This is a genomic window from Bifidobacterium panos (assembly GCF_012932445.1).
Classification (GTDB): domain Bacteria; phylum Actinomycetota; class Actinomycetes; order Actinomycetales; family Bifidobacteriaceae; genus Bifidobacterium; species Bifidobacterium panos.
In genome coordinates this window covers 1-53,783 of record NZ_JAAIIJ010000006.1, presented here as the reverse complement: position 1 = coordinate 53,783, position 53,783 = coordinate 1, and the positions used below count along the sequence as shown (strand labels likewise).

Annotated in this window: 39 protein-coding genes; 16 read left to right on the top strand and 23 right to left on the bottom strand. The window is 58.5% G+C overall.

Going from position 1 to position 53,783, the window contains the following annotated elements; translation table 11 throughout:
- The first annotated feature begins 980 nt into the window (after positions 1-980).
- The gene (locus G1C94_RS02795; RefSeq protein ID WP_172144430.1) at positions 981-1,133 is read left to right on the top strand and encodes a hypothetical protein; all 153 of its coding nucleotides are present in this window, start codon (positions 981-983) and stop codon (positions 1,131-1,133) included.
- 417 nt (positions 1,134-1,550) lie between these two features.
- Positions 1,551-2,720 (top strand): ATP-binding protein, encoded by a 1,170-nt coding sequence (locus G1C94_RS02790; protein WP_172144428.1) that lies wholly within the window; start codon positions 1,551-1,553, stop codon positions 2,718-2,720.
- A 107-nt stretch (positions 2,721-2,827) separates the two neighbouring features.
- Here G1C94_RS02790 and G1C94_RS02785 read toward each other — a convergent pair whose 3' ends face one another.
- The 3 genes from G1C94_RS02785 to G1C94_RS02775 all read right to left on the bottom strand — a co-directional run bounded on the left by G1C94_RS02785 (position 2,828) and on the right by G1C94_RS02775 (position 7,302).
- Positions 2,828-5,311: a cell wall-binding repeat-containing protein gene (locus G1C94_RS02785; protein ID WP_172144426.1), complete on the bottom strand. Its 2,484-nt coding sequence runs from the start codon at positions 5,309-5,311 to the stop codon at positions 2,828-2,830.
- Between the two features lie 352 nt (positions 5,312-5,663).
- Positions 5,664-6,929, bottom strand: coding sequence for a threonine ammonia-lyase (ilvA, locus tag G1C94_RS02780; protein WP_172144425.1), 1,266 nt, complete (start codon positions 6,927-6,929; stop codon positions 5,664-5,666).
- 130 nt (positions 6,930-7,059) lie between these two features.
- Positions 7,060-7,302: a helix-turn-helix domain-containing protein gene (locus G1C94_RS02775; protein WP_335341206.1), complete on the bottom strand. Its 243-nt coding sequence runs from the start codon at positions 7,300-7,302 to the stop codon at positions 7,060-7,062.
- A gap of 270 nt (positions 7,303-7,572) precedes the next feature.
- Between G1C94_RS02775 and G1C94_RS02770 the strand changes: the two genes are divergently transcribed.
- Positions 7,573-8,934 (top strand): ATP-binding protein, encoded by a 1,362-nt coding sequence (locus G1C94_RS02770; protein WP_172144421.1) that lies wholly within the window; start codon positions 7,573-7,575, stop codon positions 8,932-8,934.
- A 259-nt stretch (positions 8,935-9,193) separates the two neighbouring features.
- Here G1C94_RS02770 and G1C94_RS02765 read toward each other — a convergent pair whose 3' ends face one another.
- The 4 genes from G1C94_RS02765 to G1C94_RS02750 all read right to left on the bottom strand — a co-directional run bounded on the left by G1C94_RS02765 (position 9,194) and on the right by G1C94_RS02750 (position 14,311).
- A complete protein-coding gene (locus G1C94_RS02765) occupies positions 9,194-11,020 on the bottom strand; it encodes an alpha-glucosidase (protein ID WP_172144419.1) in 1,827 nt (608 codons plus the stop codon).
- 150 nt (positions 11,021-11,170) lie between these two features.
- Complete coding sequence (locus tag G1C94_RS02760; RefSeq protein WP_172144417.1) at positions 11,171-12,055, bottom strand: carbohydrate ABC transporter permease; 885 nt, start codon at positions 12,053-12,055, stop codon at positions 11,171-11,173.
- A gap of 17 nt (positions 12,056-12,072) precedes the next feature.
- On the bottom strand, positions 12,073-12,987 hold the full coding sequence (locus G1C94_RS02755) for a carbohydrate ABC transporter permease (protein ID WP_172144415.1): 915 nt from the start codon (positions 12,985-12,987) through the stop codon (positions 12,073-12,075).
- Between the two features lie 19 nt (positions 12,988-13,006).
- Positions 13,007-14,311: an ABC transporter substrate-binding protein gene (locus G1C94_RS02750; RefSeq protein ID WP_172144414.1), complete on the bottom strand. Its 1,305-nt coding sequence runs from the start codon at positions 14,309-14,311 to the stop codon at positions 13,007-13,009.
- Positions 14,312-14,506: 195 nt separating this feature from the next.
- Here G1C94_RS02750 and G1C94_RS02745 point away from each other — a divergent pair, with 195 nt between their 5' ends.
- Entirely contained in the window at positions 14,507-15,700 is a 1,194-nt protein-coding gene (locus G1C94_RS02745; protein WP_172144413.1) for an ROK family transcriptional regulator, read from the top strand.
- 41 nt (positions 15,701-15,741) lie between these two features.
- Here G1C94_RS02745 and G1C94_RS02740 read toward each other — a convergent pair whose 3' ends face one another.
- Complete coding sequence (locus G1C94_RS02740; protein ID WP_172144412.1) at positions 15,742-17,988, bottom strand: alpha-galactosidase; 2,247 nt, start codon at positions 17,986-17,988, stop codon at positions 15,742-15,744.
- A 295-nt stretch (positions 17,989-18,283) separates the two neighbouring features.
- On the opposite strand from G1C94_RS02740, the gene G1C94_RS02735 reads away from it, so the two are divergent.
- Positions 18,284-19,153, top strand: a complete 870-nt coding sequence (locus G1C94_RS02735) for a sulfite exporter TauE/SafE family protein (protein ID WP_172144411.1) — start codon at positions 18,284-18,286, stop codon at positions 19,151-19,153.
- A gap of 63 nt (positions 19,154-19,216) precedes the next feature.
- Here G1C94_RS02735 and G1C94_RS02730 read toward each other — a convergent pair whose 3' ends face one another.
- Together G1C94_RS02730 and G1C94_RS02725 are read right to left on the bottom strand one after the other, a co-directional pair.
- On the bottom strand, positions 19,217-20,638 hold the full coding sequence (locus tag G1C94_RS02730) for a sugar porter family MFS transporter (protein WP_253902286.1): 1,422 nt from the start codon (positions 20,636-20,638) through the stop codon (positions 19,217-19,219).
- A 220-nt stretch (positions 20,639-20,858) separates the two neighbouring features.
- Positions 20,859-21,380: a nucleoside deaminase gene (locus tag G1C94_RS02725; RefSeq protein WP_172144444.1), complete on the bottom strand. Its 522-nt coding sequence runs from the start codon at positions 21,378-21,380 to the stop codon at positions 20,859-20,861.
- A 206-nt stretch (positions 21,381-21,586) separates the two neighbouring features.
- On the opposite strand from G1C94_RS02725, the gene G1C94_RS02720 reads away from it, so the two are divergent.
- The gene (locus tag G1C94_RS02720) at positions 21,587-23,659 is read left to right on the top strand and encodes a cation:proton antiporter (RefSeq protein WP_172144409.1); all 2,073 of its coding nucleotides are present in this window, start codon (positions 21,587-21,589) and stop codon (positions 23,657-23,659) included.
- Positions 23,660-23,867: 208 nt separating this feature from the next.
- Positions 23,868-25,100 carry an ATP-binding protein gene (locus G1C94_RS02715; RefSeq protein WP_172144408.1) on the top strand — a complete coding sequence of 411 codons (1,233 nt, stop codon included), beginning with the start codon at positions 23,868-23,870 and terminating at the stop codon, positions 25,098-25,100.
- Positions 25,101-25,171: 71 nt separating this feature from the next.
- On the opposite strand, the gene G1C94_RS02710 is transcribed toward G1C94_RS02715, so the two are convergent.
- Complete coding sequence (locus G1C94_RS02710; protein ID WP_335341204.1) at positions 25,172-26,425, bottom strand: ATP-binding protein; 1,254 nt, start codon at positions 26,423-26,425, stop codon at positions 25,172-25,174.
- A 411-nt stretch (positions 26,426-26,836) separates the two neighbouring features.
- On the opposite strand from G1C94_RS02710, the gene dcd reads away from it, so the two are divergent.
- Both dcd and G1C94_RS02700 read left to right on the top strand, forming a co-directional pair.
- Positions 26,837-27,418, top strand: coding sequence for a dCTP deaminase (gene dcd / locus G1C94_RS02705; protein WP_172144407.1), 582 nt, complete (start codon positions 26,837-26,839; stop codon positions 27,416-27,418).
- A gap of 136 nt (positions 27,419-27,554) precedes the next feature.
- The gene (locus G1C94_RS02700; protein WP_172144405.1) at positions 27,555-28,814 is read left to right on the top strand and encodes an FIVAR domain-containing protein; all 1,260 of its coding nucleotides are present in this window, start codon (positions 27,555-27,557) and stop codon (positions 28,812-28,814) included.
- Between the two features lie 77 nt (positions 28,815-28,891).
- Here G1C94_RS02700 and G1C94_RS02695 read toward each other — a convergent pair whose 3' ends face one another.
- Entirely contained in the window at positions 28,892-31,831 is a 2,940-nt protein-coding gene (locus tag G1C94_RS02695) for a cation-translocating P-type ATPase (protein ID WP_253902289.1), read from the bottom strand.
- Between the two features lie 256 nt (positions 31,832-32,087).
- On the opposite strand from G1C94_RS02695, the gene rlmB reads away from it, so the two are divergent.
- A complete protein-coding gene (gene rlmB / locus G1C94_RS02690) occupies positions 32,088-33,077 on the top strand; it encodes a 23S rRNA (guanosine(2251)-2'-O)-methyltransferase RlmB (protein ID WP_172144401.1) in 990 nt (329 codons plus the stop codon).
- A gap of 7 nt (positions 33,078-33,084) precedes the next feature.
- On the opposite strand, the gene G1C94_RS02685 is transcribed toward rlmB, so the two are convergent.
- From G1C94_RS02685 to dnaA, 11 genes are all read right to left on the bottom strand, one after another.
- Positions 33,085-34,500, bottom strand: coding sequence for a DUF4032 domain-containing protein (locus tag G1C94_RS02685; protein WP_172144440.1), 1,416 nt, complete (start codon positions 34,498-34,500; stop codon positions 33,085-33,087).
- 217 nt (positions 34,501-34,717) lie between these two features.
- Positions 34,718-35,845, bottom strand: coding sequence for an ABC transporter ATP-binding protein (locus G1C94_RS02680; RefSeq protein ID WP_172144399.1), 1,128 nt, complete (start codon positions 35,843-35,845; stop codon positions 34,718-34,720).
- Positions 35,846-36,554: 709 nt separating this feature from the next.
- Entirely contained in the window at positions 36,555-37,103 is a 549-nt protein-coding gene (locus G1C94_RS02675) for a Panacea domain-containing protein (RefSeq protein ID WP_172144397.1), read from the bottom strand.
- A 562-nt stretch (positions 37,104-37,665) separates the two neighbouring features.
- The gene (locus tag G1C94_RS02670; RefSeq protein ID WP_172144395.1) at positions 37,666-38,991 is read right to left on the bottom strand and encodes a VanZ family protein; all 1,326 of its coding nucleotides are present in this window, start codon (positions 38,989-38,991) and stop codon (positions 37,666-37,668) included.
- Positions 38,992-39,140: 149 nt separating this feature from the next.
- Positions 39,141-39,701 (bottom strand): DUF3566 domain-containing protein, encoded by a 561-nt coding sequence (locus G1C94_RS02665; protein ID WP_172144438.1) that lies wholly within the window; start codon positions 39,699-39,701, stop codon positions 39,141-39,143.
- 210 nt (positions 39,702-39,911) lie between these two features.
- A complete protein-coding gene (gene gyrA / locus G1C94_RS02660; protein ID WP_172144436.1) occupies positions 39,912-42,593 on the bottom strand; it encodes a DNA gyrase subunit A in 2,682 nt (893 codons plus the stop codon).
- A gap of 84 nt (positions 42,594-42,677) precedes the next feature.
- Positions 42,678-44,798 (bottom strand): DNA topoisomerase (ATP-hydrolyzing) subunit B, encoded by a 2,121-nt coding sequence (gene gyrB / locus G1C94_RS02655; RefSeq protein ID WP_172144393.1) that lies wholly within the window; start codon positions 44,796-44,798, stop codon positions 42,678-42,680.
- 128 nt (positions 44,799-44,926) lie between these two features.
- Positions 44,927-45,397, bottom strand: a complete 471-nt coding sequence (locus tag G1C94_RS02650; protein WP_172144391.1) for a DciA family protein — start codon at positions 45,395-45,397, stop codon at positions 44,927-44,929.
- A complete protein-coding gene (recF, locus tag G1C94_RS02645; RefSeq protein ID WP_172144389.1) occupies positions 45,394-46,554 on the bottom strand; it encodes a DNA replication/repair protein RecF in 1,161 nt (386 codons plus the stop codon). Before recF ends, G1C94_RS02650 begins: the two co-directional genes overlap by 4 nt.
- A 26-nt stretch (positions 46,555-46,580) precedes the next feature.
- On the bottom strand, positions 46,581-47,705 hold the full coding sequence (gene dnaN, locus G1C94_RS02640; protein WP_172144434.1) for a DNA polymerase III subunit beta: 1,125 nt from the start codon (positions 47,703-47,705) through the stop codon (positions 46,581-46,583).
- A gap of 441 nt (positions 47,706-48,146) precedes the next feature.
- Positions 48,147-49,622, bottom strand: coding sequence for a chromosomal replication initiator protein DnaA (gene dnaA / locus G1C94_RS02635; RefSeq protein WP_417852145.1), 1,476 nt, complete (start codon positions 49,620-49,622; stop codon positions 48,147-48,149).
- A gap of 315 nt (positions 49,623-49,937) precedes the next feature.
- Here dnaA and rpmH point away from each other — a divergent pair, with 315 nt between their 5' ends.
- From rpmH to rsmG, 6 genes are all read left to right on the top strand, one after another.
- Complete coding sequence (gene rpmH / locus G1C94_RS02630; RefSeq protein ID WP_003825298.1) at positions 49,938-50,072, top strand: 50S ribosomal protein L34; 135 nt, start codon at positions 49,938-49,940, stop codon at positions 50,070-50,072.
- Between the two features lie 23 nt (positions 50,073-50,095).
- On the top strand, positions 50,096-50,458 hold the full coding sequence (rnpA, locus tag G1C94_RS02625) for a ribonuclease P protein component (protein ID WP_172144385.1): 363 nt from the start codon (positions 50,096-50,098) through the stop codon (positions 50,456-50,458).
- Position 50,459: 1 nt separating this feature from the next.
- Positions 50,460-50,762: a membrane protein insertion efficiency factor YidD gene (gene yidD / locus G1C94_RS02620; protein WP_172144383.1), complete on the top strand. Its 303-nt coding sequence runs from the start codon at positions 50,460-50,462 to the stop codon at positions 50,760-50,762.
- 14 nt (positions 50,763-50,776) lie between these two features.
- The gene (gene yidC, locus G1C94_RS02615; protein WP_172144432.1) at positions 50,777-51,784 is read left to right on the top strand and encodes a membrane protein insertase YidC; all 1,008 of its coding nucleotides are present in this window, start codon (positions 50,777-50,779) and stop codon (positions 51,782-51,784) included.
- A gap of 110 nt (positions 51,785-51,894) precedes the next feature.
- Positions 51,895-52,410 (top strand): Jag family protein, encoded by a 516-nt coding sequence (locus G1C94_RS02610; protein ID WP_172144381.1) that lies wholly within the window; start codon positions 51,895-51,897, stop codon positions 52,408-52,410.
- A gap of 60 nt (positions 52,411-52,470) precedes the next feature.
- The gene (rsmG, locus tag G1C94_RS02605) at positions 52,471-53,139 is read left to right on the top strand and encodes a 16S rRNA (guanine(527)-N(7))-methyltransferase RsmG (RefSeq protein ID WP_172144379.1); all 669 of its coding nucleotides are present in this window, start codon (positions 52,471-52,473) and stop codon (positions 53,137-53,139) included.
- Positions 53,140-53,783 lie beyond the last annotated feature (644 nt).

Below are 53,783 nucleotides of genomic sequence, written 5' to 3'. Positions count from 1 at the left end.
GAACCAGCCCCACGCCTCCCAGCCACCCGCGGTACAGACCCCGGGAAACCGACAGTTCCGCCGAAAACCCGCCCCCAGAAAAAAGACACGCCACGAAAACGGAAGACCCACAAAAGAGGAACAGTGCAACCCCGAAGCCCTCGACGCGGCAGAGACAGCGAGGCACAGATCGGCTACGCCAGAATGAACTAGGCGGATGTTGCCGTGTGAGACGTAAGACTTGGCCTACCGGCCCGGAGGGTGTCGAACACGGCAACATCCGCCGCAGACACCGGACCAGTCAAACACCACAGAAACTGAACGGAACACACTAAGAACGAAGACAACGAGCACCGCAACCCGGGGGAACGGAACGGCGGTGAAGCCCGCCGTCAAACGCAAAGAGCCGGTGCCCGAAGACACCGGCTCAACGTCTGAGTTTTAAGGGGCGGAATTGGAACCACCCACCGGATCAGGCCATCTCCCCTAAAAAGTCGTTGCGCACCGCCTCGAAACGGGAGAAGTCGCTATGCCTTACTCCGGCAACATCCATCATAGCCGATATTCGCGAGACCAAAACCGACCATCCGACAACAAGCCCAACGACATCGCCGACCAACCGCAACGCAGCCGAGCAAAGGCACAGAACACGCGCAACTTAGAAGAGGCAAGTTCGCCTCGAACCTTCAGATCCAGAGGGCGGCAGGAAAGCCCCCGCCGGCAAATGCAGAGAGCCGGTGCCCGAAAGCACCGGCTCAACGCCTAGTTTAAGGGGCGGATCTGGAACCACCCACCGGATCAGGCCATCTCCCCTAAAAAGTCGTTGCGCACCGCCTCGAAACGGGAGAAGTTGCGATGCCTTACTCCGGCAACATCCATCATAACCGATAGTATTAACTTTGTCGACGGAGGCCTTTTGCGAGACCGAAATCGACCGTCCGGCAACAGTCGGACGACGTTGCCGCGCCGGTCGCGGCGCGGCCAAGTTTAAGGATCGCATTATGCGTAATCTGGATGAGGGGCCGCGCGGCGGCTCGAATATCTGGCTTATGGCGGTTATCGTCATTTGCCTCGCGCCATCGGTGGATTCCATCATGGCCGACATCGTCGTAACGGCCTTGGCCGTATGGACGATGAGAAACAGTCGCCAGTAACGGCGCCTCCGGGGCTCGTCCACGCTCGCGCGGGCGAGCCCTTTTACATTCAACACCACCCCGCCAAGCGCTGCAACCACCACTAGAAACCGCCCTTAAAACAAACCCAGAACGATAGCAACGGACACTGCGACTCACAGCATGCAGGGAACGATTGCGCTGCGTCGGCGTAGATCTACAGAAGACACGGGACGGACTACCACCGCAAAATGACACCATCCGTTGATATTGATACGAAGAACCCTCTGGGCTCTTTGTCACTAGACCTTATGCAATTTTGTCACTAGACCTTATGCAATTTTGTCACTAGACCTTATGCAATTCTTTCAGTAGACTCTATGTAATTTTGTCAGTAGAAGTTATGTTATTCTTTCAGTAGACCTTATGTAATTTTGTCAGTAGGGCGGTGAAAAGCCAATGATTCCAAGGCAACTCGAGGCAACCGTCAACAGGCTCGCAAAAGGGCTCCCGGTAATCACCATCACCGGCCCGCGCCAAAGCGGAAAAACCACGCTCGCAAGAGAGACGTTCAGCGATCACGAATACGTCTCGCTTGAGAACCCCGACAACCAGCAGCTCGCCACCGTCGACCCGCACGCCTTTCTGAACCTGCACAGCGGCCCCACCATCTTCGACGAAGCCCAGCGAATCCCGACGCTGTTCTCCTATCTGCAGGAAACCGTCGACCGCACCAACACCCCCGGCCAATACGTGCTCACGGGGTCACAAAACTTCCTGCTGCTGAAAAGCATCTCCCAAACCCTCGCCGGAAGGGTGGGCGTCACCTATCTGCTCCCCCTGTCGTATCGCGAACTGCCGAACGCGAGCCTCCGCCCCAGCAGCATCGAGGATTTCATCGTCAAAGGCGGCTACCCGAGGCTGTATTCCAGCGAATTGAGGGCCTCCGACTTTTACGCAAGCTACCTGCGCACCTACGTCGAACGGGACGTCAGGGACGAGCTGGGCGTGCGCAAAATAGCCGATTTCAGAAAATACCTGACCTTGTGCGCCACGCGCATCGGCAACATATTCTCGGACAGCACCCTCGCCTCCGAAAGCAAGATTAGCGCAAACACCGCGAGCGCCTGGCTGTCGATTCTCGAGTCGAGCTTCATCACCTTCCGACTGCAGCCGTATTACAAAAATTATGGCAAAAGGCTTGTCAAGACGCCGAAAATCTATTTTCACGACACCGGGCTGGCAAGCCATCTGCTTCATGTCAGGAGCGGCGAGCAGCTGTTGCGCAATGGCGAGTTGCGCGGGCGATTCTTCGAGAATCTGGTGGTCTCGGAAATCGTCAAGCAGTATTACGCGCGAGGGGACGAACCTCGGCTCTATTATTGGCGCGACAGCAATGGCAAGGAGATTGATCTGATTATCGAACAGGCGGATCGGATTCGATATGCCGTTGAGATCAAGGCTTCGCGGACGCGCGATGTTCACGCGTTCGACACCATGTGTTCCCTCGCGCAGGATATGGGGCTTGAGCCTGAGCAGAGAATCGTGGTTTACGGGGGTGACGAGGCCGTGCAGACCAAGCTGGGGCGCTTTATTGGCTTGCAGCATGTGAACGAGCTTGTGGACTAGGGTGCGCTGGGTCGGGTCAGTCATGTGGCAGAACGGATGCGAACGAGCGCCGCTAGCGGGGGGTGCTAGTGGCGCTCGTTGCTACAGACGGCGTGCTTGGCTGTTTGCTAGGGTCGACGCATGCCCAGCGCGTCGGCGATCGCGTTGGCCGTGGGTGCGTTCACCGCATTCGGGCCGCCAACCACGTAGGCTTTGGACACCTTGTTCTTGAACCTGGCCGAATGCTGGACAGCCGAGTCCCGCGGGCCGGACACGAGCAGAACCGGAGCCTTGTTGCGACCAGCCAAGGGGCCGGCCACCAACGCGTCGGGGAAATTAGCGCCCGTGGCATACACCGCGCCGTTCATGTTCAAGCCGTTGCTTTGCGCCCACTGAGCCAAGAGTGTGCTCGTGCGGTAACGATCGGCACCACCCAAACGCGTCGCCTTCGGCAGGCCAGTCAGATGCTTGGAAGACACGGCCTGCTCGCCGCCGACAACCAGCACGTGCTTGAACTTCTTGAGCGCCGCGCGCTGGTGGGAGGTCAGCCCACCGTCCGGATTGCACAGGAACACCGGCGCCTTGCCAGCGTAGGCATACGAACTGACGCTCAACGCATCCGCGTAATTCGAGCCCGTGGCCACCACCGCCGTGGAACCCCACGAACGGCCGCCGCGCTGGTACAGCTGGTATGACGTGCCGTAGCGATCGGCACCACCCAAGCGCTCCACGGCAAGCGCGTAATCCCTCAGCCGGAGCTGCACACGCTGGGAAATCGCGCTCGTGCCGCCCACAATTACAATGCGCTTCGGGCGCAAACGCTTCAGCAGCGAGACCGCCTGCGGGGAGAGGGAGTCGGGCGCGGTCAGCACAACCGGCGCATCCAGCACGCCCGACAGGCCCGAAGCCGCCAAGGCGTCAGGGTAGTTCTCGCCGCTGGCCACAAGCACCGTATGCGCGGTCTTCGGATAGGCTTCCGAGACAATCTTGGCCATCGTTTCGTAGCGATCGGCACCACCCAAGCGCTTCAGCTGGGCCGCCGAAACGCGCGTCCAATGGGCCTTGAGCTTCACGTCTTTGCTGTTTGCGGAAACGGCGCTGAGCCTCCTGCCATTCGCGTCATACCAGCCGGCGAATGTGTAGCCGCTCTTCGTGGGCGTCGGCAGCTTTACTTCCTGGCCGTACTTGCGAGAAGTCGGCGCCCCGGCGGAAAGCTTGCCGCCGTCCAGATCGTACTTGATCGAATATGTGTTGGGCGTCCAGCGCGCGTACAGGGTGACCGTTTCGTTGGCGGACTTAGCCAAGTTGATCACCGGCTGGCGGTCGCGGTAAGGCGTGCCGGAACCGTTGGCGAGGGTATTCCAGCCGCCGAACGCGTACCCATCGCGGGTGAACTTGTTCGCCGCCAACATCATCCCGGCACCGGAAGTGAGCGACTGTTCGGGCATGGCGCCAGTGCCGCCGTTCGGATTGAACTTCACCTTGTAGGTGTACGTCGTAGTTGTGCTGTTGCGCCTGTAGTTGGGTTCGTATGTGCCTGCATAAGCGGGAATGCCGAACGGCGAATTGTATACCGCGCGAGTCTTGCTATTCTCCCACTTGTTCGTAGCTGTATGACCAGTTTTCGAGGGCGAATACGGTGCGCCGAGACCAAGCTGGCCCGGCTGATGCTTGAACTTCGAGCCCAATGTCAGCCGTTGCAATTTAACGAGCTTCCCAAGGGCATCTTTCGTATCCGTCACCTTCGTCGTATCGAAATTCGACAAGTCGAGAGTGGGCAATGCGCGGCAATCAAAGAACATGCCGTCGATGCGGGTCACATTCGGCGTCTTGAAATTCGACACATTGAGGATCTCCAATAAATGGCAGTCCCGGAACATATTGGCCATGTCCATCACATTCGTCGTATCGAATTTTGACACATCAAGAATAGTCAGCAATTTACAACCCCGGAACATATTGGCCATGCTTTTCACATTCGTCGTCTTGAAATTCGTCACATCAAGAGATTTCAGAAGATTGCAATCAAGGAACATGCCCTGCATGTCCGTCACCTTCGTCGTATCGAATTTCGACACATCAAGGGTGGCCAATGAGCGGCAATCTCTGAACATTTCCGCCATGTCCGTCACTTTCGACGTATCAACTCTTTCGAGGCCGATGACGGTGGTGAGGGACGTCCAGCCGGCGAACAGCTTCCTTGAGTCCGCTGGGAAACGGATTCCCCCTTCATTGGCACTATAATCCACATCCCATTTGCCACCGTTAAGCGTCGCGCAACCCATAATTGAAAAATCCCCTTTCTCACCCGCATTCCAACAACGCGTATTTTTATTTGAGGGGAAGGGAGAGGTGTCAGACGACTCGATGAAGGTAAGCGACCTGATCAGGCTCTTATCGATACTGGAATCAAGCGAAGCACCTGATGCGTCGGCTTTCAGCGTGTCCCAATTGGAGACATTCCTAACGACGGGGGGATCGGCCGCCTGGGCCTGATTGGTGGTGGTCATGGGGCAAATCACAGCCGTCACTGCCGCGATCAACAACACAATCAGCAGGCGAGCCACCATGCCGCGCCGCTGCAAAAATACCTTGATAGGTGCGTGTTTCATCTATCAACTCCTTTACTGTTTCCGGTATTTATCCGGAAATGCAGTATCGGAAAAGAACGCGCGAACCAGTAAACCCCGTGAAATGAAAAGACTTCCCCCATACCCCCTATGAGCCCCGCGGCACCACCCGGGAAAGGCGCACAGATACCCCGCAAACACCCCGATGGCGTCGACGACCATACCCCCTGTGGCAGAACGGGTATGCTGAGGGGTGAAATGAGACCCTCCGGCGTGTCGCGAGCCTTGGAAAGACCGGGGAATCGGCACGAGGGGGGTGTCGGCGGGCGGGCACCGAGAGGCTATCGAGCAGCAATCGAGCAGCCGCCGAAGACTGCCGAGCGGCCGCCGGAAATCAGTAAATGCGCTTGGGCTGGAAGCCCTCTTCCTTCAACGCCTCCAAGACGCGCTCGATGTGATCGGGGCCGTTGGTTTCGACGGTGACGCCGAGGGAGACCGAGTTCGTGTAGTGCGCGGAAGCCTTGAATTGGTCGTGGTCGAGCGCAATGACGTTGGCGCGTTCGCGGGCGAGCAGCGTGGCCACCTTGACCAACTGGCCGGGAGTGTCGGGCAACTCGACCTCGAAATTCATGATGCGACCGCGGGCGATCATGCCCTTCTGGATGACCGCACCCATCGTGACGGTGTCGATGTTGCCGCCGGACATGATCGGCACCACCACATGCGGTTCGGTTGCGGCGGCGAACTTGCGCGAGCGCAGGTTCAGATGTTCGAGCGCGGCCAGGGAGACCGCGCCGGCGGCCTCGACGACGAGCTTGTGCTTTTCGAGCATGAGCAGGATCATCTCGTTGATGTCGCGCTCGGTGACGGTGACCAGATCGTCCAGGAACTCGTTGAGCAGTGCGAACGTCAAGTCGCCCGGATGCTTGACGGCCACGCCCTCGGCGGAGGTGATCACCTGATCAGCCGGCACCACATGGCCAGCTGCAAACGAGCTCTTGAACGCAGGGCTGCCTTCGGGGATGGCGCCGATCACGCGCACTTCGGGCTTGAAGGTCTTGACGGCGAGCGCCACGCCCGCGCCCAGACCGCCGCCGCCCAGCGGCACGATGATGTCGGTGACGTTCGGCACATCTTCGAGGATCTCCATGGCGATGGTGCCCTGGCCGCACAGCACTTCGTAATCGTCGAAGGGCGGCACGTAGATCATGCCTTCCTTTTCGCTCAGTTCGGCGGCGTGCGCGGCGGCCTCGTCGAACACATCGCCCCAGAGCACCACGTCGGCGCCGTAGGCCTTGGTGGCGTCCACTTTGAGCGGCGGGGTCATGGTGGGCATGCAGATGGTGGCTTTCGCGCCGCGCTCACGGGCGGCGTAGGCCACGCCTTGCGCGTGGTTGCCGGCGGAGGCGGTGACGATGCCGCGGGAAAGTTCTTCCTTGGTCAGGGATGCGATTTTGTTGTAGGCACCGCGGATCTTGAAGGAGCCGGTGACCTGCAGGTTTTCGGGCTTGAGCAGAATCTCGTGGCCGGTCATGTCGCTCAACACAGGAGAGGCGATGATCTCGGTGTGACGAGCCGTGCCTTTCAAACGTTCGACGGCAAGTTTCAGTTCCGCTGCATGGTCGCGCCGCAGTGCTTTCAATACATCCTTTTGTTCCATAAGGCGCATTCTAGGTGAGCCGCGCGTCATTGCACGCAAGCCCCCCTCGTTTATGGACGGCGCTAGTTCGGCGCTAGTCCTTTGGGGTGATGCCTCCGTTCAACGTCACGAATCTGCGTGTCGACTTTGGTCATGACCGGCCACCGCCTTTGCGCTTTCGCGCGGCCTCAACGTCTTCGAGAGTTTCGTAATATGGATTCGCGAACAGACTGGCGAAATCAGCCTCGCAACCCAAAGCAAACGCGATGTTGACCAGCGACGTCAGCGATATCTCATGAATCTGCTCAAAACGACGTATGGAGCCAAGGCTCACGTTGGAGGCTTTGGCCAGCTGTGGCTGACTCATGTGATGCTCCTTGCGCCGTTGCACCATGCGTTCGGCGATCGCCTTGGTGACATCGCCTGGCAGCGGCTCGTCAAGTAAGAAATGCATACCAATATATTAGCAATTACTGCCCATTTTGCGCAAAATTGTTAATATATTGGTAGTTTTAGAGACTGCAAAAGCGGCGGAGGGGGCGCGAGCTCCGGGCTCATATTCGTCTGTTCACGGCGGTATCGTGTAGATTTAGGCATATTCACACGGCGGCATCGTGTAAAATAGAGCATATCCACACGGCGGCATCGTGTAGTGCGAGGTAACATGTTCAAACGCAAAATCCTGAAAGACCTTGAAAATTGGCGGAATAACTCAGACGGACGCACTGCGGCGCTCATCGAGGGCGCTCGTCGCATCGGCAAGAGCACCGCCGTCAAAGCATTTGGCGAAAGCGCATACAAATCGTATATTCTCGTGGATTTCTCACAGGCTCCAAACAGCGTGCTTGACATCTTCAACACCCAGCGCGACGATCTGGACACGTTTTTCATGATGCTGTCCACGTATTACCGCACCAAACTGCACGAACGCCACTCCCTCATCATCTTCGACGAAGTGCAACTCCACCCGCCCGCGCGCGAAATGATCAAGCACCTCGTGGCCGACGGACGCTTCGACTATATCGAAACCGGCTCGCTCATCTCCATCAAGCGCAACGTCCAAGACATCCTCATTCCGTCGGAAGAACGCAAGATGGAAATGGGGCCGATGGATTTCGAGGAGTTCTGCTGGGCGATGGGCGAAGAGCTGCTCTACGAGGCGATAGAGCAGGCATTCGACAGCCTCACCCCCCTGCCCGACGCACTGCACAAACGCGCCATGCGTCTGTGGCGCGAATACGTGCTGGTGGGCGGCATGCCCCAAGCCGTATCGGAATACGTCAACAGCCGCGATTTCGGGCAGGTCGACGTCATCAAACGCGACATCCTCAGCCTTTATGCCGACGATATCGGCAAGTTCGCAAACGGCGACGCGGGCAGGGTGCGCAACATCTTCGCGCAAGTTCCAGCCCAACTGTTCAAGCACGAGCGCAAATTCGCCTTGGCCTCGCTCGGCAAGGACGCCCGCATGCGCGAGTACGACGCCGCCTTCTTCTGGCTTGACGACGCGCGGCTGGTCAACCTGTGCCGCAACGCCACCGACCCCACCGTGGGGCTGGGGCTCTACGAGGACAATTCGTCGTTCAAATGCTACATGGGCGACACGGGGCTGCTGGTCGCCCAGACCTTCGCGGACCGCAAGGCCACTCCCGACGAGGTGTATCGCAACATCCTGTTCGACAACATCGGCGTCAACGAGGGCATGCTCATGGAAAACGCGGTCGCCCAGCAACTTCGAGCGGCGGGGCACCGGCTGCTGTTTTTCTCGCGGTACGCTAGGGGCGAGGCCGCGCGCACCATGGAAATCGATTTTCTGATCGTGCGCGAATATGACAATGCCGCGATGAAACCGCGCGTGAGTCCCGTGGAGGTCAAATCGACCAAACGATACGGCACGTCGTCGCTGAACAAGTTTCGCTCCCTGTACGGCTCGCGACTGGGAAAGCAATACATCCTGCACCCGCGCCAGCTTGCCGCGGAAGGCGACCTCGTGCGCGCGCCGCTATATATGAGCCGATGCCTGTAACCATTGGCATCACTGTCATTTCGAGCGGGGCGAACGCAAGTGAGCGCAGACGAGAAATCTTAGGGCGCAGAGGTGGGCGTTGCCGTCGCGCTTCGCGCGAAGATTCCTCGACTTCGCTCGGAATGACAGGAAACGGGTGCGGGCTTCGCCCGGAATAACAAGGGACGGGGTGAGGGCGGGTGGTCACAGGGTTTTGTCATTCCGAGCGAAGCGAACGCAAGTGAGCACAGTCGAGAAATCTTGGGGGCGCAGAGGTTGGCTATAGCTGGATGACGATGCCTTCCCAAGCTTCGAGCTTGCCCTTGGACAGCGAAGCGGCGGCCAGGGATGCGCCTTGGGTGGCAATGACGATGTGCGATTCGTCCGCTTCAGCCGCACCGAGCAGGGCGGCGGATTCGGCGGGAATGCGCACGCAATCGCCGGAAACATTGACCATCACCAGCAGCGTGATGCCATCGAGCGTGCGGGTGAAAGCGTATACGCGCTCGTCGGTGCCGTCCACCAAACGCCAGTCACCGGCGGCGACAACGGGATTGTCATGCCGCAACGCAATCAACCGCTTATAAAAGGCATATACGGAATCGGGATCGTCAACCTCGGCGGCCGCGTTGATCTCAGCATGATTCGGATTCACGTCAATCCACGGCTCACCCGGCGCATCAGCAGCCATGAAACCCGCACGAGCGGAAGCGTCCCACTGCATTGGGGTGCGCGAATTATCACGGCCTATCAGGGCGAGGGCGGCCATCATCGATTCGCAAGATTGGATCTTCGCCTCCTCGACGCGCTGGCGATACGCGTTGAGCGCCTCCAAGTCGCGGTATTGGCTCAGGGAGGTGAAATGGGCGCTGGTCATGCCGAGTTCTTCACCTTGGTAGATGTAGGGCGTGCCGCGATGCAGGTGCAGCAGCAGGGCGAACGCCTTGGCGGAGGCGACACGCGTCTGCTCGCTCGAATCGTCGCCCCAGCGCGAGACGACACGCGGCTGGTCATGATTGCAGAAAAACAGGCTGGCCCAGCCAGCTTTCGCCACGGCTTGCTGCTGTTCGGCCATCTCGCGGCGCAGGTTGGCCACCTTGAACGGCACCACATCCCATTTGGAGGTCGGCTCCTGATCGACGCCCACATGGTTGAACTGGAAAAGCATGTCCAGCTCGCCGTTGGCCGGGTCGGTGATGTGCTCGTTGCGCGGCGGCGTGACGCCAGGCGCCTCGCCCACGTTCATATAACCCTCGCGCCCCTCGAACACTTCGCGGCGCATTTCCGCCAAAAACTCGTCCACACGCGGCCCGTCGGAGCAGAAGGGGAACGGGCTGGAATAGCCCTCGGGGCCAACCGGGTTGTCGGCGATGGTGGAACCAGGTTCGCCCGGAAGTCTGCCATCGGCGTCAACCACTTTGGAAATCTGGGTGATCACGTCCATGCGGAAGCCGTCGATGCCGCGATCCATCCACCAATTCATCATCTTGTAGACGGCCTTGCGCACCTCGGGGTTCTCCCAGTTGAGATCTGGCTGCTTTTTGGAGTATTGGTGCAGGAAGTATTCGCCGCGCTCAGGGCAGTATTCCCACACGGAGCCGCCGAAATAGGAACCCCACCGGTTCGGTTCGGCACCCGGCGTGCCCGGCTCGTGGCCTTCGCGGGCGGGCCTCCACCAATACCAGTCGGCGTGCGGGTCGTTCTTGTCTTTCGACGCCTCGAACCAAGCGTGCTCGTCGGAAGTGTGGTTGACCACCAAATCCATCACGATTTTCAAACCCCGCTTGTGCGCTTCGGCGAGCAACTCGTCCATGTCGTCCAGCGTGCCGAAGAGCGGGTCGATGTCCTGATAATCGGCAATATCATAGCCATTGTCGTCCTGAGGTGACTTGTACACAGGAGAGAGCCACAGCACATCCACACCGAGGTCGGCCAGATAGTCGAGACGGCTGGTGATGCCTTTGAGATCGCCGATGCCGTCGGCGTTGGTGTCTTGGAATGAACGCGGGTAAATCTGATACACCACCGCGTTCGCCCACCACGGATTCGGGGTGGCACCGTTGGTACGGATGGAATTGTCAAGTACAGTGCGTTGTGCGGTGGTCATGGCCCACCTCTTCCTTTCCATTGAAATAAACCACAGTATTCGATGCCGCAAGTAATACCCACTCAAGAATTATTCTTCGGCATTGGCAACTGCTGAAGGCAGACCATCCCATGCAGCATTGAGAGCCAACAGGGACGGTCTGCCGAATGTTCACTTAACAGCGCCCCTCATCACGCCACCAATCACCCACTTCTGTGCGAAGAGGTAGACGATGACGACCGGAGCCATAGCCATCAGGTAGCTGGAGAACGCCATCGGATAGTTGGTGGCGAACTGAGAGCTGAAGACATACTGCGCGAGCGGAATCGTCTGATTCGACTGGTCGGTCAGGACGATGAGCGGCAACAGGAAGTCGTTCCATGCCCACAGGCAGGTGAGGATGGCAATGGTCGAATTGATGGGAGACATCAGCGGGAACACGATTTTCCAGAAGATGCGCCATGTGCTCGCGCCGTCAATGCGAGCGGCCTCTTCCAGCGAGACCGGAATCGCACGGATGAAGCCCGTGGCAATGAACAGGTTCGTTCCCAGACCCAAAATCATGTACAGGATGATCAGTCCAAGCTGATTGTCCAGATGCAGGGCGCCCATCTGCTTGGCAATCGGCAGCATGACGACGGGGAACGGCACGAACATGGCGGCAATGAAGAAGTAATACAGGAAACGGAAGAATCTCTTGTCCATATTCCTCGCCACGGCGTATGCCACGAACGTGTTGGTCAGCAAGGTCGCCACCACCGCGGCAACGGTGATGATGGCCGAGTTGAGGGCGGCCTTGGGGTAATCGACCTTGGCTGAGGCGGCGGCGAAATTACCCCATTGCCAACTGGTCGGCAATGCGAAGGTACCCGCTTCGGCCGGGGTTTTCAGCGCGGTGACAATCGTAAAATACAGCGGCACCAGCACCGTCAGTGACATCACGGCAACCGCGGCGGTGAGCCACCAATTGATCTTGCGGTCGCGGCGATACTTGACGGTATTGGCCGAATTGGCAGCGGGACTGGAAATAACGGATGAAGATGTTGCAGTGCTCATGATTCTTTCCCCTCGATTCAGATCTTTTCCTGGCTGCTGGAGATTTTCAGCTGAATGAACGCGATAATCGCCAGAACGATGAAGAACAGCACGGCGTTGGCGGTTTGGTAAGCGTATTCGCCGCCCGTCAGGCCGCCCTTCCAGATGAGGTAGGTGACGGTTTCCGTCTTGGAATTCGGCCCACCATCCGTCAAAGCCACCACCTGGTCGAAGGTGCCCAGGGCGTTCTTCATACTCAACACGAGATTGATGGTGAAGAACGGGCCAATCAGGGGGAACGTGATCTTCCAGAACTTTTGCCAAGCGTTCACGCCGTCGATGGCGGCGGCCTCGTAAATCTCATCGTCGATGGTCTGCAGACCGGCCAAGTAGATGAGCACCGAATAGGCGACGCCCTGCCACACGGCAAGGAAGACAATCGGCACCCATGAATATTGCTCGGAGGTAATCAACGATTCGGACAACCATCCAATGCCCAAAGCCTTGCCCAAGGCCGGTATCGGGTTCATGAAGATGTATTTGAACACGTAGCCGATCACCAGCACGGACAGCGTATAGGGAATGAAGAAAATCGCCCTGAAGCCGTTCTTGAATGCGATTTTGCCATTCAACACAACGGCCAGGAACATGGCGATTATGTTGATGAGCACAGTGATCAGGATGGCAATGAAGAACGAGAACACATAGGCGTTACCCACTCTGCTGTCTTGGAACAGCGCGAAGTAGTTCTTCAAACCCACCCATTTGTAGGTGCCATAACCCTGCGAGTTGGTGAAGGAATACTTCACGCCTTGCAGGAACGGCAGATACAGGAAGCATGCGAAAAGAATCGCGGCCGGCACGACCATCCAGTAGTAGGCAGGATCGACCTTGCGCTTGGAGAAGACGGATGCGCGCCTCTTGGCCGCGTGTGCGTTCACAGATGATGACATAATGGTGCTCCTTTCCCTCTCACTCGAAAGTCCTGGCTTGGACCTTATCCCATTCGGTCTGCATCGAACTGACGAACCTGTCGACATCGCCGCTGGTCACCATCGTCTGCAGATAGCCGCCGATATTGATGGACGAGGGGATGTAGTGGTCGCAGAAATCGGCCACGCGGTTCTCTTTGAAGAACGAGCGCACGGTTTCCAGCGCCTCGTTGCCGAAGTGGGTGTTCTTCAATGGGGTGATGGCCGATTGCGCATCAGCGTATTCGTTGAGCTTCTCTTCGCTCATCAGAAACTCGATGAACTTGAGCGCTTCCTCCTTATGCTTGGTGTTCGCGCCCATAGTGATCATGACATCGTCGCCGGCGGTGAGAACCTGCTCATCGGCGTCATCGGTGGCCGGCATCTGTGCAAAACCGAGTTCGATATCGGGATTGACCAGCAGAATCTGCGGAATGGCGTAGGTGCCCAGCGGAATGATTGCCGCATCACCTTTGGCGAAGTTCTGGGTGCCCTGCTGATAGGTGATGCCTTTGTCGCCATCGGCGTATTCAAACAGCTTCACCTCTTTTTCGCACACTGCGCTCCAAATATCCTTGAACGAGACAGTGCCCTTTTTGAGCTCGGTGTATTTGCTTTCCGGGACCAGTGTGCCGGCGAGCGAAGCAAGCGGCGCTTGGGTGGTCCAAGCGTCGGCCACGGTCGCTTCCACTGGATTGATGCCCTGTTCGCGGAATTTCTCCAACATGGCAATGAACTCGCTCCAAGTGGTCGGCGGGTTTTGCGGATCGACACCGGCCTTGCGCCACAGCTCCTTGTTGTAGATATAGCCGGAAGCGTTGCCGGCGAATGGAAGGCCGTATAGACGCTTCTTGGACTGATCGGTGGTCTGCACCAAATTCTTGGCAATCTCGACCATGCCGGAGTTGAGCGTATCGACGATGTCTTCGTCGGTGAAATCATAGAACACGCCAGACGCCGCGAAATAACCGAAGCTGATGTCGCCGTTGAACGTGATGACATCCGGCACACGATTCTTCACGAAACGTGTGCGCAAATCAGTTTGGGCATTCGCCGAATTATTGATGTTGATGCGAATATTGGGGTTTTGACGTTCAAACTCCGCCGCCGCCTCTTTGAACCAGTCGGCGGCCTCGGATTTGAATTGGAAGAAATCCAAGGTCACCACATTGGAGTTGGCGCCGCATCCGGCAACACCCAATCCGACCGCCACCGCACAGACAACAGCCGCCGCGCGGCGAGCCATGCGCCTTGCAAGGCCATGCCCTGCGGTGCGGTGGTGGTGAGTCTGGGAATCTGTTCTCATAATCGACTCCTTCGTTCTCCTAGAGCGCAGCTCCATTACTGCACACATCGGTTTGTCCAAGATTAGGCAAGAGCTATTTATATTCCCATCCCCTGTGTGTCCAGCCCACACGGCAACTAAATATGAGCTATTTTATTCCTAAAGAAACAAATGGGTTTCGTCTGCGTTGTATTCGTTTGCGTTTGAGGAGAGCTTATGGCCGAACAGCCGACAACACCACAATGGTTTCCTGGCTCCGAATACACGCATCGGGCGTTGCGGGCGATAGCGAAATACGGGCCCATTGCGCGCGTCACACTGGCGCAGATACTGGGGTTGTCGCAGGGGGCGCTGTCACGCATCACCAGCGATCTCATCCATGCCGGAGCCGTCGAAGAGATGCCGTCAAGTGCCGAAGAGCGCGGCAAGTTGCCATTCGGATTTGTACCGAAGGAAAATTCAGACAAACGCGGACGGCCTCAAACTGCGTTGCGACTGTGCGCAGAGAAGCGCACGTTCATTGGCGCTAATATTCACGGCACCGATGTGACGGTGGTGCAGGTGGATGCGTTGTGCCGTCCACTCGCCCCATGCGTCACCGTCCCGCTGACTTCGACGGACCCCGAAGAGGTGGCGCGGCAGGTCAGCAACGTTGTGCCATCCTGCATCAGCAAGAGCCACCCTGCGCCCACATCATTGGCCATCAGCATCGGAGGGCATGTGGATGATGGCAGGTTCGTGACCTTCGCCCCGTTCCTGCATTGGGATGGGTGCGTCAATTTCGCCGATCTGCTTGAGACGCACACCGGATTGCACAGTGCGGTGTTCAACGATTTGGATTCGCTGCTCTTGCACGAAAGCTGGTTCGGCAATGCGGTGGGTATCGCGCGTTTTGCTGTACTGACCATTGGCTCGGGTGTGGGATATTCGCTGTCCGAAAACAGCGAGGCCATTGACTATCCTGACAAAAGTTACGGCATGGTGGGTCATGTGCTCATCGACCCAGAAGGGCCGCGTTGCGTCTCCGGACATATTGGCTGTTCGCAATGCCTCACTTCGGATTCGTTGGCTGAGGAGTATTCGAGCATCGTGGGGCATACGATGACCTTTGAGGAATTCGCCGCCGATTTGCGGGCAGGCAAGCCGCACGCACGCCGCCTCGGCGACCGTACCTGTTTTCGTCTTGGCGTGTTGATTTCCATTGTGGCCAATCTGGCCATGCCGACGAAGGTGCTCATCAGCGGCGAATCGTCGTTTATTGCCAAGTTGAACGTGGAATCCATTCGCAAAGGCATTGAATGGTACCGCCACAGCCGAGTTGCGCCGGTCGAATTCGAGATTCTCGATTTTCAGTGGTCACACTGGGCAGAGGCTGCGGCGGCTCGCGCAATTGCGCAATATATCGGCTAGACATTCACCTCTATGCTACGGCCATTCAACGTTGCGGCCATTTAACCTTGCGCAACAACTGTGAAAAGAACCGCTTGCGCCGGATGAAGCGCGGGCGGGCGGATGCCATACGTGGCAAGCGCGCAACCCGTCATTGTCACGCCGTCGGCATTCCACCAGTTCAGTTCGCTTTGACCGTTACCGATGCCCTCGAGATCACGACTGATACCCAGCGGCACCACCGTGTACACCGTGTTCGCATCAAGCCCAGGTAGGCGAATCGGTGCTGCCGGATAGGTCTGCGAGGTGGTGAGCTGGGTGAATCGGTAGACGGCTTGTTGCTTGTCAGGCGAAACCATCCCGTCCACACGCACCGACGGATCTGCGGCATCGGAATATACGCATGTGCCGATGGCGAAACCGTCACGATAGCGTTTGAACTCGGCCACCCATTCGGCCAATTTGTCGATGTCGGCTTGCGGCTCCTTGAGCAAATTCCATTCGATGCCCAGATGCCCGAAGAAAGCCGTGGCCATGCGCATCTCCTGTGTGGTGGCACGATGAGTGGAATGCGCCGGACTGGCACCCACATGCTCGCCGATCATCTCGGGCGGTACCAGCAGCGAAGTGTATCGCTGAATATCCGCACGCTCGACTGGGTCGACACAATCAGAAGCCCAGACGCGGTCGGCCACTTCGAGAATGCCGACATCCACACGCCCGCCACCAGAGGAACAGCTTTCGATTTCCAAACCTAGGTGTGCATCTTTCAAATCACGGAACATACGGTAGACGGCAAGCGTCTGTTCATGCACAGCCGGGCGACCGGTGCGCGGCGAGATGGCTTCGGTGACGTATTTGTTGTGATCCCACTTGATGTAATCCACACCCAACTGGCCAACCAACTTGTTCATAGCGGTGTAGATATAGGTGTAAGCGCTCGGATTGCTCAAATCGAGCACCTGCTGAAAACGCCCTTGCATGGGCAGGCGGTTTGGTGTGGGTTGCAATACCCAATCCGGGTGAGCGCGGTAGACATCGGAATCGGGATTGATCATCTCAGGCTCGAACCATAAGCCGAATTCCATACCCTTGGCATGAACATAATCAGCCAGAGCCTTCAGGCTCTTTGGCCCGTCGGGCCAAGCGTCTTGGGAAACCTGCCAATCGCCCAAACCGGCATTGTCGTTACGACGAGCGCCAAACCAGCCGTCATCGACAACGAAACGCTCCACGCCGGTCTCGACCGCTTTGTCAGCAAGGGCGACCAGCGTATCGTAATCATGGTCGAAATAGACCGCCTCCCAAGTGTTGAGGATGACCGGGCGCGGCTTCGCCTTGATGCCCTGACGGTCACGCCAAACACGATGCACATTGCGAATATAAGCATGGAAGCGCGAGGCGACTTCATTGAGCCCTTCGCCGTAGGAGCCATAGAGCCAGGGTGTGGCGTATTCGTCGTTGTGCGCCAAGCTGACCTCTCCACCGAAGAGCACTTCGCCGCCACCGATGACACCAGTCGTATATGGCAGACGTTCAGCGGACAGCAGACTATTGCCGCTCCAACCGACATGGGTGGAATAGACGTTGCCACGGGTGAAACCGAAACCCGGCTCGCCCACAGACAGCAGCAATGTGGCATCAAAGTCGGGGCGACCGACCATCGAAGCCTTCTCAAAACGCCCCTGGGTGAACGGTTGTCGTTGCGCAGAACGCTCGCGTAGATGATGGCCCGTGGTGGTGAGGATTTCGCTGGCATCTGCCGGAACAGGGAAACCGAGCTCGATTCCGCCAACCTCAAGCATGTCTGCACCGGTATTGACAAGTCGTGCGCGCTGGCGAAGCAGACCGCTTGCATCGAGTTCGCAAACCCAGATGAGTTTCACGCCCTGCTCATGGTCTTCGGCGGTGACGGTGACGGCCAAAGCGGCTGGATCGTCGTCAACGGCGATATCGGTGACGGCGAATCTGCAGAACAATTCGACACCACCGTTGACACCACCGCCAACACCGCTGCGCCGGATTGACAGTCGGCTGGCTCCCGACCAGCTTTCCGACTGAGTGGGCAGAATGCTCGGCCAGGCGGTGTCATCGAGCGCGCCGGAAACACGTTGCGGGCGCTGGGCATCATAAAGCCCGAGCGCCGTTTCCGGGGCACTGAGCGGACGCCCCCAATGCACGAAGCGCGGCAGGGTATCACCGGCGAACGCGAGGGCGAAGGCCACATTCGCTTCGCTCTGTTCGGCGTAAGCCGCAGTCAGTGTGCTGCCATCGGCCGAAGTGCCGTGAAACAGTTCAATGCGCGTCATGATATTTCCCTTTCACGATCGGATGCGGTGTCACTGCCGATGCTAAGGACAGACGGTTTTCTTGGCAGTCTTACGGAGTGTCGGGACTCACTGCAAGTAAACAAGGCGATTGCACAGCGAACACGAGAAAATATTGCTGATATTTTCGCGATAGAGTGGGACGCGTGCGAGCGGTGTGCAAGTGGCGTGCTGTCGGCACGCGGCATATCACGAACGTGCCGACACGATAGCCGACACAATGCAGCCGACACAACAGCTGACAAAGCATATGCAATATATGCATTAAGGGGAAACGATGGGTGAGAGCCAAGAGACATCCGCACAAGAGACATCCGCAACTCACGGCAACGCAGACCACGGCAACGCAGATCACGGCGTGATCGTCATGGTCGTGGTCGGGCTGCTGTCCGGCATACTGTCCGGGCTGTTCGGCATCGGCGGCGGCACGGTGATCGTCCCCGCGCTGGTGTGGATCGGCTTGTCGCAGCGTCATGCGGCGGCGACTTCGCTATGTGCCATCGTTATCACCTCGATTTCCGGCGTGATTTCGTATGCGCACAGCGGCAATGTGGATTGGGTTGCGGCGCTGCTGCTCGCGTGCGGCATGATCGCCGGATCGCAAATCGGCAGTTGGCTGCTCTCGCGCCTGCCCGAGCTGCTGTTGCGGTGGGCGTACGCCGCGTTTTTGGTGTTCGTGATCGTCTCGCAACTGCTGTTCACGCCTTCACGCGATACGGCGATTCATATGAGCGTGACGGTGGGCGCGTTGCTGGTGGTGACTGGCGTATTCATCGGCATATTGGCCGGACTGCTGGGCATCGGCGGCGGCGCCATCGCCGTGCCGGCACTTTCGCTGTTGTTCGGCGCGTCTGATCTGATCGCGCGCGGCACCTCGCTGCTGGCCATGTTCCCCAGTTCCATCGCCGCGACCACAGCGAATTGGAAACGCAAGCTGGTGCATCTCAAGAACGGTCTGATCATCGGCGTATTGGCGGCGATCACCGCCCCTTTGGGCACGCTGCTGGCCAAGTCGCTCAGCCCGCGCATGGGGACGAATCTGTTTGCCTTGTATCTGTGCGTGCTGCTGGTGCGGTGCCTGTGGACGGCGCTGAAAATCACGCCGGGCGTTGACCGCGCTATCGCCAAGTGGCGCAAGAAGCGCTGAAACGCCCGGCAGAGATTCGACCGCGCCCGCCCGTCAGCAGACCTCAGCAGACCTCAACAGACCTCAGCAGACCATCGACTGCTCGATCTCCTCCAGAGACTTGCCCTTGGTTTCCGGCACGAAACGCATCACGAAGGGAATCGACAGCACTGCGAATACGGCGAAGATGGCGAATGGGCCGCCCACGTTGTTGCGGAAGACGGCAAGCAACACCAAAAAGAATTGAGAGACGACGAAGTTGCCCACCCAGTTGGCCGCCGAACCGAACGAACTGCCGATGCCGCGCACGGACAGCGGGAAAATCTCACCGATCAGCACCCACGCGATCGGCCCCCAAGAAAGGGCGAATCCGAGAATATAAACGCCAATCAGCACCATCGTGGGCATGGCAAGCAGGGTTACATTCCCGGCGAAATTCATCACGGACAGCACGATGAGCGAGACGGCCATCACCACGGAACCGAACACCAGCAGCGCCTTGCGCGGGAATTTATCCATAACCAACACAGCGATGATGGTGGCGAGGAAATTCACCACGCCGATGCCCACGGACACCCAGATGGCCTCGTGTTCGCCGAAACCGAACCCTTTGATGAATACTTGCGGCAGGAAATAAATCACCGAATTGATGCCGACGAACTGCTGGAACAGCATCAGACCCACAGCCGCGAGCAGGGCCGGACGCGCGATGCGGAACAGTTCTTTGATGCCGCCCTTGGTGTCTTGCGCGGCGACCGCCTTGATATCGTCGAGTTCCAGTTGAATCTGCGCTTGATCGACATCGCTGCGAATCAGCGTGAGCACTTTGAAAGCATTGCGTTCGTCGCCTTTGCTCACCAAATAGCGCGGGGATTCCGGCAGCATCAGGCCGCCAATGAGCAGCAGCAAGGCCGGAATCAGCGCGGATCCCAGCATCCAGCGCCAGTCGGAGATAACCGCGATATGGCGCCCCAGGAAGCCGAGGTTCGAAGCGTAGGCCAAGAGGATGCCGAGCGTGACCATGAGCTGGAACAATGTGGACAACGAACCGCGACGCTCCTTGAGTGCGAGCTCGGCCAGATAGGCCGGAGTCAGGGCGGAGGCGGCGCCGACCGCCAGGCCAAGGATGATGCGGGCCACCACCATCATGACGAAACCGGTGGCCGAAGCGCACAGTGCGGATCCCAGCAGGAACAGGAACGCCGAGATGATGAGCAGTTTCTTGCGGCCAAAGCGATCCGACAGCGCGCCAATGGACAGCGCGCCAATGCATGAACCGATCAGCACCGACGATGTGATGAAGCCGGTTTGCGCGACGTTGAGCTGGAAGTGGGATTCGATCAGCGGCGAGACGCCGGAAATGATGCCCGTGTCAAAGCCGAACAGCATGCCGCCTAAAGCGCCGAATGTGAAAATAAAGCCATTGTTCAGCGGGAACCGAGTGGAAAACCCACGTTCGAGATCTTTCTCAACCTGCTCAAGTGGGGTGTTGTTCGTAGCAGCCATGCCCGATCCTTTCCTCAACATCATTGTTATTGCCTCAGTGGAGCACGCGAAGATAGTGCGTCTTTCGACTTTAACGTTTTGTTATAGGGATAGCTGGCGTTACGCCAACAACGAACACGGCACTAAGTATAGCGGAATATCCGTTTGGTGTCACGGTTGCTTTCGTTTGCAAAACAACGGGCGTATTTCGGTTACGCAAACGCTGGAAACTCAAGCAGTATCAACGATTGCTTTCGTTTGCAAAACGACGGGCTGCGAAGAAGTCGGCGAGCGCGGCGGCACATTCCTCCTGCCTGATGCCGCCGAACACTTCGGGGCTGTGGCCGATATGCGGGTCGCGCGGGATGTCCCACACGGAGCCGCATGCGCCGAGTTTGGGGTCCCATGCGCCGAAGACGATGCGGCCGATGTGAGTTGCGACACATGCTCCCGCGCACATCGGGCAGGGTTCCAGCGTGACGACCAGCGTGCAGTCGGCCAGGTTCCAGCCGCGTTCGCTTCGTTGTGCGGCGAGCGAAGCGACGCCGCCGCCGACACGCGCACCGGCTTGACCGGCGGCCTGGCGCATGGCGATGATTTCGGCGTGCGCAAGCGGGTCCCCTTCGGCTTCACGGGTGTTATATCCCTCACCAATCAGCCGACCCCGGGCGTCCAGCACCACCGCGCCCACCGGCACGTCACCGGCACGGGCGGCCATGTCCGCCAGCACAAGGGCGCGTCTCATCGCCTCATCAACATTCATCATCTCCAACCCTAACCCAACACATCCCATGGCGCGGTGTTTCCCCCAAAACCACGCAACAAAAAACGTTGGAAAATAGCCAAAACCGCGCCATGGAAACACCGCGTCATGGAAACTGTGCAAAGGTGGGACGCAATGTAACGCTTTCCTGACGGGTTTTTTGTACTGTGGAGAGACAGCCCCTTTTCGTCTAGGTAAGGAAAACCGTGGCCGTTGTCGAACTGATTCTGTGCATCGTCGCCGCTGTGGTGCTCTCGTCGTTCCTCAGCCGTTTTATTCCCAAAGTGTCGACGCCGCTGGTGCAGATCGCGTTGGGTGCGGCGGGCGCGTGGCTGCCGTTCTTCCCCGCGGTCGAGCTTAATCCTGATGTGTTCATGGTGCTGTTCATCGCGCCGCTGTTGTATTTGGAAGCGCACGACATCGATAAAACCGAGCTGCTCAGATCGGTGAAACTCAGCCTGTCGCTGGCCATCGGGCTGGCCATCGCCACCATGGTGGCCGTGGGCTTCACCTTGAGCACCATCTGGCCGGCCATGCCACTGGCGGCGGCGCTGGCGTTGGGCGCGGCGCTCGGCCCCACCGACGCGGTGGCCGTCAGCTCCTTGGGCAAAGAGGCGTCGCTCTCTGCGCGTCAACGCAGTGTGCTCAAAGGCGAGTCGCTGTTCAATGACGCTTCCGGCATCGTCGGCTTCCAGTTCGCCATCGCGGCGGCGGTGACCGGCAAGTTCGCCGTGGGGGAGGCCACGGGCAAGTTCATCATCTCGTTCTTCGGTGGGGCGGCGTTCGGCCTGATTGTGGGCCTGGCGATCAACTGGGTGTTCGAGACCGTGCGTTTGCTCGGCTGGGAGAACACCACCACGCGCATTCTGATGGAATTGTTCTTGCCATTCCTGCTGTATGTGGGCGCGGAGGAGTTGCATGTTTCCGGCATTCTGTCGGTCGTCACCGCCGGGCTGCTGGTGCGTTTCGACCATACGGGCGTGGGGCCGAACGTGGCGCGCACCAATATCGTGTCGTCCAGTGTGTGGGGCGTGCTGTCGTTCACGTTGAACGGCGCGGTGTTCATTCTGTTGGGCATGTTGCTGCCCGGCGCAATGACGGCCAGTTGGTCCGATCCGGACGTGAACAACGGGCTGCTGTTGGGCATCATCGTGCTGGTGACCGCCGTGGTGATTGTGCTGCGGTTCCTGTGGGTTTCGCTGATGTTGCGCATCGCGCCCGATATCAAAACCGGCAAACGCCGCAAAATGACGGCGCAACGGTGGCGCTCGGCCGCGGTGATGACGTTCGGCGGGCCCAAAGGTGCCATCACGCTGTCGTTGATGCTCACCATTCCTTACATAATCGCTTCGGGCGATGCCTTCCCGATGCGCGACGAGCTGATTTTCATCGCCTCGGGCGTCATTGTGCTGACCTTGCTGCTCGCCAACTTCACCTTGCCGTTGCTCGCCCCGAACCGCGACAAGAACGGTTCCACCGAATTGAGCGAAATCACCATCGAAGTGCTGCGCCGCACGGTGGAGGAGCTCACCGGCCGCATCACGCCGCAGAACCGGCGGGCGGTGCTGATGGTCATCGATTCCTATACCAAGCGCATCGGCCGACTGAAGATGCGCACCGGCATGGTCGATGCCGCGGGCTACGAACAGTTGCAAATCCAGGCGCTGCACTGGGAGAAGGAGTTCGTGCGCGACAAGCTGGCCGCAATCAAGGCCAATCCGGCCCCCACCAAAGCGGAGCAGGAACTGAACGTGGAGGCTTGCGAACGCATTCTCGATCAGGTCATGAACTCGTTGCGTCACATCGAGACGAATCGCAAATCGGGGCATGCCGTCTCGCAGATCCGCGGTCGTCTGCGCGGCTTGCAGCATCGAAGCATGAACCTTGCCAAGCGCGCCGCCAACCGCATCCGCCGCACCACGCCGTTGGTGAGCGAGAGCGAAATCACGGCCCGCACGCTCGCGCTGCAGGCTCAGGCCATCGAATACGTCATTCAGCGCCTGGGCGAGGAGATGAGCCGCGACACCTACAATACGGAGTTCTGTTCGGCGCTGATTCTCGACTACCGCCGCGCGGAAGCGTCCCTGAAGGCGCGGCCGGACGTGGAAAGGAGTACGGAAGCGGCTGACCTGGCAATGGAGATCAAGAAGGAAAGCTACGGCATCGAGCTCGGTGTGGTGCAGGACATGCTTCAGGCCGGCGACATCACCCGCGCCCAAGCCAAGGCCCTGCGCCGCAACATCTATGTGATGCAAGTCGACGCCGATTCCGGCATTTAGTCCGTTGGAGTCTTAAGCACCCTGCTCACTTTGACTTGCAAAAAGTGTTGATATCAACGTTTTATGTAAGTGCAGAAAACAGGGCGACCATGCGACCGCCGTCACATCAAGCCGCGCATACAGACCGTCCAGTTAACTGGACGGTTTTGCTATAATTACGAAAATCGTCCAGTTAACTGATAGGTTTTAGAGGTTTGGGAGGTGGCGCATGATTGCAGGAACGAACCGTCTCACCCCGCGCCCGCACTACACGCAATGGCTGGAGCGGTGGCGCGACAAAGACGTCATCAAAGTGATCACCGGCCTGAGGCGCTGCGGCAAATCCACAATCCTCGAACTATTCCGCAATCAACTGCAGGGCGAAGGCGTGGGTAGCGAGCGCATCCTCTCCATCAACTTCGAAAGCATGGAACGCCAATACCCCACCGAGCCGCAGGAACTCTACGACTACATCGTCAAACGACTGCAGTCGCACGTGGTGAATTACGTATTCCTCGACGAAATACAGCATGTGGAGCATTTCGAGCGTGCCATAGACGGTCTGTATGTGCGCGACGATGTGGATTTGTATATCACCGGATCCAACGCGAATCTGCTTTCCAGCGAACTCGCCACATTGCTTACGGGTCGTTACGTTGAGCTGCGAATGCTTCCCCTTTCTTTTGCGGAATATCGTTCGGTGCGCGCCGCAGATTCGCCCACCACCGCGGCGGCTATGGAAAGCGACTTCGACGCGTATCTCAACTACGGCGGGCTGCCGTACGCGGCCATGCTCGACAACGAGCAGGATATCGCCGATTATCTTGGCGGCGTGTTCAACACCATCCTGATGGCCGACATCGCCCAGCGAAACCCCCGCATGGATATGCGCGCGTTCAACGACACGGCCAGTTTTCTGGCGGACAACATCGGCAATCGCGTGTCGCTCAAGCGAATCGCCGGCGCCATGAACGCCAGCGGGCGGCGCATCTCGCCCACCACCGTCAGCGGATACGTCGACGCGATGACCAGAAACTATCTGCTCTTCCGCGCGGGACGATACGACCTGCAAGGCAAAGGCTATCTCGCCACTGAAGAGAAGCTCTATCTTGGCGACTTGGGCTTGCGCTTCTGGCTGCTCGGCAAACAGCAGGGAGATCTTGGCCATCGCATCGAGAATGTGGTGTATCTGGAACTGTTGCGGCGATACACCAACGTATCCATCGGCAAGTGGGGCACGAAAGAGGTTGATTTCGTCGCCACGGATTCGCAGCGCACGCATTATTACCAAGTGGCGCAAACCGTGCTCGACCCGTCCACCCTGGAACGGGAGCTGGCGCCGCTGCAGGCATTGCAGGACAACCATCCCAAAACGCTGCTCACGCTCGACCGCATGGGCTTGGGTGACTACCAAGGCATCAAACACATCAATCTGCTCGATTGGCTGACAAACCAAGCCTGATCTACCGCACCTCGCCCCCTAAGCCATAACCCAAAAGCAATAAAGACCAAAAAAGCCCCGCCATCTGAGCGTTAGAGCTTCAGTGCATTCCTATCGAGCAGGAAATCGTACACATTCATCATCAGGATGCCATTTTCGTTGTAATGCGGCTCAAACCCCTCCTTGGTGATGATTACTTTCCTGAATGAATCGTCAACCTTCATCAGCGACGTCTGTTCCTGCTGCAGTTTCTCGCGGTCAGGCAAGGCGAGTGCCGACTGAATGTAGCATCGTTCGCTGCCGCTGTTGCACACGAAGTCAATCTCATACGTCGCGCGCCGCCACTTTCCGTCGGCGTCCTTGCGCTGAGCGGGCACGACTCCCACATCGACCCCGTAACCGCGGCCACGCAACTCGTTGTAGATGATGTTTTCGAGAAGATGGGTCTCCTCGAATTGGCGGAAGTTCATGCGGGCGTTGCGCAACCCGGTGTCGATGGCATAATATTTCGCATCCGCGCCGATGTACCTGCGTCCCTTGACGTCATAGCGCACGGCCTTTTCGAAGAGAAACGAGTCTTCAAGATAACTCAGGTATTTCTCGACGGTCTGACGGGAAATCGTGCAATGTGCGCTGCTTTTGAAAGTGTTGGCGATTTTCGTCGGATTGGTCAGTCCGCTGATGTTCGAGCACAATACGTTGACGAGCTGTTCGAGATCGCTTGAGTACTGGACGCCGTTGCGTTCGATGATATCGGCAATGTAGGTCTCGTTGAACACATTGGAAAGATAATCGGTTTTTCGTTTCATGTCCTTGCGCATGGCGACGGCCGGCAAGCCTCCATACATGGCATATTCCGTATACCCGTCACGCTTATCGCCCTCATATCCTTCCATAAATTCGGAAAAACTCAGCGGGCGCATGGCGATTTCGTCACCGCGCCCCCTGAACTCGGTCACGATGTCCTTCGAGAGCAAGCGAGCATTACTGCCCGTCGCGTACACATCCACATTGCCCATGTGGATAAGCTCGTTGAGGACTTCAGTAAAACTGCCCAACAATTGCACTTCATCGAGCAATATGTAATATCTGTCGCTATCCGTGATCGCTTTGTCGATGAAGTCGAGGAAAACTTTCGGATCGCGGTATTCCTTACTGCGGTAGCCGTCAAAGTCCATCTCGATAATACGTTCGCGCGGAATGCCTGAATCAAGAAGATACCGCTTGAAAATGGTGTTGAGCAGGTATGACTTGCCGCACCTGCGAATACCGGTGATGATCTTGACCTGATCCGACCCCATGCCGGCGATAAGTTTTTCAAGATATTCCTTGCGCGCATACTCCACGAAGCGGCTCCTTGCAAAAAGTGTTGATATTTACATATTTTGCAACTCAAGTATAGCTTGCGTTGAAGCCGTTTATTCTTACTTCACTTACAAAAAGTGTTGATATCAACGTTTTTTGTAACTGAAGAAAGCAGAGCGAGCGGCGCTGACCAACGCTGACCGACGTTACAAAAGAAAACCCCGGTGGCGAACCACCGGGGCCAGAGAAAGGAGAGAAGAAGAATGGTTCAATTATCGGAACTTGCGCTCCCGTCGGCTGCTGCTGACAATTACTAGATAACCATGTGATTCTGTGTTTAACGCTGGGTTTATCTGATAACTTCCTGAAAATCGTGTTCGTTGGGTGCGGGCACTAGACTTGACGGAAGTATCGTTTAACCACAATATCGTTTGCGCGTGTGAGGAGCTTGTATGCTGCTATCCGATCATGACATTCTGGCCGCACATGACGAAGGGCATATTTCACTTGACCCTTGGACGCCTGAAATGGTTCAGCCTGCTTCGATCGACGTGCGGCTCGACCATTTTTTCCGTCTGTTCAACAACCACGCCTACACCTATGTCGACCCTGCGGAAAACCAGGGCGCGCTCACCGAGCAATTCGAGGTGAAGACGGATGAACCGTGGATTTTGCACCCGGGCGAGTTCGCGCTCGGTTCCACTTGGGAATATGTCAAGCTCGACGCGAGCGTGGCCGCGCGCTTGGAGGGCAAGAGCTCGTTGGGGCGGTTGGGCATTCTCACCCACTCCACGGCCGGCTTCATCGACCCGGGTTTTGAAGGGCACATCACGCTGGAGCTTTCCAACGTGTCGACGTTGCCGGTGAAGTTGTGGCCGGGCATGAAGATCGGCCAGATGTGCTTTTTCCGGCTCAGCTCGCCGGCCGAGCACCCCTATGGTTCGGCGGGCACCGGCTCGCATTATCAAGGCCAGCGCGGGCCGACGCCGAGCCGTTCCTACGAGCATTTCTATCGCGCGCAGATTACCGACTGACAGACAATCGACGTATCGCCGGCCGAGGGGGATTGGGCGCGCAAGGGTTTCGCGCGGCACCTCCCGTTAGTGGGAGGACGAGGCTGGCTGGTGACAATAAGCAACAATATAAACAGAACGAATAAGGAGAGCTGACATGAGCGATTCGACGGGCGAATTCCATTTCGATTTCCAAAACAACCACAATGAGGATGAGCAGCCGACTGCCGCGATCAATCCGGCGGGCAATGCCGCGTCCGACTCCCAGCCGACACAGGCGTTCCAGCCGACACAAGCATTCCAGCAAACCCAGGCGTTCCAGCCGACACAAGCGTTCGGCGCGGCTCAGAATACTGAAGCAACACAGGCATTCCAGCCGAATCAGGCGTTTGGTGCCGCTCAGAATGCCCAGCCGACGCAGGTGTTCCGGCCGGAGCCGACGCGCGCGACGGCGGGGACCACGGCGCGTCCAGTGACCATGCCGCCTGCAATCCGGCCGCAGGAAAACGACGGCAATAACGGGCAGACCGGCAAGAAGAAGCCGGCGAAATGGAAGATCGTCGCGATTGTAGTGGCCGTGATCGCGGTGATTGCAATCGCCATCGGCGTGGTGAAGTTCTTCGGTGCCAACAGCGACAAAGCCGCCTATGCTTCCTGCACGAGCGCGCAATCGTCATATAAGAAGGCCATCAAGGAACTGAAGGCCTCGGCGACTCAGGCGAAGCAGAACACCCCGGCCGCCGGCGATGTTAAGGACGCGAATACGCTGACCAATCTCAATAAGGCCATCAGCGACGCGGATTCCATCACCACCGATGCCGTTTGCGTGGCGGACAAGACTGCGGACGAACTCAACACGAACACCTCGAAGTTCAAGGATGCCACCAAAGAGGCCAATGAACAGAAGAACACCATCGAGCAGGCGCTTGAGGCAGTGAACAAGAGCAAGAGCACGAAAAGCGCCGACGCGCTGAAGAGCGAGCTCACCTCCGCGATCAGCGAAGCGCAGAAAACGCTGAATGATTCGGCGGGCAAGGTGGCCGACGAGAGCACGCGCAATACGCTGCAAAGCGCGATCAGCAACGCGAATAACGTGGCCGGTCAGTCGAGCCCGTCGCAGGCGGATGTGAACAACGCCAAGTCGCAACTGCAAAAAGCGGTGTCGGACGTGAACGCCTCAATCAGCACCAAACAGCAGGCTGATGCCGATAAGACCGCGGGAGACACGTCCGGTAAGAGTACGACGAACAAGGATAGCAATAGCAATAATAGCAACAGTAACAGCAGCGGGAACAGCAACAGCAATAGCAACAGCAAAGACAGTAACAGCAGCAACAGCGGTAGCAACAGCAGCGGGAACAGCGACTCCAGCAGTACGACGAACAAGAACAGCACCACGAATAAAAACAACAGCTGACACACTGTTCGATACGAACAAGCGGCTCACGACCTCGACTTAACAGGTTGTGAGCCGCTTGCTTGTGTAGGCCAGGCCTAGCGGCGTGCAGCCATCGCCCGCAGAACGCATTTGCGCAGTTCGGAGGCGACGAGCACGAAAGCGGCCAGGCCGACGCACTCCAGCCACGCCATGGGCGACAGCGGTGTGGTGCCGAACGCCGTGTTGAGGAACGGCACGTAGATCACCACCAGTTGCAACACCACGGACAGCCCGATTGCGCCCCACAACCATCGGTTCGAGAACAGCCCGATGAATGCCGACTGCAAGTGGCTGCGCGAGGCGAGCGCGTTGAACAACTGCGCGAATACGAGGATGGTGAAGCCCATGGTGCGCGCCTCGACCATCTGCGCCTCGTGGCCGAGTGCGCCGATGGAGCGGTCGGTGAACAGGCCGCCGCTTAAGTGCATATCCATGCCGATGAGCGTGACGGCTGCCATGACGAAGCCGATGAAAAGGATATCGCCCCACATGGCGGCGTCAATCACGCGCTCGTTGGTTTTGCGCGGGGAGCGGCGCATCACGTCCTCGGTTTGCGGGTCGACGCCCATGGCGAGCGCGGGTGCCGCGTCGGTGAGCAGGTTGATCCACAGCAGCTGGGTGGCGAGCAACGGCACGGTGACGCCGCTGACGCCTGGTTGGGTGATGCCGAGCCAGCCGGCCAACACCACGCCGAAGAACACGGTGAACACTTCGCCCACATTGGAGCTGAGCAGATAGCGCAGGAACTTGCGGATATTGTCGAAGATCACGCGGCCTTCGCGCACGGCGGCGACGATGGTGGAGAAGTTGTCGTCCGCGAGGATCATCGTGGCGCTTTGCTTGGTGACTTCGGTGCCGGTGATGCCCATGGCCACGCCGATGTCCGCGGTTTTGACGGCCGGGGCGTCGTTGACGCCGTCGCCGGTCATGGCCACGATGTTGCCTTGGCGTTGCAGGGATTCGACGATGTTGAGCTTGTGCTCGGGGGCGACGCGCGCGAACACGGATGTCGTGGCGGTGGCGCGGTCGAAAGCCGCTTGATCGCCGGCGAGCTGGTCAAGCTGATCGCCGGTGAGCGCCGTGCCGTCTTTGCCGATGATGCCCAAGTCGCTTGCAATGCGCGCGGCGGTGAGCGGGTGGTCGCCGGTGATCATCACCGTGCGAATGCCGGCGCGGTGCGCCTCGGCCACCGAATCACGCACCTCGACGCGCGGCGGATCGATGATGCCGACCATGCCGGCCCAGATCATGTCGGTTTCGATTGCATCGCTTTGTTCGGCGATATCCGCGATCTGCCCCGCGGCATTGGTGAGGATGCCCGGCACTTCGGCCAGCGAGTTCGTTTCCAGCGGACGATACGCCTGGCCGAGCGTGCGGTAGGCTTCGCCGGAAAGCCGCTCCACACTCGCGAGAATCGTCTGACGGTCGCCTTCGGTCAACGGGCGGACGGCACCGGCGACGGCAACGCGCGTGCAATAGCCGAGCAGCACGTCGGGCGCACCTTTGGCGAACACCGTCAGCTTGCCGGCATCGGCGCTGTCTTTGGCGATCACCGACATGCGCTTGCGTTCCGAGGTGAACGGAATCTCCGCCACGCGTTGGAAATTCGCCATTCTGCGATCGGCTTTCACCTTGCGCGCGGCCACGATAAGCGACACTTCGGTGGGGTCGCCGACGGCTTGCCAGGATCCATCGCTTTCACGCAACTCACCGTCATTGGCCAGCACACCCGCACCAAGCGTGGCCAACACCTCCGTTTTCAAGCCCTGCGCGACTGCGGAATTATCATCGCCGCCAACCATAGCCATACGCCCCTCGGGCGCATAGCCGGTGCCGGTGATCTGCACTTCGCCGCTCGGCGTGACCACGCGCTCGACGGTCATCTCGTTGCGCGTCAACGTGCCGGTTTTATCCGAACAAATCACCGAAGCGGAGCCCAACGTCTCCACCGAATGCAACTTCTTGACGATGGCATGGTGCGCGGCCATGCGTTGCACCCCGAGCGCGAGCACCACGGTGAGAATCGCGGCCAGTCCTTCCGGCACCGCGGCGACGGCCAGCGACACAGCCAGCAGCAGCGACTCGATGACGTCGTGCACATCGCCGAAACCTTCCATAATGGCGAGCGCGGCCAGCACCACCAAGGCGATGGCGCACACGGCCAAACCCAGCACTTTGGAGACGTAATCCATCTCCTTTTGCAGCGGGGTTTTCTCACCATCCGCAGCGGAAAGCAGGTCGGCGATTTTGCCGACCTGGGTGTTCATGCCGGTGCCGGTGACGATGGCGCGACCGGTGCCTTGGGTGATGGAGGTGCCGTTGAACACCATGTTGGCGCGGTCGCCAAGCGCCTTCGCTTCGGCCAGCGTGTCCGGTTTTTTGCCCACGGCGACGCTTTCGCCGGTCAGGCTCGCTTCGGCCACGCGCAGGGACGCGGCGGCAAACAAGCGCGCGTCCGCCGAGACGGAATCGCCTTCGCCGAGCACGATCACGTCACCCGGCACCACGTCGGTGGTGTTGATATGGCTGATCACCCCGTCTCGCAACACATTGGTTTGCGGCGCAGTCATTTGGGCGAGCGCCTCGACGGCCTGTTCGGCTTTGGCTTCCTGAATGTAGCCGAGCACGGCGTTGACGATGAGGATGAGCACGATGACGATGGCATCGAACGGCAGCGCTTCCCCGCCGGCCGCGCCAGGCTCGGCGTTCATGCGTTCGACGACCCAGGCGATTACCGAAATCACCGTGGCGGCGAGCAGTAGATAAACCAGCGGGTCCTTGAACTGTGCGAGGAACTTCTTCCATTTCGGCACCGGTGGCGCGCTGGCGAGTTCATTGGGGCCGAAGCGTTCAAGCCGACGTGCCGCTTCGGAAGCGCTTAAGCCCGTGCTTGGGTTCACATCGAGCGCCTGTGCGACGTCTTGGGCGTCGGTCAGTGAAGGGTCGGCGTCAAGCGAATAGGGGGAGGGGGCTTGTGGATGTTCGTTGGATTGCATCGATTCGATGCGAGAGGATTGATCATTGCTCTGACCAACCATGGTGATCTCCTTGAGAGCGCCGCGGAGTAGTCAACCCTCCTTGCGTTTGCTGCAGGGCTGCGCGGTTGTGGACGCCGGGGCGAACGCCTCGGCGCATGTTCTGCCATTATCCCACACACCGCTTCCCACACCGCGCCATGGTATGTGGTTATTTCACGCAGCACGTCGGTCAAGTGACCAGCGTTTGGCGCGGGGTGCTGGGACAATGAGGCGTATGGCAATGAAGAAAGGGCCGACCAAGGGGTCGGGTGGCAAACATCGCAACGCGCTTCGAGGCAAAGGGCCGACGCCGAAGGCCGAAGATCGCGTGTATCACAAGGCATACGCGGCCAAGAAAGCCGCCGACCGGCGCAAGATGGCCGACCCGCGGCTCGCGGCTCGTCGTCGCGCCGACAAGTTTGCTTCCGGCGACACCGCCGATTTGGTGTTCGGGCGCAATTCGGTGCTTGAGGCGTTGCGCGTGGGCGTGCCTTCGTCCGCGCTGTATATTCTTTCGCGCATTGAGCATGACGACCGCACCCGCGAAATCGTGAAAATCGCGGGGCTAAACGGCTTGCACATGCTGGAGGCCGACCGTCTGGAGATGGATCGCATCGCCAAATCCGGCAATCATCAGGGTGTGATTCTGAAGGTGCAACCCTATCAGTATTCCTCGCTGGCCGAGCTGGCGGATCGCGCCGAAAAGAAGGCGCGTGCGATGGAGGCGGCCAACTCCGAAGCCGCGCGCATCGCCGCACGTCCGCTGTTCATTGCGCTGGATGGTGTGACGGATCCGCAGAATCTGGGTGCGGTGATTCGTTCGGCGGCGGCTTTCGGCGCGAACGGCGTGATTCTGCCCGAGCGGCGTTCCGCCTCGGTGACGGCGGCGGCGTGGAAGGTCTCGGCCGGTGCGGCGGCGCATTTGCCGGTGTGTCGCGTTGTGAACCTCACCAAGGCGATTGAAAGTCTTAAGGAGCGCGGCTATTACACCGTGGGTCTCGACGGCGGCGGTGACACGATCGTGGGTGAAACCGGGTTTGAAACCGATCCGCTGGTGGTGGTGCTCGGCTCGGAAGGCAAGGGGTTGAGCCGTCTGGTGCGCGAAGCGTGCGATGCCATCGCGGGCATTCCGATTTCCAATCAGGTCGAGTCGCTCAATGCCTCGGTCGCCGCTGGCATCAGCCTGTATGCCGTGGCTGCTGTTCGCCGCAAGGCGGCAAGCTGAAAATCAGTCAGTGGCTCCATACTGCAGCATCGGGATCATCGTCGGGATCGTATCCGTCGTCGTCGGGGTCGTTGTAGGAGAATTCATCGTCGATGACGCCGGCATCGGCCTCTTCGAGCAGTGCGTCGATGTCTTTCTTGTCCAGCTTATAGTTGGGCAGCACGCTCCTGATGTAGCTTTTGACGGCCTCGGCCATCGGCACATCGTGACCGGCCTGCTCGGCTAAATACCAGCGATGCGTCAACACTTCGTGGAAGAACTGCGCCGGTTCGATCTGCGAACGGTATTCGCGCGGAATCATGCGCACCGTCGGCTCGAACACCTCGCGCATCCAATCGGTGGCGACGATCTCCAATTCCTCGCCTTCACGCCATGTGGAGGCACGATAGGCATCCAAATCGTTCAACAGGCGACGCGCCTGATTCTCCTGCACGTCGAGGCCGGTCAAACGCAGTAGCTTGCGCGAGGCATATCCGGCATCGACCACACGCGGCCGCACCAGCACGCGCTTGCCGTCCTCGGCGGTCTTCATCTCCAGCTCGTCCACGTCGAAGCCCAGTTCGTTGAGCTTGTCGACGCGCTTCTCGATCTTCCACATCTCGTCCGGTCTGAATTTGTCGGTGTCGGTCAGCGCACTCCACAGCGAATGGTAGCGGTCGACCAGCCGGTTGCCGACTTCGATTTCGTCCACTTCGCCGGGCAACAGTTGGCCGGAGGCGAGATCCATCAGTTCGCCGATGATGTTGGTGCGCGCCAGATCGATATCGTATTCGCGCTGGCCCTCGGTGAGATTCACCTGCAAATCGCCGGTTTCGGCGTCCACCAGCCACGCGGAGAACGCATCGGCGTCACGCAGGAACAGCACGTTCGACAGCGACACATCACCCCAATAAAATCCGCTCAAGTGCAGCCGAACCATCAGCACGGCCAACGCGTCAATCAGACGTTCCGCGGTGTCGGGGCGCAGGTTGCGCGCGAACAGGGCACGATATGGCAGGGAGAACTTCAGATGCTTGGTGACCAGAATCGCCTCCAGCGGATCGCCATTCCTGTCATGGCGACCGGTGACGACGGCGATTGGCGTGACGGCGGGCAGTTCGAGTTTCTGCACACGGCGCAAAATCTCATATTCGCGCTCGGCCATCTGCCGTGTGATTTCCTTCATCGCATAGACATCATCGCCCACATGCACGAAACGCACCACGTGGCGCGATATGCCGCGTGGCAGATTGGCCAGCAGATCTTTGGGCCAAGTGGCGAGCGGCTGATGCCAGGGCAACGTGAACATTTTCGGGTTTGAACTTGCGGCGGTGATGGTCAAAGCCTGCGGTTCGACGGAGTTATCGTGCTCATCCTCTGCGGTGACGGATGTGGCCTTTGCCGCTCGTGGGTCCAACTGCGATATATTCGAGGAAGCTTGCATCATGATCTCCAATTCTAACCATGCCACCACCCGATTCAGCCAAGAGCGGGGGAATGGCAAACAAAAGAAGCCCCGCTTCGTAGCGGGGCTTCTTCAACGAGACGGCTAGAGAGGAAGAGAAAACGTCTCGTTTAATGGTTGACCAAACCTGTTGCGGTTCAGCCAAGTATGGTATCGGCCACCCGTCGAACCAAAATCCGGCGGTTGGTCACTCGACTCAGTTCAGACGCAGCTCGGTCGACGGAGCGAACAGGTGCATCTTGGACGGATCGATCTTGATCTTGACGGTGTCGCCGACCTTCGGCAGCACACGCGGGTTCACACGAACCGTGGTGAGCTTGTTCTGGTCGGACATGACCTGAGCGGTCTCGGCGGCGGAACCATCGGTGATGATGTTGCCGTAGATGTAGCCGTCGGAACCCAGATCCTCGACGTTGATGACCTTCAGGGAGAAAGCGTTCGGGTCATTCGCGGGAGCGAGGTCGGCGTCTTCCGGACGGAAGCCGACGACAATCTGGTTATTGTCCTCAGCGGTCAACTTCTTGACGGCCTCAGTCGGCAGTTCGATGGTGTCCTCACCGATCTTCGCCTTGCCGTTGACCACCGGGTGCGTGTTGAGGTTCATCGACGGGGAGCCGATGAAGCCAGCGACAAAGACGTTGGCCGGACGATCGTACAGCTCGGTCGGAGCGCCGACCTGCTGCAGGATGCCCAGCTTGATGACGGCGATGCGATCGCCCATCGTCAGAGCCTCGGTCTGGTCGTGGGTCACGTACAGGGTGGTGACGCCCAGCTGACGCTGCAGAGCGGCAATCTGGGTACGGGTCTGCACACGCAGCTTCGCGTCCAAGTTGGACAGCGGCTCGTCCATGAGGAAGACCTTCGGCTTACGCACGATGGCGCGGCCCATGGCCACACGCTGACGCTGACCACCGGACAGAGCCTTCGGCTTGCGGTCGAGGTATTCCGTCAGGTCGAGAATCTTGGCGGCTTCCTCGACGCGCTTGCGAATCTCTTCCTTCGGAGTGCCGGCGATCTTCAGGGCGAAGCCCATGTTGTCGGCGACGGTCATGTGCGGATACAGCGCGTAGTTCTGGAACACCATGGCGATGTCGCGATCCTTCGGCTGCATGGTGGTGACATCCTTATCACCGATGCGGATGCTGCCCTTGTTCACTTCCTCAAGGCCAGCAAGCATGCGCAGGGTGGTGGACTTGCCGCAGCCAGACGGGCCGACGAGCACAAGGAACTCACCATCCTTGATGTTAAGATTCAGATCATCCACAGAGGGCTTGTCGTTGCCCGGGTAGATACGAGTGACGTGGTCGAAAACAACTTCTGCCATAATACAATCCTTTCAGAGGCAGGTACGTGCCTCACGATCCGTTGTAAAGGGATTACCTTGCTTCAATCTGTGTGCCGTCGAGCCGCATCTCTGCAACCTTCAAGCAAAGCGCAAACATCGGCGTTTACTTATTTGGTAGGTTCTTTGAGGATCCTCCCCATTGAGCCTGTTGCCCACTATACACGTCATATCCGACTCGTCAAGAACCCCCGGACTCAACGCGCCATATCGCTCATGTCTCCCACGAAGTGCGAACCAAGCAACGGCACGAGCTGTAAGACTTGGAGCCGGCCTCGGAGATGGCAAGCAGGATGAAAAGCAGCGTTTCCATGCGTGGGGCTATGCGTCATCGTTTGCGTTCATGCGGCACCTGATGTACTGTGAATACCAATAGTAGCCTCCAAGCCTCCTAACAGTGCTCAAACCCGGGGGCTCTTTATTTAGTTTAGGCCTATAGGAACCAAACGTGGTGCTTAAGACGCCCCCTTTGGCTAGTGGGCGTGTTCCTTGCGGATGTAGATTCCCGGTTCGCTGGGCGGGTCGTCGTGGTTGTTGGCTTGGATGCCGGTGTCGTAAGGGTTGCAAAGCGTCCCTGTGCAACCATATGTCTATTTCAGGTTCACCGCAGCGAAAGTCCGACACATCCAACGTGTCGTCAAGCCTGTCGATATGCGACCACAGTTCACCGCTCAAAACCAAGCCCCCAGTTTCAGTCGGCAAGGAGCGATTCTATCCACTCCGCGTCGTCGTTGGAGATGAACGTTCTGTCCGATACGTCGGCAAGATTCGGGATTGGCGCGGCATGATCCATATCCGGGTTCGCCTGAATCTCCGAATAGAAGTCGAGCATACTTTGCGGGGTTATGGTCTCGTTGAGGTTGACGTTCGCCCACGGGCGCTCCCGGTGGCTCATGTTCTCAAGACTGTCTCCCAGCCGCTGGTCGTCGGTTTCGTCGTACATGGCAAGCACCCTGTCCACCAAAGCGCGCTCCTCAAGAGACAAAGCGTCAGCGTCCCCACCCGTCACCTCACGGGGAAACACGTAATGCCGCCCCTGACAGTAGGGGGAAACCGTCTTGACCACGGGGCCATGCCGCCACGCCACAATCTCGTCGGGGAACAAAGCCCTGTTTTTAGCCACCAGCATCCACGATTGGCAGTAGTACAACAGTTTTTGAAGCGCGAACGCGGTGGTCATGTGACTGCGGGCGTCCCGCTGCTTGAGAATATATTTCGCCACATCAACAGCTTTAGCCATGCCCATCACCTCCAAAAACATACTGCAGAACAATGATATACGAAAAAGACTGACTTGCCGATAAGATAACCCATATCCATATATTTCTAGGTTCTGTTGGGGCGAATGCAGTGAGTGCAGTCGAAGGCACCTTCATCCCGCCGGCAAAAGATTTCTCCACTTGCTTTGCTCGGTCGAAATGACGGGGGCACTCGGCCGAAATGACAACTGACGTTCACTCGAAATGACAATAGATGGGCGAAGGGCGGCCAATTCCGGCATATTTAAGCAATCAGCAGAGCCGCTTTGAGCGATATATCCGGTGGACCGCCCTGAGCCTACTTTACGAATACGTCCTTGAACGAGCAGTTGCACGAGAGTCCGTTAATATCAGCAGATAGGGGGGATGCGGGAGTTTCAAGGTAGTCGAATACACGCATTCCGCCGCTTTTCATCTGCATCAAACCATCTTTTTTCTGCATCATTATAACGTCGGATGATGCAGAAACGGGACAGCTTGATTGCGTCGGGCAAACTCGGGGTCGTTTGGGTGGTATTTGTCGATTGTGCGGTGAAGTGACTGTCAATCCTCATGACCATTGGTTTGACTTGCAGGTGCTGTTGCTTCTGCCGCTGCGCGAGTATTAGTAGGGGATGTCGCGTTTTCGGGGGGTGCGGGAATGCAATCGTCGGTGGTATCAGCGGTAATGCTGACAGCGGAATTTTCGGTGGCCGGCGGGGACGGTGGTGAAGGCTGAACCGGCTGGGACGATTGGGACAGCTGAGCCGACTGGGACGACTGAACCGGCTGGGAAGGCTGGGACGCGGGGACGAGATCCCACGGTGCCCGGCGCGTGAACAGCGCGAACACAAACACGATGGCGAAACCATACAGGGCATATCGCAACCAAGGGCCGCCAACAATGGAACCTGTAATGAACATCACCACCATTGCACCAAGCACAATCGTGCGCAACGCGTAAAACATCGCGCGCAGCCAGCCGTGACGCTCGCGCGTTTCGATGGTCATATGGGTGAACATGCCACCGAGCGTCTGCCCGTGATGGGACAGCGGAATCAATAGCTCGAAAATCAGGAACGCGAGCGCGGCCGTGCTTGGCGCGACGGCATTCATCCAATCGATTCCCAGCGTGACAAGCCCGCCGAACAGCGTGAAATCGCCGTTGGGCAGCGGCTTGGCCAGGGCGTGGAAACCCAGCACGGCGCCCAACGTCAGCGGCATATAGACCAGCACCACGAACAGCATGTCGATGACGAACGTCACCGTGCGGTGCAGGGCGCCCGGCCTGGCGTTGACCTCATGGCGATCCGGCATGGCCGTGGGCGGGACCAGCACGCCGAACAGTTTCGCAACGCCGAACCCCACCAAGGCACCCAAGGTGTTGGTCATCAAATCGTTGACATCGAACTGACGATAGGCGCAGGGGTACAGCCCCCAGAAGCCGCTCAGTTGCGAGCTTTCAATGAGCAGCGATACGAGGAATCCCGCGGGGAGCACGGCCCACCAGCGCCAGCGCAGCCATCGGGTGAGCACGAAGCCGAGCGGCAGGAACAATACGATGTTCATCACCAGTTGCAACATGCCGTACAGGCCGCCGTTCTGCAGATCGGTGATGAATTGCAGGGGATTGAGTTGCGGCGCGTAGTCGCCGACATGTGCGGCGCAGAAGGCTTGCGGGTCGTCCGGCATGGGATAGAGCGTGAAGGCGAGAAGACCGAGCGCATACAGCACGGTGAGATAGGCCGCGGCCGCCGACAGGAAGCGCATGCGGTGATACCGGTGGTACAGACCGGCCAGAATCGGCAGCGTCAGCACCGCGGATATGAATGGCCACAGCAATACGGCGATGATGAACGATGTCGAAAAGTAACTCAGATACCCAAGCATGATTCCTCTGATTCCTCACTATAGTGAGTCGACAAGCGGGCGGGAAACCCCGAAAGCTGCGAAAGTAATGAAAGCCGCGAAAAACAACGCCACGCAAAAGACGGGCAACGGCACCCGGCCATTACCCGTCTTCATGAGCGATAAGAAAATCAGTCGTCGCCGAGAGTGACGTGGACGCCGCCGACCAGCGAGCTGACCACGTTGTAGATCAGCGCGATGATGGTGGCCAGCACCGTGAACAGCACGACTTCGATAATGGAGAAAATCGTGGTGCCGGAGAGCACGGTGGGCAACGAGAACACATCGGCGAGGTTCAGGCCGCCGGCATCAAGGCCGGTGGAAGCCACGATCTGCGTGATCTGATCGAACACGCCGACGACGTTGAGCAGCACCCACACCAGGGCAGCTGCGACGATCTGAATGATCGCCCCGGCGACCGCCATCATGAAGGTGACTTTGGCCACGCTCCACGGGTTGAGGCGGGTCAGCGAAAGGTTCATGCGGCGCGCGCGGGGGGTCTCGCGTCGCGCGACGGGCTTGATTTGAATGGCGGGGGCAACGCTTTCGGCATGTTCGCGCGCCTGCTCATCGCTGATCAGCGGCTTGTTCGACACGGAGCGTGCCACGCGATGTTCCTGATTGCTTTCGGCGGCATTTTCGTCGGCGGATTCATCAAGGTTCTCGTCGGCGTCAACGGCCTCGTCGACCAAATCGGCCGAATCGATGGAATCAGCTGAATCGGCTGAATCAGCATCGTCAACCGAATCAACTGAATCGAGCGAATCGACTGCTTCGCTCTCTTGCTCTTCGACGACCTCGGAAATCTCTTCCTCGTCCATGCCGTTTTCTTCATGGTTGTCGCTCATGTTGCTCCTTCACCATTCTCGAATCGTTGTCAGAATAGCAATATTCACAGACGATTACTCGCCATCCGAATTATCGTTCACGTTCTGCGCACCCGCCGGCGCCTCGACCGCATCGCCGGATTGCTTGGTTGCTTCAGCGGATCCAGCCGATTCATTCGCGTTCTCGGACGCATCAGACGCATCAGCATCGTCGGCTTCGTCCTTTTCGGCGTTGAGCGCGATGGAGATGATTTCATCGCCCTTGTCGGGTTTGGCAAGCGTGACGCCTTGGGTGTTGCGCCCGGTGCGCTTGACTTCGGCCACGTCGGAACGGATCACCTTGCCGGACTTCATAATGGCCATCACCTGATCGTCTTCGGCCACGATGAGCGCGCCCACCAAGGAGCCGCGCCCCTCGGCCAGTTGCAACGCCTTGACGCCGAAGCCGTTGCGGCCCTGCAAGCGGTATTGGGAAACGGCCGAACGCTTGGCGAAACCTTCGTCGGTGACGACTAGCAAATCGCGGTCGCTGTCGGCTTCCACCACGTCCATGGCGAGCAACTCATCGCCTTCACGGAACTTCATGCCCTGCACGCCGGCGGTCTGACGACCCATCGGGCGCAATTGCTCGTCGGTGGCGGTGAACTTCAGGCTCATGCCGAGCTTGGAGACCAGAATGATGTCGTCCTCGGCGTTGCACAGCGCGGCACCGATGAGCTCGTCGGCGTTTTCGCCGTTCTCGTCGGCCATCAGGCGCACGGCGATCAGGCCGCCCTGGCGAGGCGAATCGTATTCGGCCAACGCCGTCTTCTTGACTTTGCCGCTTCTGGTGGCGAGCACCAGGTATTTGGCGACCTCGTAGTTGCGAATCGACAGCACGGTCTGAATGGTCTCGTCCGGGCCGAACTGCAGCAGATTCGCCACATGCTGGCCCTTGGAGTCACGCGAGCCTTCGGGCAGTTCGTAAGCCTTGAGGCGATATACACGGCCCTTGTTGGTGAAGAAGAGCAGCCAGTTGTGCGTGCTGGTGAGGAAGAAGTGATCCACGATATCGTCCTCGCGCAGCTTCGTGCCCTTGATGCCCTTGCCGCCGCGATGCTGGGCGCGGTATTCGTCGGCCTTGGTGCGCTTGATGAAGCCGGAGTGCGTGACGGTGACCACCACGTTCTCTTCGGGAATCAGATCCTCGACGTTCATCTCGCCGCTGAACGGCAGAATCTTGGTGCGACGCTCGTCGCCGTACTTGCCCACAATCTCGTCCAGCTCGTCGCCCACGATCTTGCGCTGGCGTTCCGGCTTGGCGAGAATATCGGCGTAGTCGGCGATGCGACGCATCAGCTCCTCGTGCTCGTCGAGGATCTTCTGGCGTTCCAAAGCGGCCAAACGGCGCAGCTGCATGGCCAGGATGGCGTCGGCCTGCACCTGATCGACGTCAAGCAGTTCCATCAAACCGGTGCGCGCGGCGTCGGCGTCGGGGGAGCGACGAATCAACGCCACCACTTCGTCGATCATGTCAAGGGCCTTCAAATAGCCCTGCAGAATATGGTCGCGTTCCTCGGCCTCGCGCTTCAAATAAGCGGTGCGGCGGGCGATCACGTCAAGCTGATGGGACACCCAGTGGCGGATGAACGCATCCAGCGACAGCGTGCGCGGCACGCCATCGACCAGCGCCAGCATGTTGGCGCCGAACGTTTGCTGCAACTGGGAGTGCTTGTACAGATTGTTGAGCACAACCTTCGGCACGGCATCGCGCTTCAGCACCAAGACCAGGCGCTGGCCGGTACGGCCGGAGGTTTCGTCGCGCATATCGGCGATGCCTTGAATCTTGCCGTCGCGCACGGCCTCGCGGATGGAGACGACCAAACGGTCGGGGTTGACCTGATAGGGCAGCTCGGTGACCACCAGGCACATGCGCCCCTTGATTTCCTCGGTGTTCACCACCGCGCGCATGGTGATAAGCCCTCGGCCGGTGCGATAGGCCTGTTCGATGCCCTTGTGCCCGAGAATCGTGGCGCCGGTGGGGAAGTCGGGGCCTTTGATGCGCGCGATCAGCGCTTCGAGCAGTTCCTCACGGGAGGCGTCGGGATGGTCGAGCGCCCAATGCACGCCGTCGGCCACTTCGCGCATGTTGTGCGGCGGGATGTTCGTGGCCATGCCGACGGCGATGCCGGACGAGCCGTTGCACAGCAGGTTCGGGAAGCGCGCGGGCAGCACGGTGGGTTCCTGGGTTTTGCCGTCGTAGTTGGGCAGGAAATCGACGGTGTCCTTGTCGATGTCGCGCACCATTTCCATCGACAGCGGCGCCATGCGACATTCGGTGTAACGCATGGCGGCGGCCGGGTCGTCACCGGGCGAACCGAAGTTGCCCTGGCCGTCCACGAGCATATAGCGCATCGACCACGACTGGGCCATGCGCACCAACGTGTCGTAAATCGCCGAATCGCCGTGCGGGTGGTATTTGCCCATCACGTCGCCGACAACGCGCGAGCACTTGTTGTAGCCGCGGTCGGGGCGGTAGCCGCCGTCGTACATCGCATAGATCACGCGGCGGTGCACGGGCTTCATGCCGTCGCGCACGTCCGGCAGGGCGCGATCCACGATCACGCTCATGGCGTAGGCGAGGTAGGATTCGCGCATCTCGGTCTGCAAATCGCGCCTGCGGATGCGTTCGCCTGTCATCAGGCCGTAGTCGGTGTTGTCCGCCTCTTGCGGGCTCAACGGTTCCATCGAGCTGTCCGCTGCGGTGGAATCATCCATGTTGTTGGTATCGTCTGCCACTATCTGTCCTTAACTTAATTGCCGTATTCCTGCAATTCCTGCACATTGCGCGCCCGCGCAAGGTCAGGCATCGATCCAACTGACGTTGCGCGCGTTGCGCTGGATAAACAATCGGCGCGGCTCCACTTCGTCGCCCATCAGCATCGAGAACGTTTCGTCCGCCGCCGCGGCGTCCTCGATCTGCACTTGCTTCAAAATGCGATGTTCGGGGTCCATGGTCGTCTCCCACAACTCCTGGTAGCTCATCTCGCCCAAGCCCTTGTAGCGCTGGATGCCTTCGCCCTTGGGCAGCTGGCGTCCGTTGGCCTTGCCTTCGGCGAGCACGCGGTCGCGTTCGGCGTCGGTGTAGACGAAGTCGTGTGCGCCCTTGGTCCATTTGAGGCGATACAGCGGCGGCATGGCCACGTACACGTAACCGGCGGTGATCATCGGGCGCATGTAGCGGAAGAACAGCGTCAGGTTCAGCGTGGCGATATGCGCGCCGTCCACGTCGGCATCGGCCATGATGATGACCTTGTGATAGCGCACCTTCGACAGGTCGAAATCCTCGCCGTAGCCGCCGCCGACCGCGGTGATCAGCGATTCGATGGTGTCGGACTTCATCATGCGGTCGAGGCTGGCGCGCTCGGTGTTGAGGATCTTGCCTCGAAGCGGCAGAATCGCCTGGGTGATCGGGTTGCGGCCCTGGATGGCGGAACCGCCTGCGGAATCGCCCTCCACGATGAACAGTTCGCACTCTTCGGGGTTGCTCGACTGGCAGTCCTTGAGTTTGTCGGGCATGCCGGCGGATTCGAAGATGGACTTGCGGCGCGTGTTCTCGCGCGCCTTCTTGGCGGCCATGCGGGCGCGGGAGGCTTCGATGGCCTTCTGGATGACGTTCTTCGCCTCATTCGGGTGCGCGTCGAACCAGTCGCCCAGCTTGTCGGTCATCACGCGCTGCACGAAGGTCTTGGCTTCGGAGTTGCCCAACTTGGTCTTGGTCTGGCCTTCGAACTGCGGGGTGGTGAGTTTGACGGACACCACGGCCGTCAGACCTTCGCGCACATCGTCGCCGGAAAGGTTTTCGTCCTTTTCCTTCAGGATGTTCTTTTCGCGGGCGTAACGGTTGACCAGCGAGGTCAGCGCCGCGCGGAAGCCCTCTTCGTGCGTGCCGCCTTCGGTGGTGGAGATCGTGTTCGCGAAAGTGTGCACGGCCTCGGAATAGGCGGTGGTCCATTGCATGGAAATTTCGGCGGAGATGCCGAGTTTCAGGTCTTCGGCATCGAAGTTGATGATTTCGTCTTCCACCGGCGTGGATTTGCGCGACTTGACCAAGTAGTCCACGTAATCCTTGATGCCGTTGACGTATTGGTAGGTGACGGACTGGTGCGTTTCCTCGATGGGGTTGTCGCCGTCGCCGGTCACCTCGTCGCCGGCTTCGTCCGCCTGGCGCAAGTCCGTCAGGCTGATTTTCAGCCCCTTGTTGAGGAAGGCCATCTGCTGGAACCGGCTGCGCAATGTCTCGAAATCGTAGACTGTGGTTTCGAAAATCGCCGGATCCGCCCAGAAGGTCACCGAAGTGCCTGTGGATTCGCCCTCGGCCATCGGCTCGCCCTTGACCAAGGGAGCGGTGGGATGCTGATCCTTGTAGGTCTGCGTCCAATGGAAACCCTGGCGGCGCACTTCGATGTCCACGCGGGTGGACAGGGCGTTGACCACCGAAATGCCCACGCCGTGCAAACCGCCGGACACGGCGTAACCGCCGCCACCGAACTTGCCGCCCGCATGCAGCTTGGTCATCACGGTTTCCACACCGGAGACGCCTTCGCCCGGCACAATGTCCACCGGAATGCCACGGCCATCATCGACGACGCGAATGCCGTTGTCGGGCAGGATGGTGACCTCGATATGGCTGGCGAATCCGGCCAGCGCCTCGTCAACCGAGTTGTCCACAATCTCGTAGACGAGATGGTGCAGGCCGCGCGCGCCAGTGGAACCGATGTACATGCCCGGGCGGATGCGCACCGCCTCAAGGCCTTCAAGCACCTTCAGATCCGAGGCATCATAATGCTCGGGAGTCATCGACTCGTCAAGCTCGCCTTCCTGCAATTGCGCGTTGTTGATATGTTCGTCCGCGGCCTTGAGCTGTTCTTCCTTGCTCGAGGCCTTGTCCAGCGAGTCCGCCACGGAGCTTCCTTCCTGCATGGTATGTGACGCGAAGGGTATTTTCGCGGGTCGATGCCTCAAAAACGCCCTCTAAGGGGTCGTGAAGCGTTTTGACCATACTGTGTGTGATTCTACTCGTGTGGCACGACGAGAGGCCTACATGCCCTTTAGCGTCGTTTGACCCATTTGCGCGAATAACCCACGGAAGGTCCATTGACGCGAATGTCGTTGATGCGCAGGCCTTCAAGACGCTCGCGGATGGTGGCGGAAAGCTGGGGGACAAGAAAGGTCAGCTGGGTGGCCCACACTTGTGATTCGGCGGCGATGACAAGCACGCCATCACGCAAACTCACCACATGCGAATGTTGCGCGATCCCCGGGCCGACCACCTGGTCCCAATGTTCGTTGAGTTGCGCGATTTTCAAATGAGGCACCCAATCGCCTTGCACGGCCATCGCGCGAGCCACGCCGCCGAATCGCGCGGGGTCGCGACCCGGTTTGCCGAAACTTTCCCACGCCGCTTCGGCGCGGGAGGCCCGAACGATCCGATAATTTTCGCGAGCGGCGTAACGTTCGAATATTTGCGCCGGCAGCAAGCGCTGATCAAGTTGCAATGTCATTGCGATCGGCGGGGTCATACATCCACCCCATCAATCGACCCGGCGTCGATGTCGGCATGTGCATTGAAAGATTCGCGCAATGAGGCGACATCGATGATATTCGCGCCTGCCGTTGGAGGAATGTCGCTTGCGGCGGCGACGGTAATCAACACCTGCTCCTGATTCTGGGCGAATCGCAGAATCTGCTCGCGGCGCGACTCATCCAACTGGGCGAACACATCATCGAGAATCACGATGGGCTTCATCCCGCGTTCGGCGGTCACTGTTTCAAACAGCGCCATTTTCAACGCAAGCGCCATGGTCCACATTTCGCCGTTGGAGGCGAATTCCTTAGCGCTCATGCCATCCAACGTCACGTCCAGGTCGTCGCGTTGCGGCCCGATGAGATTGATGCCCCGAGCGACCTCACCCGGGTACAGGCGCTGAAAATGCGCCGATATCATCGCATGCGGATCATCAGACGACAGCACCTCCTCGAACGAGGGCATGTAGGCCAGACAGGCCTTGCCATTGTCCGAAGCCAGTCGGGCGTAAATCTCGGTGAACGGTTCGGCCAACCGCGACATCAGCGAGGAGCGCATGCGCGTCAATTCCACGCCGGCTTCGATGAATTGGCCGGTCCATACCTCCAAACCGCTCAACACACTGTCAGCCATGCCCTCACGCCCCGCAAGTTGCTTGAGCAGGGCCGCGCGCTGCCGGGCGATTTGTGTGAACCGCTGCAATTGTTCGGCATAATGCGGCACCAGCAGAGCGCCGCTTTGATTGAGGAAGTTGCGCCGCACGGAAGGTTCGCCATAAATCAGACGTTGATCTTCGGGAGTGAACGAAACGGAAGGCACCAATCCGATGATGTCGCGCAGATACTGCGATTGGCCCGAATTGATGCGGGCCCGGTTCGCGCCATGCGCCACGATGGTCGCCTCGTATGTCGTGACGGATGAATCGTCGTCGACATTGGCGCGAATCGTCGCCTTGCTCGCCCCGCGTTCGATCAGTGGCAACGAGGCGGAAACACGGTGGCTGGTGCCGGTCGACAGCACTTCCGCCGCCTCGACGAGATTGGTTTTGCCCAGTCCGTTCGACCCGTGCAACACGTTCACGCCTGGCGTGAAATCGACCACGACCTCGCTCCAGGAGCGGAAGTGGTCAAGGGCAAGACGGCAGATGTGCATCGAGATGTGGTTCTTGGTATTTCGCGTCAGCTGTTGAAACGCATCGGCACCAGCAGGTAGCGATAGTCCATCGATTCGTCGGAATCGGCTTCCTGCTGGCCGTTGAATTCCACCGGCTTGACGGCGGTGGTAAGTTTCATGCGCACGAACGGTTCGCTGATCGCGCTCAACCCCTCCACAAGATACGCGGGATTGAACGCGACGGTGATGTCTTCGCCATCCATGTCGATGTCGATGGTTTCAGTGGCTTGCGCCTCATCCACGGCACCGGCGCTCAACGTGAGCTCCTGCCCCGAAAACACCATGCGGATGGGCGCATTGCGTTCCGCGACCAGCGCCACGCGCTTGATTGCGCTCAGCAACGCTTGCTTGTCGATGACGGCCTGGGTTGGATATTCATCGACGAACAGGCGGTCAACCGCCGGGAATTCACCGTCGATCAGCTGGGAAGTGGAAACGCGGCCGGCATTTTCAAACCCAAGCAGCGACGGATTGTCGGCATCGAAATCGATGGTGAGGTTCTGATGTTCGTCGAGTGACCGGGCGATATCGCGCACCAGCGAGCCGCGCACCAACGTCGTGGCGTTCACGTTCGCGTTTTCGGGCGTCCAAGTGAATGTGGTGCGGGACAGTCGGAAACGATCGGTCGAGCTCAACGTCACCTTGTCACCCTCGAATTGCATACGCACGCCGGTGAGCACCGGGCGGTTCTCTTCGTGGGAGACCGCGACACAGGCTTGGGAAACGGCCTGGATGAACGTGGGGGCGTCGACTTGGCCGAGTTTGGCCGGCGTGTGCGGCAAATCGGGGTATTCGGCGTTCGGCATGAGCTGCATGGTGAACGTGGACTTGCCGGAAGTGATGGTCAGCGTGGTTTCGTCGGCAGTGAGGTAGGTTTTTTCGGCAGGCAACGATTTGGTGATATCGGCGAGCAGTTTGCCCAACACCAATACCGTGCCCGCTTCGTCCACTCCAGCTTCGATATGGTGACGGGCCGAAATCTCGTAATTGAAAGCGGAAAATCGTAAAGCGCCTTCCGCAGCTTCAAGCTGCACACCTGCAAGAATCGGATTGGAAGGGCGCGCATCGATGACTCTGGTGGTCCAAGCCACGGCTTCAGCAAGAGCGGCGGAATCGACTTCAACCTTCATAATGCCTGCTTTCATTCAACGCCTATGTGGCGGTTACTACGTCATGCTGATATTTCATTCTAGCGACGGGCCGTCCAACTGGTGATGCGTCATCGTCTTGAGTTCGGCTGTTGATGATGAATATTTAATAGAGAACAAAAGGAATAGTCATAATAAGAGCTGTGGATAGTGTGGGAAAGTCGTCGCAGGCGTTCTGGCTATTGGCTTTACTGGGGTCGGTTGGATTGTGGATAACTGAAGAAACGATGTGGATAACCTGCTGAGTTATCCACAGCGAATTGAAAGAGATCAGGTTATCCACATTTTTGGCATGTTTTCCACGAGTTATCCACACGAAATGGGCGGTTCATCCACGACTTATCCGCAACCTTTACCCACATTTGTGTATAACGATGTGGATAACTGGATGGATGGTTTACCACTTGCTCGGAGTGTCTTAGGTCAGTTGTTGTTCTGCTTGAGGCGGACGGTAAGCTCCATAACATAGTTATAGATCTCCTGCCGCTCCTGCATTTCCGTGGTGATGCGGTCGCAGGCGTGCATCACCGTGGTGTGGTCCTTGCCGCCGAACACCTTGCCGATGTCGACAAGGCTCATGCTGGTCATTTCACGTGTCAGATACATGGCGACCTGCCTGGCCAGCGCGATGTTCTTCATGCGCGAGCGACCGACGATATCGTCGAATGTCAAATGAAAATACTTGGCTGCCTGACCGATGATGTCAGTAGGCTTGATCTCCACATCCGTGGTGAAGAAATCCTGCAGCGTCTGTTCCGCCATCGCGCGCGTAACCGGCTGGTTGCTCAGTGAGGCGACGGCCGTGACGCGGGTGAGGGCGCCTTCGAGTTCGCGGATATTCTCCGTGAACCGTTCGGCGATAAGATCAAGCACATCATTGGGGATATTGCTGTGGTTCATGGAGGCCATCATGCGCAGGATCGCGATGCGCGTCTCCAGATCCGGCGGTTTGACATCCACCGTCAAGCCGGAATCAAAACGCGAAATCAACCTCGCCTCGAAGCCTTTAAGATTCTTCGGCGCCACATCAGAGGCGATAACAATGCGCTTATTCGCCTGATGCAGGGCATTGAACGTATGGAAGAACTGTTCGAGCGTCGCTTCCTTGCCACCCAGAAACTGGATGTCATCGATGAGCAGCACATCGACCTCGCGGTACCGTCGGTTGAATTCGGCGATTTGACCCTGGCTTTGGTTGGGGTTCTGCAACGCTTCGATGAACTCGTTGGTGAATTCCTCGCTATTGACGTAACGAACCTTCAAGCGGGGGTCTTTGACGAGAGCATAGTTGCCGATGGCGTTGAGCAGGTGGGTTTTGCCCAGACCCGACCCACCATAAATACACAGCGGATTGAAATCGCGCCCGGAACCTTCGGCGACCGCAAGGGCTACGGTGCGTGCGAAACGGTTGGAATCTCCCGGAACGAATGTGTCGAATGTCGCGTTTTTGTTCAGATGCGTTTCCGGGTCGCGCGCCATTTTGTTAGTGCCAATGACATATTGGCTGTCATATTGGTTATCGGTCTCGGTGGGCATCGCCAATGCGCTCGGCGCACTTGGCATGGAACTGGCCGCCGCGAAAGATTCCTGACCGAGATCCGCAAGTGAGGGGGGTATATAGGAGTTGTTCTCCTGCTCCGTTTGGACAGGTGTTGCGATTTTGAACGCGGGCATCATGTCCTGGTTGGTCACCATTTTCAGCGCGTCCAATAACGGCTGTTTCAGTTCGTTTTCCAACGCTTGGCGAGTGCCGGCGTTGTCGAGGCACAGCACAATCGTCGTGCCGAACACCGCCTCGGGAATCACCCCGGTTAACCAGCCTTTGTCCCGCGACGAAAGCGACTGATTGTGCTTGAGCAATGCCAGTGCGTCATTCCAGATACGGTTGGCCTGAACCACTGGATTTTCGTTTTCAGTGGCCATGGCTCTTCCTTTCTGTGCTCCTGCAATGCGTGTTCGATGTTCTATTGTTACTCCTCCCCTACGAGTTATCCACAGCCTCGCGTGTTGTAATTACTCGATTCTGAATAACATGCGTGTAATTTGTGGATAACTTTCGGCGGTATTACAGCCGTCTGATGGGTTTCAAAAATCGCATGCGGTTGCATGTTGTGTTGCCAAGTTGACGTTAGGGCAGGGGTAAGGGTAGGTTGATAGAGCTTGACTCACGTGAGGGTCGCGCGTCAGCGTGACCGAAAAACCTAGGAGCAAACTATGAAGAGGACTTTCCAGCCCAACAACCGTCGTCGCCACATGAAGCACGGCTTCCGTCTGCGCATGCGCACCCGTTCCGGTCGCGCCGTGATTAACCGTCGCCGCGCCAAGGGTCGCAAGAACCTGTCCGCCTGATTGATGCCGACGGCATCGTCACCGTGGAACGGTTGAGAAGCCACAGCGATTTCGTCGCCGTACTCAAGCGACGCCGCAAGGTCTCGTGCCGGGATTTCATCGTGCATTACGCAATGCGTGATGATTCCCAGGCACATGGGAGTGTGGCGGCGAGCAGTCGGCGCGTTGGCTTGGCCGTATCCAAAGCGGTGGGCAATGCCGTTACGCGAAACGCCGTCAAACGTCGCTTTCGTGTGCTGGCCCGTCGCTATGAGGATCACCTGCCCGAGGGCGTCGATGTGGTGTTGCGGGCAAAACCATCCGCCGCGGCAGCGTCCTTTCAGATGCTGGATAAGCAAATGGCTTCGGGATTCGATGCGGTGACGGCACGGATGGGCCGGGATTGACATGAGCGTTACGGGCAATGTCATGATACGCGCGGTGCGCTGGTACCAATGCGTTTTTTCGGCGCACCGTTGCGCACCTTGCTGCCGGTATTATCCCAGTTGCTCGAATTATGCGATTCAGGCGATCCGGCGGTTCGGAGCGTGCCGGGGCGGGTTGTTGTCGGTGTTGCGGTTGTTGCGATGCCGTCCCTGGAGTAATGGCGGCATAGATGACGTGCCACAGCGTTTCTCGGTGTTGTATCGTTTTCGGTGGTCGAAAGCCCACGAAGAACCGAGATTGAAGCCTTTGGCGGACGACGAGTAAGGATTCATCCGATGATTAACCAAGACAATTTCCTCCTCGATAGCGGATTCTGGGGCTTTCTGTATAAGATCCTGACCCCGATCGAATGGTTGATGACCCAGATTCTGGCAGGCTTCCATAAGTTTCTGACCATGATCGGCATGTCACCCATCGGGTTCTCGTGGATCCTGTCCATCATCGTCTTGGTGTTGGTGGTGCATGCATGCATCTTCCCCATCTACTACAAGCAGATGAAGTCGATGCGCAAACTGCAGGCGCTGCAGCCCAAGATCCAGCGTATTCAGAACAAATACAAGGGCAAAACCGATCAGGCCAGCAAGGAAGCGCTGAGCCGCGAGATGATGAAGCTCTATCAGGACAACAAGGCGAACCCGGCCGGCTCATGCCTGCCGATGCTGGTGCAGGGGCCTGTGTTCATGTGCATGTTCTACACGCTGTCCGCCATCCCCTATATCGCACGCGGCAAGCGCGCATCGCTCGGTGCCTTTGACCAGGCGACGGCCCAGGGCTTCTCCGCCACGAATGTGTTCGGTGTGGTGAGCGTGACCGACAACTTCACCACCGCCGATGCGATCGGCAAAGTCGTCATCGGCAGCTTCGTGGCTCTGATGTGCGGCTGCATGTTCTATATGCAGTGGTTCCAGATGCGCCGTAACGTGAACCCCGCCACCATGCAGGGCTCGGCTGCCACCATGCAGAAGGCCATGCTGTGGATTTTTCCCCTCATGTACATCTTCTCCGGTATCACCATGCCGTTCGCCGTTTTGGTGTACTGGCTGACCAACAACGTGTGCAGCTTGTTGCGCACCATCTGGCAGGTCTATGAGTTCCCGACGCCCGGTTCCCCGGCTGCCGATGCCAAGAAGATTCGCGATCACAACCGTGAGAACGCTCGCCGCGCCAAGGCCGGTGAAATCTCCCTTGAAGAGGAGGAGCTGCAGCACGCCAAGGAAGAGGCTGAGCGCAAGGTGAGCAAGGGATACCAGCGCCAACAGCCACAGCGAAAGCGCAAGAAGAAGTAATCATCGGATGCGGCGTTTCACGTGAAACGTCGCACCGTCGACCTTGGGTATGGTTTTCCGATGGTCGGGTTTAGACTAGGTGATGGGTCCCACGCCGATAAGGAGTACATATGACACTGGATGACGACAAGACGATGGATCAGCTCAACGAGGAAGCTGACATCGCTGCTGATTATCTTGAGGAGTTGCTGGATATTGCCGATTACGATGGCGATATCGAAATGGGTGTGCGCAACGGCCGTCCGGTGGTGCAGATTGTCGCTGATGATAATGCGGACATCAAGCATCTCATCGGTCGGGACGGCGAGGTGGTGGACGCCTTGCAGCAGCTTACCCGGCTGGCTGTCCAGCAGAAGACAGGCGAGCGTTCCCGCTTGATCGTGGATGTGGATGGCTTCTTGAAGCGCAAGCGTCAGCGTCTGCACGATCTTGCGTTGGATGCCGTTGACGAGGTGAAGGAAACCGGGGAGCCGGTTGATCTGGAACCCATGAATTCTTTTGAGCGTAAGGTGGTTCATGACACCGTCCGTGAGGAGGGTTTGAAGTCTCGTTCGCATGGGGAGGAACCGCATCGTTACGTGACGGTGTATCTTAAGGCGACCGCCGGCGACGAAGACGAGGAATAGGTTTCACGTGAAACAGGGAGTCCATAGGGCTCCCTGTTTTTGTATGAAGGGAAAGCCATCATGACCGACGAACTGGCCGGATCGCCGATTCTTGGGGAAGTGCTCGGAGAGGCCTTGCCCCAGTTGGAGAAGTTTCACGTGAAACTCGCTCAGGAAGGTGAACCACGTGGGCTGATCGGGCCGCGCGATGTGGATATCATCTGGGAACGGCATATCCTGAACTCAGCGGCCATCGTGCCGTTCATTCGCCAGGCCGTCGAAGGAGCGCGCTTCAAAACCGTGGCCGACGTCGGCAGCGGTGGCGGATTCCCCGGATTGGTCGCGGCAGCCTGCCTTCCCGATTGCGAGTTCACGCTTATCGAGCCAATGGAGCGGCGCGTGGAATGGCTGGCTGAATGCGTCGATACAATGGACTTGTCCAATGTGCGCATTGAGCGTGCGCGCTCGGAGGAAATCATTGCGGCCATGCGCAAAAACCGGGCGATGCATCCGTTTGCCGCGGTGACTTGTCGTGCGGTGGCGCCTATGACGAAGCTTGCGGGATGGACGCTACCATTGTTAAAGTCGCACGGGCAACTGGTAGCCCTGAAGGGTCGTTCCGCTCAGGCCGAACTCGACAAGGCCGCCAAAGTAATCAACACATATCGCGGCGCTAATCCGCGAGTCGTCGAAGCGCCCGTCGCCCCCGGACTGGAACCCACCCACGTAGTCCTCATCGACAAGCGCTAGTCCCTCGCTTTCGCCCCCAGCTCTCCCCTCCGCTTCAAACCCCTGCTTTTCCCACACGGGTTGCAGCTTTTGTCTTTTGCCTTAAGTGGTTGCCACTGGAATCGCTTTTCGCTTTTTAGTGGGCGCGTTGCTGCTTTTGAGCTTCATATTCTTTGGGTGCGTTATCGTGTGGGGTCGGGATGTTCCATGTTCTAACGCTCCGGGCCGCTCTGGCCAAGTCTTACGTACGAAAATGGAACATCCCGACCCCACACTCCCTTCCAGCGTCAAGTCACGTTGAGTTCAGCTTAAGAAACGTTGATTAAACCCAAGATGAACAGCACCAAACGCAACATACCCATGCAGGTGAGCAGGGGGCTGGCGGCTTGCTGTTTACGTACGTAAGACTTGGCCAGAGCGGCCCGGAGCGGTAGGAAATAGCAAGCCGCCAGCCCCCTGCGGCAACGCACTTACTGAATAGCAGTTCCCACACGATAACGCACCTACTAAAACCAGTTCTACGTGGCAACGCATTTGAGCGATGAAGCGCAAAAGCGATAATGCACTTGCTGAAAGCGTAACTTGGGTAAGAGCGCTGTGTTCAGGGGAAGAGCGATGGGTTGCCCGATGAGGGGAGAGCGAGGGAGAGCGAGGGAGTTATCCAC

Excerpts from the sequence above, each read along its gene's own strand:
- G1C94_RS02715 (WP_172144408.1), top strand. The coding sequence starts at position 23,868 with ATGATTGCAGGAACGAACCGTCTCACCCCGCGCCCGCACTACACGCAA.
- G1C94_RS02760 (WP_172144417.1), bottom strand. The coding sequence starts at position 12,055 with ATGAGCACTGCAACATCTTCATCCGTTATTTCCAGTCCCGCTGCCAAT.
- ilvA (WP_172144425.1), bottom strand. The coding sequence starts at position 6,929 with ATGGAACAAAAGGATGTATTGAAAGCACTGCGGCGCGACCATGCAGCG.
- G1C94_RS02735 (WP_172144411.1), top strand. The coding sequence starts at position 18,284 with ATGGGTGAGAGCCAAGAGACATCCGCACAAGAGACATCCGCAACTCAC.
- G1C94_RS02765 (WP_172144419.1), bottom strand. The coding sequence starts at position 11,020 with ATGACCACCGCACAACGCACTGTACTTGACAATTCCATCCGTACCAAC.
- dcd (WP_172144407.1), top strand. The coding sequence starts at position 26,837 with ATGCTGCTATCCGATCATGACATTCTGGCCGCACATGACGAAGGGCAT.
- yidD (WP_172144383.1), top strand. The coding sequence starts at position 50,460 with ATGAGCGTTACGGGCAATGTCATGATACGCGCGGTGCGCTGGTACCAA.
- G1C94_RS02650 (WP_172144391.1), bottom strand. The coding sequence starts at position 45,397 with ATGACCCCGCCGATCGCAATGACATTGCAACTTGATCAGCGCTTGCTG.
- G1C94_RS02770 (WP_172144421.1), top strand. The coding sequence starts at position 7,573 with ATGTTCAAACGCAAAATCCTGAAAGACCTTGAAAATTGGCGGAATAAC.
- G1C94_RS02695 (WP_253902289.1), bottom strand. The coding sequence starts at position 31,831 with ATGCAATCCAACGAACATCCACAAGCCCCCTCCCCCTATTCGCTTGAC.
- gyrB (WP_172144393.1), bottom strand. The coding sequence starts at position 44,798 with ATGCAGGAAGGAAGCTCCGTGGCGGACTCGCTGGACAAGGCCTCGAGC.
- G1C94_RS02755 (WP_172144415.1), bottom strand. The coding sequence starts at position 12,987 with ATGTCATCATCTGTGAACGCACACGCGGCCAAGAGGCGCGCATCCGTC.
- G1C94_RS02740 (WP_172144412.1), bottom strand. The coding sequence starts at position 17,988 with ATGACGCGCATTGAACTGTTTCACGGCACTTCGGCCGATGGCAGCACA.
- G1C94_RS02680 (WP_172144399.1), bottom strand. The coding sequence starts at position 35,845 with ATGGCAGAAGTTGTTTTCGACCACGTCACTCGTATCTACCCGGGCAAC.
- recF (WP_172144389.1), bottom strand. The coding sequence starts at position 46,554 with ATGCACATCTGCCGTCTTGCCCTTGACCACTTCCGCTCCTGGAGCGAG.
- G1C94_RS02700 (WP_172144405.1), top strand. The coding sequence starts at position 27,555 with ATGAGCGATTCGACGGGCGAATTCCATTTCGATTTCCAAAACAACCAC.
- G1C94_RS02750 (WP_172144414.1), bottom strand. The coding sequence starts at position 14,311 with ATGAGAACAGATTCCCAGACTCACCACCACCGCACCGCAGGGCATGGC.
- G1C94_RS02745 (WP_172144413.1), top strand. The coding sequence starts at position 14,507 with ATGGCCGAACAGCCGACAACACCACAATGGTTTCCTGGCTCCGAATAC.
- G1C94_RS02675 (WP_172144397.1), bottom strand. The coding sequence starts at position 37,103 with ATGGCTAAAGCTGTTGATGTGGCGAAATATATTCTCAAGCAGCGGGAC.
- G1C94_RS02795 (WP_172144430.1), top strand. The coding sequence starts at position 981 with ATGCGTAATCTGGATGAGGGGCCGCGCGGCGGCTCGAATATCTGGCTT.
- rlmB (WP_172144401.1), top strand. The coding sequence starts at position 32,088 with ATGGCAATGAAGAAAGGGCCGACCAAGGGGTCGGGTGGCAAACATCGC.
- gyrA (WP_172144436.1), bottom strand. The coding sequence starts at position 42,593 with ATGGATGATTCCACCGCAGCGGACAGCTCGATGGAACCGTTGAGCCCG.
- G1C94_RS02785 (WP_172144426.1), bottom strand. The coding sequence starts at position 5,311 with ATGAAACACGCACCTATCAAGGTATTTTTGCAGCGGCGCGGCATGGTG.
- G1C94_RS02725 (WP_172144444.1), bottom strand. The coding sequence starts at position 21,380 with ATGAATGTTGATGAGGCGATGAGACGCGCCCTTGTGCTGGCGGACATG.
- G1C94_RS02775 (WP_335341206.1), bottom strand. The coding sequence starts at position 7,302 with ATGGTGCAACGGCGCAAGGAGCATCACATGAGTCAGCCACAGCTGGCC.
- G1C94_RS02670 (WP_172144395.1), bottom strand. The coding sequence starts at position 38,991 with ATGCTTGGGTATCTGAGTTACTTTTCGACATCGTTCATCATCGCCGTA.
- G1C94_RS02790 (WP_172144428.1), top strand. The coding sequence starts at position 1,551 with ATGATTCCAAGGCAACTCGAGGCAACCGTCAACAGGCTCGCAAAAGGG.
- G1C94_RS02685 (WP_172144440.1), bottom strand. The coding sequence starts at position 34,500 with ATGCAAGCTTCCTCGAATATATCGCAGTTGGACCCACGAGCGGCAAAG.
- rsmG (WP_172144379.1), top strand. The coding sequence starts at position 52,471 with ATGACCGACGAACTGGCCGGATCGCCGATTCTTGGGGAAGTGCTCGGA.
- G1C94_RS02610 (WP_172144381.1), top strand. The coding sequence starts at position 51,895 with ATGACACTGGATGACGACAAGACGATGGATCAGCTCAACGAGGAAGCT.
- rpmH (WP_003825298.1), top strand. The coding sequence starts at position 49,938 with ATGAAGAGGACTTTCCAGCCCAACAACCGTCGTCGCCACATGAAGCAC.
- G1C94_RS02730 (WP_253902286.1), bottom strand. The coding sequence starts at position 20,638 with ATGGCTGCTACGAACAACACCCCACTTGAGCAGGTTGAGAAAGATCTC.
- dnaN (WP_172144434.1), bottom strand. The coding sequence starts at position 47,705 with ATGAAGGTTGAAGTCGATTCCGCCGCTCTTGCTGAAGCCGTGGCTTGG.